47 protein-coding genes and 2 tRNA genes (2 of these 49 cut by a window edge) are annotated in these 57,671 nt (G+C 62.2%); 29 read left to right on the top strand and 20 right to left on the bottom strand.

The features are described 5' to 3' along the window. On the bottom strand, window positions 1-1,166 hold the 5' portion of the coding sequence (locus tag BC443_RS17935; RefSeq protein WP_083387505.1) for a UDP-glucose/GDP-mannose dehydrogenase family protein. 247 nt of this gene lie to the left of the window's left edge; only the first 1,166 of its 1,413 coding nucleotides appear in the window; the start codon lies at window positions 1,164-1,166; the stop codon falls past the left edge of the window. Between the two features lie 712 nt (window positions 1,167-1,878). Here BC443_RS17935 and BC443_RS17930 point away from each other — a divergent pair. The 7 genes from BC443_RS17930 (at window position 1,879) to BC443_RS17900 (ending at window position 8,754) form a co-directional block, all read left to right on the top strand. Continuing rightward, complete coding sequence (locus BC443_RS17930) at window positions 1,879-2,358, top strand: SUF system Fe-S cluster assembly regulator (protein WP_071233244.1); 480 nt, start codon at window positions 1,879-1,881, stop codon at window positions 2,356-2,358. Window positions 2,359-2,467: 109 nt separating this feature from the next. After that, complete coding sequence (sufB, locus tag BC443_RS17925; protein WP_071233243.1) at window positions 2,468-3,910, top strand: Fe-S cluster assembly protein SufB; 1,443 nt, start codon at window positions 2,468-2,470, stop codon at window positions 3,908-3,910. A gap of 75 nt (window positions 3,911-3,985) precedes the next feature. After that, window positions 3,986-4,738 carry a Fe-S cluster assembly ATPase SufC gene (gene sufC / locus BC443_RS17920; RefSeq protein WP_071233242.1) on the top strand — a complete coding sequence of 251 codons (753 nt, stop codon included), beginning with the start codon at window positions 3,986-3,988 and terminating at the stop codon, window positions 4,736-4,738. Continuing rightward, entirely contained in the window at window positions 4,735-6,072 is a 1,338-nt protein-coding gene (sufD, locus tag BC443_RS17915) for a Fe-S cluster assembly protein SufD (RefSeq protein WP_071233241.1), read from the top strand. Before sufC ends, sufD begins: the two co-directional genes overlap by 4 nt. 1 nt (window position 6,073) lies before the next feature. Further along, a complete protein-coding gene (locus tag BC443_RS17910; protein ID WP_071233240.1) occupies window positions 6,074-7,315 on the top strand; it encodes a cysteine desulfurase in 1,242 nt (413 codons plus the stop codon). A gap of 52 nt (window positions 7,316-7,367) precedes the next feature. Beyond that, window positions 7,368-7,931: a putative Fe-S cluster assembly protein SufT gene (sufT, locus tag BC443_RS17905; RefSeq protein ID WP_071233239.1), complete on the top strand. Its 564-nt coding sequence runs from the start codon at window positions 7,368-7,370 to the stop codon at window positions 7,929-7,931. Window positions 7,932-8,103: 172 nt separating this feature from the next. Continuing rightward, window positions 8,104-8,754, top strand: a complete 651-nt coding sequence (locus BC443_RS17900) for an ElyC/SanA/YdcF family protein (RefSeq protein ID WP_071233238.1) — start codon at window positions 8,104-8,106, stop codon at window positions 8,752-8,754. 66 nt (window positions 8,755-8,820) lie between these two features. On the opposite strand, the gene BC443_RS17895 is transcribed toward BC443_RS17900, so the two are convergent. The 4 genes from BC443_RS17895 to BC443_RS17880 form a co-directional block, all read right to left on the bottom strand. Further along, entirely contained in the window at window positions 8,821-9,261 is a 441-nt protein-coding gene (locus BC443_RS17895) for a hypothetical protein (RefSeq protein WP_071233237.1), read from the bottom strand. 111 nt (window positions 9,262-9,372) lie between these two features. Further along, complete coding sequence (rimK, locus tag BC443_RS17890) at window positions 9,373-10,281, bottom strand: 30S ribosomal protein S6--L-glutamate ligase (RefSeq protein ID WP_071233236.1); 909 nt, start codon at window positions 10,279-10,281, stop codon at window positions 9,373-9,375. A gap of 53 nt (window positions 10,282-10,334) precedes the next feature. After that, window positions 10,335-10,772, bottom strand: a complete 438-nt coding sequence (locus BC443_RS17885; protein WP_071233235.1) for a RimK/LysX family protein — start codon at window positions 10,770-10,772, stop codon at window positions 10,335-10,337. A gap of 4 nt (window positions 10,773-10,776) precedes the next feature. Next, on the bottom strand, window positions 10,777-11,805 hold the full coding sequence (locus BC443_RS17880; RefSeq protein WP_071233234.1) for a DUF3549 family protein: 1,029 nt from the start codon (window positions 11,803-11,805) through the stop codon (window positions 10,777-10,779). 216 nt (window positions 11,806-12,021) lie between these two features. Here BC443_RS17880 and BC443_RS17875 point away from each other — a divergent pair, with 216 nt between their 5' ends. Continuing rightward, window positions 12,022-12,348 carry a YqcC family protein gene (locus BC443_RS17875; protein ID WP_071233233.1) on the top strand — a complete coding sequence of 109 codons (327 nt, stop codon included), beginning with the start codon at window positions 12,022-12,024 and terminating at the stop codon, window positions 12,346-12,348. 91 nt (window positions 12,349-12,439) lie between these two features. Here the strand turns inward: BC443_RS17875 and BC443_RS17870 are convergent, their stop codons facing one another. Continuing rightward, window positions 12,440-12,994, bottom strand: a complete 555-nt coding sequence (locus tag BC443_RS17870) for an OmpW family outer membrane protein (RefSeq protein ID WP_071233232.1) — start codon at window positions 12,992-12,994, stop codon at window positions 12,440-12,442. 251 nt (window positions 12,995-13,245) lie between these two features. On the opposite strand from BC443_RS17870, the gene BC443_RS17865 reads away from it, so the two are divergent. Both BC443_RS17865 and BC443_RS17860 read left to right on the top strand, forming a co-directional pair. After that, the gene (locus BC443_RS17865; protein ID WP_247643326.1) at window positions 13,246-14,250 is read left to right on the top strand and encodes a glycosyltransferase family 2 protein; all 1,005 of its coding nucleotides are present in this window, start codon (window positions 13,246-13,248) and stop codon (window positions 14,248-14,250) included. After that, on the top strand, window positions 14,247-14,639 hold the full coding sequence (locus BC443_RS17860) for a GtrA family protein (protein WP_071233230.1): 393 nt from the start codon (window positions 14,247-14,249) through the stop codon (window positions 14,637-14,639). Before BC443_RS17865 ends, BC443_RS17860 begins: the two co-directional genes overlap by 4 nt. A 141-nt stretch (window positions 14,640-14,780) precedes the next feature. Here BC443_RS17860 and putP read toward each other — a convergent pair whose 3' ends face one another. The 5 genes from putP to BC443_RS17835 all read right to left on the bottom strand — a co-directional run bounded on the left by putP (window position 14,781) and on the right by BC443_RS17835 (window position 21,978). Next, complete coding sequence (gene putP / locus BC443_RS17855) at window positions 14,781-16,271, bottom strand: sodium/proline symporter PutP (RefSeq protein WP_071233229.1); 1,491 nt, start codon at window positions 16,269-16,271, stop codon at window positions 14,781-14,783. Between the two features lie 43 nt (window positions 16,272-16,314). After that, complete coding sequence (gene putA / locus BC443_RS17850; protein WP_071233228.1) at window positions 16,315-19,506, bottom strand: bifunctional proline dehydrogenase/L-glutamate gamma-semialdehyde dehydrogenase PutA; 3,192 nt, start codon at window positions 19,504-19,506, stop codon at window positions 16,315-16,317. Window positions 19,507-19,695: 189 nt separating this feature from the next. Further along, window positions 19,696-20,472, bottom strand: a complete 777-nt coding sequence (locus BC443_RS17845) for a helix-turn-helix domain-containing protein (RefSeq protein WP_071233227.1) — start codon at window positions 20,470-20,472, stop codon at window positions 19,696-19,698. Window positions 20,473-20,496: 24 nt separating this feature from the next. Continuing rightward, on the bottom strand, window positions 20,497-20,868 hold the full coding sequence (locus tag BC443_RS17840) for a hypothetical protein (RefSeq protein ID WP_071233226.1): 372 nt from the start codon (window positions 20,866-20,868) through the stop codon (window positions 20,497-20,499). A gap of 81 nt (window positions 20,869-20,949) precedes the next feature. Beyond that, window positions 20,950-21,978 (bottom strand): tripartite tricarboxylate transporter substrate-binding protein, encoded by a 1,029-nt coding sequence (locus BC443_RS17835; protein WP_083387504.1) that lies wholly within the window; start codon window positions 21,976-21,978, stop codon window positions 20,950-20,952. A gap of 615 nt (window positions 21,979-22,593) precedes the next feature. Between BC443_RS17835 and BC443_RS17830 the strand changes: the two genes are divergently transcribed. Beyond that, complete coding sequence (locus tag BC443_RS17830; protein ID WP_071233225.1) at window positions 22,594-23,787, top strand: MFS transporter; 1,194 nt, start codon at window positions 22,594-22,596, stop codon at window positions 23,785-23,787. A 176-nt stretch (window positions 23,788-23,963) separates the two neighbouring features. Here the strand turns inward: BC443_RS17830 and BC443_RS17825 are convergent, their stop codons facing one another. Continuing rightward, a complete protein-coding gene (locus tag BC443_RS17825; RefSeq protein ID WP_083387503.1) occupies window positions 23,964-24,572 on the bottom strand; it encodes a helix-turn-helix transcriptional regulator in 609 nt (202 codons plus the stop codon). 306 nt (window positions 24,573-24,878) lie between these two features. Between BC443_RS17825 and gltX the strand changes: the two genes are divergently transcribed. From gltX to BC443_RS17810, 3 genes are all read left to right on the top strand, one after another. After that, window positions 24,879-26,357 (top strand): glutamate--tRNA ligase, encoded by a 1,479-nt coding sequence (gene gltX / locus BC443_RS17820; protein ID WP_071233223.1) that lies wholly within the window; start codon window positions 24,879-24,881, stop codon window positions 26,355-26,357. Window positions 26,358-26,458: 101 nt separating this feature from the next. Then, window positions 26,459-26,534 (top strand) — tRNA-Ala (locus tag BC443_RS17815). Window positions 26,535-26,562: 28 nt separating this feature from the next. Further along, window positions 26,563-26,638, top strand: a tRNA-Glu gene (locus tag BC443_RS17810). Window positions 26,639-27,024: 386 nt separating this feature from the next. On the opposite strand, the gene gltA is transcribed toward BC443_RS17810, so the two are convergent. Then, window positions 27,025-28,311 (bottom strand): citrate synthase, encoded by a 1,287-nt coding sequence (gene gltA, locus BC443_RS17805; protein ID WP_071233222.1) that lies wholly within the window; start codon window positions 28,309-28,311, stop codon window positions 27,025-27,027. 494 nt (window positions 28,312-28,805) lie between these two features. On the opposite strand from gltA, the gene sdhC reads away from it, so the two are divergent. From sdhC to sucD, 9 genes are all read left to right on the top strand, one after another. Beyond that, window positions 28,806-29,183 (top strand): succinate dehydrogenase, cytochrome b556 subunit, encoded by a 378-nt coding sequence (gene sdhC / locus BC443_RS17800; protein WP_071233221.1) that lies wholly within the window; start codon window positions 28,806-28,808, stop codon window positions 29,181-29,183. Next, entirely contained in the window at window positions 29,177-29,524 is a 348-nt protein-coding gene (sdhD, locus tag BC443_RS17795) for a succinate dehydrogenase, hydrophobic membrane anchor protein (RefSeq protein ID WP_071233220.1), read from the top strand. The genes sdhC and sdhD overlap by 7 nt, the downstream gene beginning before the upstream one ends. Before the next feature lie 3 nt (window positions 29,525-29,527). Beyond that, window positions 29,528-31,300 (top strand): succinate dehydrogenase flavoprotein subunit, encoded by a 1,773-nt coding sequence (sdhA, locus tag BC443_RS17790; protein WP_071233219.1) that lies wholly within the window; start codon window positions 29,528-29,530, stop codon window positions 31,298-31,300. 14 nt (window positions 31,301-31,314) lie between these two features. Then, window positions 31,315-32,025 carry a succinate dehydrogenase iron-sulfur subunit gene (locus tag BC443_RS17785; RefSeq protein WP_071233218.1) on the top strand — a complete coding sequence of 237 codons (711 nt, stop codon included), beginning with the start codon at window positions 31,315-31,317 and terminating at the stop codon, window positions 32,023-32,025. A 259-nt stretch (window positions 32,026-32,284) separates the two neighbouring features. Next, window positions 32,285-35,116 carry a 2-oxoglutarate dehydrogenase E1 component gene (locus BC443_RS17780; protein ID WP_071233217.1) on the top strand — a complete coding sequence of 944 codons (2,832 nt, stop codon included), beginning with the start codon at window positions 32,285-32,287 and terminating at the stop codon, window positions 35,114-35,116. A 51-nt stretch (window positions 35,117-35,167) separates the two neighbouring features. Continuing rightward, a complete protein-coding gene (gene odhB / locus BC443_RS17775; protein WP_071233216.1) occupies window positions 35,168-36,754 on the top strand; it encodes a 2-oxoglutarate dehydrogenase complex dihydrolipoyllysine-residue succinyltransferase in 1,587 nt (528 codons plus the stop codon). Between the two features lie 83 nt (window positions 36,755-36,837). After that, window positions 36,838-38,289 carry a dihydrolipoyl dehydrogenase gene (lpdA, locus tag BC443_RS17770; protein WP_071233215.1) on the top strand — a complete coding sequence of 484 codons (1,452 nt, stop codon included), beginning with the start codon at window positions 36,838-36,840 and terminating at the stop codon, window positions 38,287-38,289. Between the two features lie 120 nt (window positions 38,290-38,409). Beyond that, entirely contained in the window at window positions 38,410-39,576 is a 1,167-nt protein-coding gene (gene sucC / locus BC443_RS17765; protein ID WP_071233214.1) for an ADP-forming succinate--CoA ligase subunit beta, read from the top strand. Next, the gene (gene sucD / locus BC443_RS17760) at window positions 39,576-40,448 is read left to right on the top strand and encodes a succinate--CoA ligase subunit alpha (RefSeq protein WP_071233213.1); all 873 of its coding nucleotides are present in this window, start codon (window positions 39,576-39,578) and stop codon (window positions 40,446-40,448) included. The genes sucC and sucD overlap by 1 nt, the downstream gene beginning before the upstream one ends. A gap of 114 nt (window positions 40,449-40,562) precedes the next feature. Here the strand turns inward: sucD and BC443_RS17755 are convergent, their stop codons facing one another. The 4 genes from BC443_RS17755 to BC443_RS17740 form a co-directional block, all read right to left on the bottom strand. Beyond that, window positions 40,563-41,570, bottom strand: coding sequence for a lysylphosphatidylglycerol synthase transmembrane domain-containing protein (locus BC443_RS17755; protein WP_071233212.1), 1,008 nt, complete (start codon window positions 41,568-41,570; stop codon window positions 40,563-40,565). After that, entirely contained in the window at window positions 41,567-42,382 is an 816-nt protein-coding gene (locus BC443_RS17750; RefSeq protein WP_071233211.1) for a polysaccharide deacetylase family protein, read from the bottom strand. The genes BC443_RS17755 and BC443_RS17750 overlap by 4 nt, the downstream gene beginning before the upstream one ends. Continuing rightward, window positions 42,375-43,508: a glycosyltransferase family 1 protein gene (locus BC443_RS17745; RefSeq protein WP_071233210.1), complete on the bottom strand. Its 1,134-nt coding sequence runs from the start codon at window positions 43,506-43,508 to the stop codon at window positions 42,375-42,377. The genes BC443_RS17750 and BC443_RS17745 overlap by 8 nt, the downstream gene beginning before the upstream one ends. 174 nt (window positions 43,509-43,682) lie before the next feature. Further along, a complete protein-coding gene (locus BC443_RS17740) occupies window positions 43,683-45,623 on the bottom strand; it encodes an exoribonuclease II (RefSeq protein WP_071233209.1) in 1,941 nt (646 codons plus the stop codon). A gap of 270 nt (window positions 45,624-45,893) precedes the next feature. On the opposite strand from BC443_RS17740, the gene BC443_RS17735 reads away from it, so the two are divergent. From BC443_RS17735 to BC443_RS17710, 6 genes are all read left to right on the top strand, one after another. Then, window positions 45,894-46,628 carry a GntR family transcriptional regulator gene (locus BC443_RS17735; RefSeq protein WP_071233208.1) on the top strand — a complete coding sequence of 245 codons (735 nt, stop codon included), beginning with the start codon at window positions 45,894-45,896 and terminating at the stop codon, window positions 46,626-46,628. Between the two features lie 62 nt (window positions 46,629-46,690). Beyond that, the gene (gene nagA / locus BC443_RS17730; protein ID WP_083387502.1) at window positions 46,691-47,851 is read left to right on the top strand and encodes an N-acetylglucosamine-6-phosphate deacetylase; all 1,161 of its coding nucleotides are present in this window, start codon (window positions 46,691-46,693) and stop codon (window positions 47,849-47,851) included. Next, window positions 47,851-48,870 carry an SIS domain-containing protein gene (locus tag BC443_RS17725; RefSeq protein ID WP_139284370.1) on the top strand — a complete coding sequence of 340 codons (1,020 nt, stop codon included), beginning with the start codon at window positions 47,851-47,853 and terminating at the stop codon, window positions 48,868-48,870. The genes nagA and BC443_RS17725 overlap by 1 nt, the downstream gene beginning before the upstream one ends. A 101-nt stretch (window positions 48,871-48,971) precedes the next feature. Further along, a complete protein-coding gene (locus BC443_RS17720; RefSeq protein WP_071233207.1) occupies window positions 48,972-51,719 on the top strand; it encodes a glucose PTS transporter subunit IIA in 2,748 nt (915 codons plus the stop codon). Window positions 51,720-51,729: 10 nt separating this feature from the next. Next, complete coding sequence (gene nagE, locus BC443_RS17715; RefSeq protein ID WP_071233206.1) at window positions 51,730-53,412, top strand: N-acetylglucosamine-specific PTS transporter subunit IIBC; 1,683 nt, start codon at window positions 51,730-51,732, stop codon at window positions 53,410-53,412. 195 nt (window positions 53,413-53,607) lie between these two features. Further along, on the top strand, window positions 53,608-54,408 hold the full coding sequence (locus tag BC443_RS17710; RefSeq protein WP_071233205.1) for a Cof-type HAD-IIB family hydrolase: 801 nt from the start codon (window positions 53,608-53,610) through the stop codon (window positions 54,406-54,408). Between the two features lie 60 nt (window positions 54,409-54,468). On the opposite strand, the gene BC443_RS17705 is transcribed toward BC443_RS17710, so the two are convergent. The 3 genes from BC443_RS17705 to BC443_RS17695 form a co-directional block, all read right to left on the bottom strand. Continuing rightward, window positions 54,469-55,503, bottom strand: a complete 1,035-nt coding sequence (locus BC443_RS17705) for a TIGR01620 family protein (protein ID WP_071233204.1) — start codon at window positions 55,501-55,503, stop codon at window positions 54,469-54,471. Continuing rightward, window positions 55,500-56,891 (bottom strand): YcjX family protein, encoded by a 1,392-nt coding sequence (locus BC443_RS17700; protein ID WP_071233203.1) that lies wholly within the window; start codon window positions 56,889-56,891, stop codon window positions 55,500-55,502. Before BC443_RS17700 ends, BC443_RS17705 begins: the two co-directional genes overlap by 4 nt. A gap of 158 nt (window positions 56,892-57,049) precedes the next feature. Then, window positions 57,050-57,671, bottom strand: the end of a protein-coding gene (locus BC443_RS17695) for a solute:sodium symporter family transporter (RefSeq protein ID WP_071233202.1). Its footprint extends 974 nt past the window's final position; the window shows 622 of its 1,596 coding nt (coding positions 975-1,596); its start codon lies beyond the right edge, outside the window; its stop codon occupies window positions 57,050-57,052.

The following is a 57,671-nucleotide window of genomic DNA, read 5'->3' as shown; positions in this document are numbered from 1 at the left end:
AGCGCATCGGCGCCTTCGAGGGTGTCGTCACGACGTTTCGTCAGCACCAGGTCGTCCCGCTCGCCGTAAATTCGCTGACACTCCTTCATGGCTTCCGGATCGTAGGCACGAACCTTGCCGCCGGCTGCCCATACCGCTTCCATCAGCTCGCGACTCGGGGCCTCGCGCATGTCGTCGGTGTTGGGTTTGAACGCCAGCCCCCAGACGGCGATGGTCTTGCCTTGCAGGTCACCATCGAGTGCTTGAGACAGCTTGGTGAAAAGACTCGCCTTCTGACGGTAGTTGACCGCCTCGACCGCGTTGAGCAGTTCCGCCTCGTAGCCGACGCCGCTGGCGGTGCGAGCGAGCGCCTGGACGTCCTTCGGAAAGCAGGAGCCGCCATAGCCGCAGCCGGGATAGATGAAGCTGTAGCCGATGCGCGGGTCGCTTCCGATACCCCGGCGCACGTTTTCGACATCGGCGCCGAGCCGCTCGGCCAGATTCGACACTTCGTTCATGAAGCTGATCTTGGTCGCCAGCATGGCGTTGGCGGCGTACTTGGTCAGTTCGGCGCTGCGGATGTCCATGAACATCAGCTTTTCCTGGCGCCGGTTGTAGGGGGCATAGCACTCGCGCATCAGCGGTTCGACGCGAGGAGAGTCGCAGCCGATGATGATGCGTGCGCCCTGCGAGAAATCTTCGACGGCAGAACCTTCCTTGAGGAACTCGGGGTTCGAACAGACGTCGAAGGGGATGTCCACGTCGCGCTGCTGCAGCCGGCGGGAAATGGCGTCAGTGACACGGTCTGCCGTCCCTACGGGCACGGTGGACTTGTCGATGACCAGCTTGTACTCCTGCATGTGGGTAGCGATGGTATCTGCCACGCTGAGGACGTATTTCAGGTCGGCGCTGCCATCTTCGTCCGGCGGCGTGCCCACGGCGATGAACTGCAGGGTGCCGAAATTGGCCGCCACCGCAGGGTCGGTGGTGAACAGCAGGCGTTCTTCGGCCACGTTCTGTTTGATCAGTGCTTCCAGACCGGGCTCATAGATAGGGACGATGCCGTTCTCGAGACCGGCGATCTTGTCGCTGTCGACATCCATGCACATGACTTCATGGCCGGCATCGGCGAGACAGGTTCCGGTAACGAGACCTACATAACCCGTTCCAAAAATGGTAATCCGCATGATGGCTCTCCTTGCTGATTCGTATCGTTATGTGTCCGACATTCACGAGCTGTCCCGTGGCGTCGGCCACTCGATCTGCCAATCACTGGCATTCATTCATTGGTGTTGAACACGGCAAACTGTCATTTGCTGTAAAGACTTACGTTCTGCAAAGCATCGCGTAATGGCGGCGACAGGAATTACAAAAGCCGGCCATATCGCGAGGCTAGTTTTTATTAGGATGTCAAGTGATTGATTCTACAGGCCTTTAGGACCTCGCCTCTTTACAGCTAATGACAAACAGTGTTTCCGAAATACAGGGACAACGTTAGTGTCAAAGTGCCTTTCGTTCCAATTAAGAAAAATCTCATGTAAACGAGAATGCGGCTTTAGTGTCGTTCTATTGCACAGCGTGTGACTTTATGACGACATCCCTTGTCTCGAGTTGGAGACGCCAAAAAGGCGTCCTGAAGCGATTTTGGTAACTTCTAGTTACTAAAGGTGTGATTGAGAATCTTAGTTTTCCGAGTTTTTCTTTTTGTGTTCTTTTGATGTTGCGTAATTCAACGACATCGCTTGCCTGTGAACGGGTTCCCCGTTCCGATCGGCGCCGGGGCGCTTGCCAGGCAGGTGGGGCCGCGATTCGCTGGCGAGACCAAGGGTTCACAGCGTGGTTAAAGAGGACTAAAATGGTCCTATATAGCGGCTGTCAGGATCGAGAGGGCATCAAGGCATGCTGAAACTATCGAAATTGACGGATTATGCGGCAGTGATCATGGCGCAGATCGCACGGGATCCCGAGCAGGCGCATACGGCAGCCGAATTGGCGGTACGCGTGAGCCTGCCTCATCCCACGGTAGGAAAGACGCTAAAAATGCTTTCCAAGAGCGGGTTGCTCGAGTCGCGTCGCGGTTCGCATGGGGGTTATGTGCTTTCCCGGTCGCCGGCGGAGATCACCGCCAGCGACATCATTGCCGCCATCGAGGGGCCGATCGGCATGACCGAGTGCAGCCATGCCGACGGAGACTGCGAGCTGATGGATACCTGCGGCGTCGCCGACAATTGGCAGCGGGTGTCACAGGCGATACGGACACTGCTCGACTGTGTCACGTTGGCGCATCTCGCTCAGTCCGGCCCGCTCAAGTTGCCGGTACAGTTACCGATCCAAAGCGTGACGTTGCCCTCGACGACCGGGGCAGTGCGCGAACATTAAGAAGACGTGGCAATGGCAGGTGCAGTCGCGGTGAGGGTCTTGCCGCTTCTCGTGTCTGTTCGGGACTGCGTCTTCGTCATAAGACTCTCGGTGGAGAGGAGAGAAGACCATGGCTAGCGAAGAGATGGAGCAGTTGGTCCGTCGCGAATACAAGCAGGGATTCGTGACCGACATCGAAAGCGATACCGTGCCGCCGGGCTTGGATGAAAGCACGATCGCCTTCATTTCCCAGAAGAAAGAAGAGCCGCAATGGATGCTCGAGTGGCGTCTCGAAGCCTATCACCAGTGGCTCAAGATGACGCCGCCGTCCTGGGCGCATCTCGAATATCCCCCCATCGACTATCAGGCAATCTCCTATTTCAGTGCGCCGAAGAAGCCGGAAGACCGCCCGCAGAGCCTGGACGAGGTCGACCCCAAGCTGCTGGAAACTTACGAAAAGCTGGGTATTCCGCTGCACGAGCGGGCGGCGCTGGCGGGGGTGGCCGTCGATGCCGTGTTCGATTCGGTATCGGTGACCACGACGTTCAAGGAGAAGCTCCACGAGGCCGGGGTCATCTTCTGCTCCATCTCCGAGGCGATTCGCGAGTACCCGGAACTGGTGCGCCAGTATCTGGGGACGGTAGTGCCGCAGGCCGACAACTATTTCGCCGCGCTCAACTCCGCGGTCTTCACCGATGGCTCGTTCGTCTACGTACCGGAAGGCGTTAAGTGCCCGATGGAGCTGTCGACCTACTTCCGGATCAACGCCGCCAATACCGGCCAGTTCGAGCGTACGCTGATCATCTGCGACAAGCAGGCGCAGGTTTCCTACCTCGAAGGCTGTACCGCGCCGATGCGTGACGAGAACCAGCTCCACGCGGCGGTGGTCGAGCTGGTCGCGCTGGAAGATGCCTACATCAAGTACTCCACGGTGCAGAACTGGTATCCGGGCGACGAGGAAGGCAAGGGCGGCATCTACAACTTCGTCACCAAGCGTGGTGACTGTCGTGGCGATCGCTCCCGCATCAGCTGGACGCAGGTCGAGACCGGCTCCGCCATCACCTGGAAGTACCCCTCCTGCATGCTGCGTGGCAAGGAGAGCATCGGCGAGTTCTATTCGGTCGCGGTGACCAACGGTCGCCAGCAGGCCGACACTGGCACCAAGATGATCCATATCGGCGAGAATACCCGCTCGACGATCGTCGCCAAGGGGATCGCCGCCGGTCGCAGCGACCAGGCCTACCGCGGTCTGGTCAAGATCGGGCCACGGGCCAAGGGCGCACGCAACTATACCCAGTGTGATTCGCTGCTGATCGGCGACCAGTGCGGCGCCCACACGTTCCCTTATCAGGAGATCGGCAACAGCACCGCCACCGTCGAACACGAGGCCACCACGTCCAAGATCGCCGACGATCAGCTGTTCTACTGCCGCGCGCGCGGGATCGACGAAGAGGACGCGGTAAGCATGATCGTCAACGGCTTCTGCAAGGATGTCTTCCAGGAGCTGCCGATGGAGTTCGCGGTCGAGGCCGAGGCGCTGCTCAACGTCACGCTGGAAGGTTCGGTGGGCTGATTCGCCGCCACTGTCGAATTCATATGCCAATTCGGGAGGCTGCGTCGGCGGTCTCTCTCGTTTCAAGGGTTTCACATGCTCGAAGTCAAAGATCTTCACGTTACGGTCGAGGACAAAGCGATCCTCAAGGGCCTCAATCTGACCATCAACGCCGGTGAGGTCCATGCCATCATGGGGCCGAATGGCGCGGGCAAGTCGACGCTGTCGGCGGTGATCGCCGGCAAGGACGGTTACGAGGTGACGCAGGGCACGATCCTGTTCGAAGGTCAGGACGTGCTCGAAATGGAAATCGAGGAACGGGCTCGCGCCGGTCTGTTGCTGGGATTCCAGTACCCGGTCGAAATCCCCGGGGTCAAGAATATCTACCTGCTCAAGGCGGCGCTCAATGCCCAGCGCGCCGCGCGCGGTGAAGGGGAGATCCCGGCGCCGGAGTTCATGAAGCTGGTGCGCGAAAAGAGCGCCGAGATGAAGATGGACCCGAGCTTCCTGCAGCGAGCGGTCAACGAAGGATTCTCCGGCGGCGAGAAGAAGCGCAACGAGATCCTGCAGATGCTGGTGCTGCAGCCGAAGCTGGCGATGCTCGACGAGATCGACTCCGGTCTCGATATCGACGCCATGAAGGTCGTCGCCGACGGCGTCAACTCGCTGCGTGACGCCAATCGCGCCATTCTGCTGGTGACGCACTATCAGCGCCTGCTCAATCACATCGAGCCGGATCATGTTCACGTGCTGGTCGATGGTCGTATCGTCAAGAGCGGCGACAAGGACCTGGCGCTGGAACTCGAAGCCCGCGGTTACGATTGGGTGCTGGAGGGATCTGCCGCATGAGTGCACCGGAACGCTTTCTCGAGCGTCTGACCGCACGCCGCGCCGAAGACCCCAGCTGGGTCGCGGCACGGCGCCAGGCCGGCGCGGCGCGCTTCGAGGCCTTGGGTTTTCCCACGCGACGTGACGAAGAGTGGAAATATACCGACGTGCGCCGTATTGCCGAGGGCGATTTCGCTCTGGCGACGGACGCCGCGTTCGACACTACCCGCTTCGACGAGCAGCGCCTGGATATCGACGCCTATCGGCTGGTGCTGGTCGACGGCGTGTTCAGTGCCGAGCTGTCCCGGCTCGACGGCCTGCCAGCCGGCGTTTCCCTCGAACCGCTGTCCAGGGCGATGGCTGCCAACCACGAAGCAGTAGGCGGTTCGCTCGGCCGTCTGGCGGGTGTCGATTTCTCGCCGTTCACGGCGCTCAATACCGCCTTCGCCGAAGAGGGCGTCATCGTGCGTCTGGCACCCGGTACGGTGGTCGACAAGCCGATCTACGTGCTGCTGCTGTCGCGGGCCAACGAACGGCCGGTGATGAGCCATCCGCGGGTACTGATCGAAGCGGGCGCGCGCGCCGAGGCGACGATCGTCGAGCATTATTCGGGCGAGCCCGACGCCGCCAATTTCACCAACGTGGTGACCGAAGTGCTGCTCGATCGCGGTGCCATCGTCGATCACTACAAGTTGCAGGAAGCGGCGCTGACGGATCTGCACGTGGCCAGCATCCACGTCGATCAGGGGCGCGACAGCCGCTTCAACTCGTACAACCTGAACCTTGGCGGGGCGCTGGTACGTACCGATCTGGTGACGGATCTCAATGCCGAAGGCGCCGAAGCGGCCTATAACGGGTTGTTCTTCGTCCAGGGGCGTCAGCACGTCGACAACCACACGCTGGTCAATCACAACGCGCCGCGCACGTTCTCCAACGAGAACTACAAGGGTGTGCTAGATGACCGTTCTCGCGGCGTGTTCAACGGCAAGGTCTTCGTCAAGAAGGACGCGCAGCAGATCGAGGCGTACCAGAACAACGCCAACCTGCTGCTGTCCGACCGTGCCGAGATCGACACCAAGCCGGAGCTGGTGATCTACGCCGACGACGTCAAATGTTCCCACGGCGCTACCACAGGCCAGCTGGACGAGGAAGCCGTCTATGCGCTGCGTAGCCGCGGCATCGATGAGCCGATGGCTCGGGCGCTGCTGACATTGGCCTTCGTCGGCGAAGTCATGGACAAGGTGCGTCTCAACGTCATCGCCGAGCGCGTCGAAAGAGCCGTCGCGGGTCGTCTGCCGGAGCGCTTCAACCTGGCCGACCTGGTGGAAACCGCCGAGGCGATTCAGGAGGCTTGAGATGACCGCGATTACCGATCTGACGCTGGACCTGGCGGCCGTACGTCGGGATTTTCCGATTCTCGATCGTGAGGTTCACGGTCGACCGCTGATCTACCTCGACAACGCCGCCACCAGTCAGACGCCGGTGGCGGTCATCGACAGCCTCAGCGACTACTACCGTCGTTACAACGCCAATATCCATCGCGGGCTGCATACGCTGGCCGACGAGGCGACGGCGGCCTTCGAAGGCGTGCGCACTACGGTTCAGCGCCACCTCAATGCGTTCGAGCCGCGCGAGATCGTGTTCACGCGGGGGGCCACCGAGGCGATCAATCTGGTCGCCAACAGCTGGGGCCGGGCCAACCTGAAGGCGGGCGACGAGGTGGTGATCTCGTTGATGGAGCATCACTCCAACATCGTGCCCTGGCAGTTGCTCGAGCGTGAACTGGGGATCGTGATCAAGGTCATCCCCGTCGATGCGCGAGGCGTACTCGATCAGGAGACCTATCGCGAGATGCTGGGCGAGCGGACCAGGCTGGTCTGCGTCAACCATGTCTCCAATGCGCTGGGCACGATCAATCCCATTGCCGAGATGGCGCGCGATGCCCATGCCTGCGGTGCGCTCATTCTGGTCGATGGCGCCCAGGCTGTGCCGCATCAGGCAGTGGACGTGCAGGCGCTGGATGCCGACTTCTATGTGTTCTCGGGTCACAAGGTCTATGGGCCGATGGGGGCCGGGGCGCTGTATGCCAAGGCTTCCCTCCTCGATTCCATGCCGCCGTGGCAGGGCGGCGGGGAGATGATCTCGCGAGTCTCCTTCGATCGTGGTACCGAATTCGCGGCCGTTCCGCACCGGTTCGAGGCGGGAACGCCTTCGGTGGCCGATGTCATCGCCATGGGAGCGGGACTGGACTGGGTCAACGCGCTTGGCATCGAGCGGCTGTCGGCCTGGGAGCAGTGGCTGCTGGATCATGCAACCCAGAAGCTCGAACAGATCGACGGGCTGAGAATCATCGGCACGGCACCGCAGAAGGCGGGCGTGATTTCGTTTCTCGTCGACGGTGCGCATGCCCAGGATATCGGTCTGTTGATCGATCAGTTGGGTGTGGCGATTCGCACCGGGCATCACTGCGCCCAGCCGGTATTGAGTCATTTCGGTGTCGAGGCGACCTGTCGTGCCTCGCTGGCGGTCTACAACACGCCGGAAGAGGTCGATGCGTTCGTCGAGGCCTTGCAGCGCGTGCTGGGCATGCTGCGCTGAGCCGGTTCCGGCGTCCGGCGTGTCCGGGCCGGCAATTCTGTCAGGAGCAATGATGGATCCGTTAAACGAGGTCTACAAGGGTCAGGAAATGCCGCTGCAGCGGGATGTCGATGTCATTTCGATTCCGTTCGGCAAGACCATCACGCTGGCCGAGGACAGCACCGTAGTGGTGATGCAGGCCAAAGGCAACTCGATCAGCGTCAGCTACGAAGGTCGTCTCTATCTGATCGAAGGTCATGATCTCGACGCGCTGGGGCTGAAGGCACTCGAGCGGCCGACGCTGAATCCCGATGCGACGGAAGCCGAAATGGAAGCTTTCGTCTGGGAGCAACTGCGGACATGCTTCGACCCGGAGATACCGGTCAACATCGTCGATCTCGGGCTGGTTTACGGCTGTCGTATCGAGCGCCTGCTCACCGGCGAACGCATGGTGACCATTCGCATGACGCTGACGGCGCCCGGTTGCGGCATGGGCGATGTGATCGCCGAGGACGCGCGGCGCAAGATTCTCGGGGCGCCGCAGTTCTCCAAGGTTCATGTGGAAATCGTTTTCGATCCGCCCTGGAGCCGTGAGATGATGAGCGAAGAGGCGCGCCTGGAGCTGGGAATGTTCTAGGGTCGACGGATCCTGGGCACGCTGCATGAAGCCACGCTCCTCGGGCTGCGCGAGCCGGTTTCTGGCAGGACAATGAACGCGACATGTTGATCGACATTTCTCATCGCCATTCGACTCCCGGCCGGGGTGCCCGACGATCGTTTTTCCCTCACCGTTTCTGTGTCGTTCACTTATGCTCGAGCTGCTGAAGGGATTGCTCAAGGCGCTGCTTGCCGGCCTGTTGATGCTGGTGATCGGTGTCGTGGTGATTAATCTCTGGATACTCCAGAAGACCCACGCCCGAGTCGAACACGAGGTGCCTCTATGCGCCATGCAGCCGGTCGGGCTGGTCTTCGGTACCGCACAGTGGCTGCGGGAAGGGGGCGCGAATCCCTACTATCAGGCCAGAATGGAGACCTCGGCAGAACTGCTGAGGCTTCATCGTGTCCAGCATCTGCTGCTTTCCGGCGACAACCGTACGCGATACTACAACGAGCCGATCAGCATGTGGCGCTCCTTGCGGCATCGCAATATCAGCGATAGGCACATGACGCTCGATTATGCCGGCTTCAGTACGTTCGATAGCGTGGTTCGCGCCAAGGAGGTGTTTGGCGCGGATCGACTGATGCTGATTTCACAGGGCTGGCACTTGCCGCGGGCCCTGTTCATTGCCGATGCGCTGGGGATCGAGGCTACCGGCTGTGCGGTGCCCGATGATGGCGTCGAGGGAGAATGGCGGCTGCGTCTACGCGAATGGCTTGCCCGTGCCGCCACCTTTGGCGATCTTTACATCTGGGGGCGAAAGCCTTACTTCCTGGGGCCTTTGGAGCCGATTCAGCTGTAGTCGCCATGACACGCTTCCAAGCCTGAGGCGTTGCCAGCAAGGTAGCGTGCCCCCAGGAACCGCTTCTCAGCGTTGGCGTTGCTGCAGCTTGTTGATCTCCCGGATCAATGCACGGCAGTTCTTCCAGCAGCGTTCCAGCGCGGGCTCCAGGGCTTCCGGCAGAGGATGCGTGAACGCCGTGCCCAGCGCCTGCATCAAGACGCGCTCCTGCTCGAGCAGCTCTCCGAGCAGCACGGCACTGTCGTTGCCGACGAAGCTCTTGATACGGCTCCAGAGCCAGAGGTAATCGTCGCGTTCGACATCGGCATCGCGGGGCAGGATATCGAGATGTTCGCGAACCAGCTGCTGCAGTTCGCGCATGGCGGCCCCACGTTCCTCGTAATGGGGTTTCAGGGCATTACGCAGCGCCGGTCGCAGGCGATCGAGATTGTCCTGAAAATAGTCGAGACTGTCGGCCAGCGCTTCGAGTACGCTGTCCATCGCCACTTGGCGATTGTCGAGAAACATGTGCGGCCACCTCCTGAGGTGACACAAATTGTGCGGCCGGAAACACTGTTTTGCCACCCCCGGGCGCAGAAAAATTTAGGATTTTCGGCTATTTGTTCGATCGCTCTCCCATCAGCCCTTGGGTTTCGGCGGCGCTTTCCGCGGCGTACTGGCATTTTTCTCCAGATGCTCGACGATCAGACCCGCGATGTCCTTGCCGGTCGCGGTTTCGATGCCTTGCAGGCCGGGGGAGGAGTTGACCTCCATGATCACCGGGCCGTGGTTGGAGCGCAGCAGGTCGACGCCCGCCACGCCGAGCCCCATGGCCTTGGCTGCGCGAATCGCGGTGGAGCGCTCTTCCGGCGTGATGCGGATGACGCTGGCGGTGCCGCCGCGGTGGAGGTTGGAACGGAATTCACCCTCGGCAGCCTGGCGCTTCATCGATGCCACGACCTTGTCGCCGATCACGAGGCAGCGAATATCGGCGCCCTTGGCTTCCTTGATGTACTCCTGAACCATGATGTTTGCCTTCATGCCCATGAAAGCCTGGATGACCGACTCGGCGGCCTGGTTGGTTTCCGCCAGGACCACGCCGATGCCTTGGGTGCCTTCCAGCAGCTTGATCACCAGCGGGGCGCCCTTGGCCATGGTGATCAGGTCGGGGATGTCGTCGGGCGAATGGGCAAAGCCGGTGACCGGTAGTCCCAATCCCTTGCGAGAAAGCAGTTGCAGCGAGCGCAGTTTATCGCGCGAGCGGGTGATCGCGACCGAGTCGTTGAGCACGTAGGTGTTCATCATCTCGAACTGCCTCAGCACGGCGCAGCCATAGAACGTGACCGACGCGCCGATGCGCGGGACGATCGCATCGAAGGGCTCGAGCTCTGCGCCCTTGTAATGGATCGAAGGGCGATGCGAGGCGATGCTCATGTAACAGCGCAGCGTGTCGACGACTCTGACGGTATGGCCACGCTGCTCGGCGGCCTCGACCAGGCGCCGCGTCGAGTAGAGATTACGATTGCGTGACAGAATGCCGATATGCATGCGCTTGGGACTCCGATGCGTGAATGGAAGGACAGATGAGGTGAAGCGGGCCGTCAGGGTTCGCCGTGCAGGAACGCGGCACCAGGGGCAACCAGAAGCCGCCGCATGGCGCGCCTTCCCAGTAGCATGGGGTGGCGCATGTTGCTGCGATCGGTCAGGGTCAGCTCGATGGGAAAATCCAGGCCGCCAAGCAGAAGACGCGTACGAATGACGTAGCGCCATTCCTGCTGGCCGTTGGAACTCCTCACCCGGCGGCGATCGTGCAGTGGCAGCTGACATTCATGGTGCGTGCTCTGCTGACCACTCGAGCGAGTGATGAATCGAACCCACGGATGGCCGTTCTCCTCGTAGGGTTCGATCCGCTCCGCATGCAGGGCCGATGTTCTCGCGCCGGTGTCCGCCTTGCAGCAGAGTGTCATGTGCAGATCCGGTAGCGTGACCATTTCACGCCGGCCGATGACCGCCTTGGCCTGGTAGGGTAGTGCTTTCATGGGTTCAAGCATTCCATTCTCTGACGAGCCGGCCCACGGGAGAGTGCGCCGGCGCCTGACGCAGCATCATCAATATGGGCAGCCGCAGGCGGGGGATCAATGCCAAATCACGGACGACGCGGCGAAAGTTGGCATTCCTGCAGCTTGCCAGACGTTCCAGAAACCGCATGAGCCGGGTTTCATGTTCGAGATGCTGCCAGCCGCGGGCGGCAATGGCGGCAAGACAATCGGCGGCCATGAGGTCGTCGTCGAGAATACGATCGAGCCATTCTCCGACCCGGGGGGCGTCGCTGCCCAGCAGCGCTCTCAGCAGGGCGCAGAACGTTTCTATATCCTGCGCTTCGCGGGTGGTGGCGAGTGCGTGCCAGAGAGTGGGAAGCAGCTCGGCCGGCGTATCGCCATGCTCCATCAGGTAGCACAGCGGCAAGATCACCTCGCGGGGCAGCGCGTTCAGGCGCAGCGTCAATGCCTCGATGACGGCAGGATCACTGTCGACCACCTGATCGGCCAGGCCCTGGAGGCCGAGCATTTGCCAATTGAGAGCGTCGTCACCGATGAGGTAGCGACGCGCCATGTCCGAATGCGATGACGACGGTTGCCCGAAATGGCGAGACAGGCGAGCATGCAGCAGCGCGCGCTGGTGCAGCTCCGGCTCGAATGCCAGGGGGTTGTCCTGCATCAGATTGGTCGGCTCCAGCTTGCCTTGTGCGAGGCCGTTCTGTGACGGATCGGCAGGCTGGGTGCCCAGAGTCTGAAGCAGGCGATCGAGAAATTCGTCGCGCGCGGCAGGAACCAGCATGCCCTGTTCATCCAGCGGCAACGACAGAAACCAGATCGCCGGATCCTGATAGGTCGCCGGCCAGCGCAGAGCGCAGGCGACCTGCGCATGACCGTTCCAGGGTAGCGGCCATGGTTCGCGCTCCTGTTCGAAGGCAGCGAAAGTGTCCTGACGCATTGGCGCCACACGTCGACCCAGGGTCGACAGCGCAAGCTCCGCGCCGCTATGGGCGAAAAAATCGCTCAGCGTTTGCATGGTAGACGGTCGTCATGTTCATCGAGGCGCGCACTGTAACTTGCGGTGACGGCGCTGGATAGGGGGTGGCCAAAAATTGAACAGCTTCCGCCAGCGCATGGCTTGCGGCGCTCCGATCAAGGTGTCCCAAGTTTATCCACAGGCTCTTTCAGGGTTTCTGTGAGCAACCCTGAAGGCGCCATATCCAGACAGCTCCAGACAGCAACAGGAGAGAGAATGAGTCCACACGATGAATTGGCCAGTGCCTTGCGTGAATTGGAAACGGCCCTGATGGAAGCCGGCTTCTGGGAGGAATCCCGGCCGGACGCTTCGGCGTTCGAAAGCCGGCAGCCATTCTGTGTCGATACCATGTCGCTGCCGCAGTGGCTGCGGTACGTCTTTATCGCCCGCCTGCAGGCACTGATCGACGCCCGTGCGACATTGCCGGAGAGCTGTGCGGTCGCGCCGGCAATGGAGGTGTGGCTCAAGGACGAACCGGCCTCGAGGAGAGAGCCGGTGATCCGTGAACTCGCCGTCGTCGACCGCATCGTCACCCAGGCGTGAGCGGTCACAGCGAGTGTGGTCGTTCGCTTTCTGAATCGCGGACACAAAAAACCGGGCCTGAGGCCCGGTTTTGCTATCGATCGCCGATCGCTTAGAAGCGAGCGGTGACACCGGCACCGACGGTGACCGGATCGAGATCGATATCGCGGCCGCCACTGATGTCGGCGCTGACATCGGTGTACTGAGCGAAAGCGTTGAAGCCGAAGTTTTCGGTGACGTTCAGGTCGACGCCCAACTGGCCGGCTGCGCCCCAGGAATCGTCGACGCTACCGACACCGCTTTCGTCGGAGAACGTGGTGTAGTTGACGCCGACACCAGCATAGGGCTGGACAGCAGAGTCCATGCCGCCGAGCGGGTAGTACTGAGCCATCAGGTTGATCGGAACCTGCTTGAAGTTGCCGCCTTCAGCGTGAACCTTGGTTTCGGTCATGGAGCTCAGCTCGACACCGATCTTGTCGTGAACCATGTAACCCAGGCCCAGGTAGGCGCCCTTGTCGTTGTCATCGGTATAACCGGTGTCAACGTCGGTCTTGGCAACGCCCAGACGGCCATAGAAGTCGCCGGCGCCATAGGCGAAAGCGGCTTGGGTTCCGAATGCGCAAGCGCCGGCAACCACCATTGCAGAAAACAGTTTGGTCTTGGTCATGATAAGTACTCCCTTCCTTTCATCATGAAGCCGTGTTACCGGCCTTCACATTCTATGAGACAACGTCGCTATGATAGGAAACAGTGTTTTTTATGTCCAGTAAAATTTTGAAACAGCGTTTTTTTACGGCTCAGTAGGCGTTACGCCTGTTTGTGCGCCATCCGCTGCTACCGGCTAGGATTACCGTAGTAGCGAATGACTCAAGCTGCCAATACGAGATGAGGTGGCAGCACATCGCGCAAGGAGTGCTCGTGGAGCGTCGTCAGAGAGACTGGATGTTGTCGATCGTGGTGCCGGTAATGAACGAGGAAGCGGCCATCGCGCGTTTCCTGGAAGCCGTGGATCGCACGCTGGGCGATGCGGTGCCGCGACTGGAAATTCTGTTCGTCGACGACGGCTCCACCGATGCGACGCTTGTCACGTTGCGAGAGCGGGCAGCGCTGGATCCTCGCACTCGGGTGATATCGCTGACGCGCAATTTCGGCAAGGAAGCTGCCATGACCGCCGGTCTCGACCATGCGCGCGGTGATGCCGTGGTGCCGATGGATGTCGATCTGCAGGACCCGCCGGAGGTGATTCTGGAATTCATTCGTCTGTGGCGGGAGCATGGCTACGACATGGTCTACGGCATTCGGGGATCGCGGGATGAAGATACCCAGGCGAAACGGACCTCCGCCGGGCTTTTCTATCGCTTCTTCAACCGGCTGGCGGAGACGCCCATCCCCAGTAACGCGGGGGATTTCCGGCTGATGGATCGCCGTGTCGTCGAGGCGATCAAGCGATTGCCGGAGCGTAACCGGTTCATGAAAGGGCTGTTCAACTGGCCCGGATACCGCTGCACCGGCGTCTATTACAACCGGCCGGCGAGAGAGAGCGGAGAGAGCAAGTTCAACTTCTGGAAACTCTGGAACTTCGCCATCGACGGTTTCGTCAGCTTCTCGACCTGGCCGCTGCGCATCTGGATGTATTTCGGTGCGGTCATCGCGGGGCTCGCGTTTCTCTACATTCTGCTTCTCGTGGGGCGTGTGATCGTGGTGGGTAGCGATGTCCCCGGCTATGCGTCCTTGATGACGGCGATCCTGTTCTTCGGTGGCATGCAACTGCTGTCCGTCGGGATTCTGGGCGAATACGTGGGACGCCTGTTCATCGAAGCCAAGCAGCGGCCGCTCTACCTGATCGCCGAAGATAGCCTGGAGGCCAAAGATAGCCTGGAGGCCAAAGCGGGTCTGGTCGATGAGGCCTCCCGTACCTCATGAAACGTCGACTCAAGCGCGAAGCCAAGACCGCCGCACGTTTCGGCCTGGTAGGCACGGTGGCGACGGCGGCCCATCTGTCGGTTGCGGCTGTCCTGAGCGCGCTATGGCCGACGCTGTCGGAATTTATCGTCAACCTGTGCGGGTTTCTGGTTGCCTTCCAGATCTCCCTCGTCGGCCATCGGCGGCTGACGTTCCGGCGCCGCGGACGGGCAAAGCGATTTTTTACCCTGGCGGTGCTGGGGTTCGTACTCAATAACGGGGTTCTGGCGACGCTGCTGGCGTCCACCAGAATCGCGGGATTCTGGGCCATCGTCATTGCTACGTTGACTGTGCCGTTGATCACCTACGTCGGTTCGCGGCTGTGGGCGTTCCGCGAACACCATGTCTAGGGCTCGGATGGAAAGTCGCAGAGTATGCGGGACGTAGGCGAGCATGCTGGTCGTGCATCGGCGGAGCATGAAAAAGGGCTCCCGTGGGAGCCCTCTTCCGTAGGAGCCCTTGGAGGCCCCGAGTGCGTCACGTGCGCTTTTCTAACGCGAGATCTGTTTGTACTCCCCGGCATCGCTGGTCACGCTGCTCACCACCAGGATGGCAATGAAGGAGGCGATGAAGCCGGGAATGATCTCGTAGACGCCGGGACCGCCCATGAACTCGCCGTTCCAGCCCAGCGAAATCCAGATCATGACGGTGGCGGCACCCACCACCATGCCCGCGATGGCGCCGGCGCCGTTGGTGCGAGACCACATCAGCGAGAGGAGGATCAGCGGGCCGAATGCCGCACCGAAGCCGGCCCAGGCGTTGCTCACCAGCCCCAGCACCTGAGAGTCCGGGTCGGAGGCAATGACGGCGGCCACCAGACCAACCAGCACGACACTAATTCGGCCGACGGCCACGGTTTCCTTCTCCGTGGCTTCCTTGCGCAGGAACAGGCGGTAGAAGTCTTCGGTCAGTGACGAAGAGGCCACCAGCAGCTGGCTGGAGATCGTGCTCATGATCGCCGCAAGCAGTGCCGCGTAGAGGAAACCGGTGATCAGCGGATGGAACAGCAGATTCGCCAGGATGATGAAGATCGTTTCCGGATCCTGGATCTCCAGACCGTTGCGGATCGCATAGGCACGGCCGAATATACCCAGAGAGATCGCTCCGACGAGAGAGATGAGCATCCAGCTCATGCCGATATTGCGGGCGACGGGTACATCCTTCAGCGATCGGATGGCCATGAAACGCACGATGATGTGCGGCTGCCCGAAATAACCCAGCCCCCAGGTCACCGCAGACAGCCAACCAATGAAGGTCAGGCCATCCGTCCACGATAGCAGCGTGGGATCGACTTCATTCAAGGTCTGCGAGGCCTGGGAAAAACCGCCGCCACCGTCACCGAAGATGACCACCGCCGGCATGATCACCAGCGCCAGCATCATGATGCAGCCCTGCACGAAGTCGGTCATGCTCACGGCCAGGAAGCCGCCGACGACCGTATACGCCAGTACCACGCCCAGCGTGATGATCACACCCGCCGCATAGTCGCTCAGGCTACCGATGTTGATGACGTCGGCAAAGGCGCTTTCGAACAGCTTGCCACCTGCCACCAGGCCGGACGCCGTGTAGACCGCGAAGAAGACGACGATGACGATAGCGGATACTGTTCGCAGCGACATCGCCCGGGTGGGAAACCGGTTTGCCAGGAAGGCCGGGATGGTGATTGCGTTGCCATAGTGAACCGTCTGTTCACGAAGGCGCGGTGCGACCAGGAGCCAGTTGAAGAATGCCCCCACGAACAGGCCGATACCGATCCAGGCCGAGCCCAGGCCGGAGACGAACATCGCCCCGGGCAACCCCAGCAGCAGCCAGCCGCTCATGTCCGAGGCGCCGGCCGACAGCGCCGCCACCTGCGGGCTGAGCGTCCGGCCGCCCAGCATGTAGTCTTCCGACGTGGAAGTGGATGTGCGCATGGCGTAGAGGCCGATGGCGATCATGAGCGCAAAGTAGGCAAAAAGGCTTATCCAGACACCAATAGCCATAAAAACGTCTCCTGTTTCTTAATTGTTAGGCCGGACGTGGCGATCACTCGTCTCCCATGGCAAGCAGTGAAGCGTTCCCACCCAGCGCGGCCGTATTGATGGTGCGCGTCTTTTCGGTGACGAAGCGTAACAGATAATGGGGGCCGCCCGCCTTGGGTCCGGTACCGGAGAATCCTTGCCCGCCGAACGGCTGGACGCCGACGACCGCGCCGATGATATCGCGGTTGACATAGACGTTGCCGACGCGGATGCGGCTGGCGACATGGTTGGTGAAGTTCTCGTTGCGACTATGAACGCCGAACGTCAGCCCATAGCCCTTGGCATTGATGGAGTCGATGACCGCTTCCAGTTGATCGGCGCGGTAGCGGGCGATGTGCAGCAGGGGGCCGAACTGTTCGGTTTCCATCGACTCGATGCCGTCGATATTGAATGCCATCGGCGCAACGAAGGTGCCGTTGCCGGTCTGGGCCGGATCGAGCTTCGCTTCGGCGATCAAGCGGCCTTCGGCCTTCATGATCTCGACATGCTTGAGCAGACCCTGGCGGGCGTCTTCATCGATGACCGGGCCGACATCGGTGCCCAGGTCACGCGGGTCACCGATGCGCAATTCATCCATGGCCCCGCGCAGGATCTCGATCACACGATCGGCAATATCTTCCTGGAGATAGAGAACGCGTAGCGCGGAACAGCGCTGCCCGGCACTCTGGAATGCGGAGTGGACGACATCGGCCACGACCTGCTCGGGCAGGGCGGTCGAATCGACGATCATCGCGTTCATGCCACCGGTCTCGGCGATCAGCGTGGGAAGCGCGGCATTTTCCCTGGCGGCCAGGGCCCGGTTGATGATCTGCGCGGTATCGGTCGACCCGGTGAAGACCACGCCGGTGATGCGCGGATCGCTACTTAGGACGCTACCCACGGTGGGGCCGTCGCCGGGCAGCAACTGCACCACGTCACGGGGCATGCCGGCCTCGTACAGCAATTCGATCACGCGGTTGGCGACCAGCGAGGTCTGCTCGGCGGGCTTGGCAAGCACGGTGTTGCCGGCCACCGCGGCGGCGACCAGTTGGCCGGTGAAGATGGCGACGGGGAAGTTCCAGGGGCTGATCGCGGCGAAGACCCCTTTGCCCTGCATCATCAGCTCGTTGGATTCGCCGGTCGGCCCTGGCAATACGGTCGGCTCGGCGAACAGTTCGCGTGCGCGCGCCGCGTAGTAGCGACAGAAATCTACCGCTTCGCGAATCTCGTCGACACCATCGGTGAGCAGTTTGCCGCCCTCGCGGGAGCAGAGCGTCATCAGTTCCGCGAGATGCGTCTCCATCAGGTCGGCATGACGTTCGAGGATGGCCGCACGCTCCTCGACTGGCGTTTCGCTCCAGCGGGGGAAGGCCTGCCAGGCGATATCGACGGCCTTTTCGGCCTGCTCGCGCGTCGCCCACTGCACACTGCCTACGGACTGACGGCGGTCGTAGGGGCTGGTGACCCGCTGACGTTGGGTTTCGTCGTCGGCGACATCGATTCCGAGCAGCGGCTTGACGTGATGCTCACGCTCCATGAACTCCGCCATGCGATCGATGAGCGGCTGATATTCGCTATTGATGTTCAAGTTGACGCCCCTGGAATTTTTGCGTGCAGGACCATAGATCTGGCGCGGCAACGGAATCTTGGTATTGGCGAAGGTCGGGTACTGCTTGAGCGTGGCGATCGGGTGAACGCAGAGCGATTCCACTGGAACGCGGGGGTCGACCAGCTGGTGGACGAACGACGAGTTGGCGCCATTTTCCAGCAGGCGCCGGACCAGGTAGGGCAGTAGATCCTTGTGCGCTCCCACCGGGGCGTAGATGCGGCAGTAGGTGCCTTCGGGCGCCCGGGTCAGCGCGGCATCGTAGAGGGCTTCACCCATGCCGTGCAGGCGCTGGAATTCGAATGCGCGATCGGCATGGTTGGCCCGTTCGAGAATGTTGGTGATGGTGTGCGCGTTATGGGTCGCGAACTGGGGGAAAATGCGGCCGCGAGTGTTCTCGGATAGCAGGAACTGGGCGCAGGCGAGATAGGCGACATCGGTACACGCCTTGCGGGTATAGACGGGATAACCATCGACGCCGAGCTTCTGCGATTCCTTGATCTCAGTGTCCCAGTATGCGCCCTTGACCAGACGCAGCGGGATCTCGTCGCCCTGTCGATCGGCCAGGCGATTGATGTAGTGAAGGACCGGCAATGCACGCTTGGAGTAGGCCTGAACCACCAAACCGAAATGACCCCAGCCACGGCAGACATCGCTTTCGAAGACAGCGCGGAAGACCTCGAGCGACAGTTCGAGGCGATCCACTTCCTCGGCATCGATGGTCAGCGCGACGTGACGCTCGCGAGCCAGTTCGACGAGCTGCTTGACCGTACCGACGAGCTCTTCGAGTACCTGGGTGCGGCGGCCGAACTCATAGCGCGGATGCAGCGCCGACAGCTTGATCGAGACGGACGGCGCCGGTGTCCTGGCGTCCAGCTTGAGGCTGGTCTTGCCCACCTCGAGAATCGCCGCGGCGTAATCGTCGAAATAGCGCTTGGCATCCTGACGGGTACGGGCGGCTTCGCCCAGCATGTCGTAGGAGTAGGTGTAGCCCTTGTTGAAGAGCGGCCGGGAGCGCTTGAGCGCTTCGTCGATCGTGCGGCCCAGCACGAACTGCTGCCCCATGATCTTCATCGCCTGATACATCGCACTGCGAATGACCGGCTCGCCCATGCGATTGACCATCTTGTTGATGAAGTTGGCCGGCTTGCCTTCTCGCGGCTTGTCCATCTGGATCACGTTGCCGGTCATCAGCAGGCCCCAGGTCGAGGCATTGACGAACCAGGATTCACTCTGGCCCAGATAACGCTTCCAGTCGGCGACCCCCAGCTTGTCCTCGATCAGCGCGTCGGCGGTGGCCTTGTCGGGAATGCGCAGCAGCGCTTCGGCCAGGCACATCAGCAATACGCCTTCCTGCGTGTCGAGGCTGTACTGCTGAAGCAGCTCATCGATGGAGTCGACGGCGGTATCCATGGCCCGGACATCACGTACCAGTTGTGCCGTCTTGTCGCCGATACGTGCGAAATCGGCTTCACCCGCCCCCAGCAGCGTACACAGCTCGGTCAGATAGGCGTCTTCGTCGACGATGTAATGGTCGCTGATTCTGGCAAACAGCTCGTCGAGCGAAGTCTGCCAGGTGGCAGTGTCCAGCATTTGATCGGCTTTTAGCATTGTTGAAGCCCCCTATAGCAGTATGGACCACGGCAGTATGGACCACAGGAATCGGCGTTAGCCTCGGCGATCGCTCGCGGCAAGCAGGCGGTGGCCGGTAATAATGGAAAGGCGTGGTGGCTGACTCTAGCGTGAAACGGGGGAAGGGTTCTTGCCAATTATCCGGGGAGATTTGCGAAAAAGCCCGGGTTATCCATTGGCAGAGGGGCGACGCAGTTGCATGGGGGCGTGGCCGTAGCGACGGCGAAAGGCATGGCTCAGAGCGCTCTGGCTGGCGAATCCGGTGCGTTCCGCGATGTCGGCCAGTGGCATATCGGTCAATGTCGTCAGCTCGCGAACCCGGGTCAGCCGCAACCGCATCACGAACTGATACGGTGTAATGCCTGTCTGTTCGCGAAAGCGTTCGGAGAAGTGCGCCTCGCTGAGGCAGGCGAGATTGGCCAGATCGGATACGCTCAGGCGCTGGTCCAGCCGTTCCAGCACGAACTGCTCGAGTCGTTGAATGTCCAGCGACCGGCTGGCTCGCCTGGTCAGCGGCGGAGAGCAGAGCGCCGCGCCGAGACGGGCATGCAGCGAACTCAGTAGCGTCGTGACCAGCAGATCCGCCGGCGCATGGCTGGCATGGGTCATCTCCTGAATCAGGAACTGGAGATAATGCTGCAGCGACTCGTCCAGCGAGAAGTAGCCTGGACGGTCGAACAGGCTTCTCAACTGGCGGTGCATGCCGGTCAGGGAAGTGGCGTCGTCCGGCAGATCGATGATCAATTGACGATTGTCGCCGATCCCTTCGTAGTAGTGTTCGACATTGGCCGGCACCAGGCAACCGGAAAGCGGCGCCACGACACCGCCCTGGCCGGCAATCTCGAATTCCGCGTAGCCGGACAGCCCGATCACGATCTGGTGATAGTCGTGATGATGATGCTGAATGGCGTTGTCGAGCGGTGCCAGGCGAATCGTATCGGTCATGATGTCTGCCGCAAGAGAGCCGGATCAGGCACGATACTCGCCTCCCTGAAGCGCCTGGTGGGCGGCCAGATGATCGCGCAGCGCCACCAGCTCTTCACGTCCGCTGCGGGAAAACAGCGACCCGCCCTGGGCAGCTTGCCAGGGGCGCCCGTGGGTTTCCATCAGATGCTGGCTTCGCCGGCGCAGGTTTTCCAGATAGGCATCGTGGCGGATCGGATAGCCGATCAGGGTATGCCAGCGTGCTTCGCTGGCACGGTTATCCAGCACCGCATCGAAGAGATCGAGCATATCCTGCGCCTGGGTGCGGTAGCGGGGCGTGCGAGACAGCATCAGCGCCGTCACGGTGGCCACACTGACCAGCAGACAGACGGCGAAAACCACGAGAAAGAGTGACATGGAGACGCTCCCAGTGCGCGACAACCGGCGCAGTTTACCACGCTGGTTGCCGCAGCCTCCAAACGAACGCAGACACGACCGTTAGCGGATCATGCCCAGCTCGCCGCCGATCTCCCGGATGTCGGTAATCTGTTGATCGACGAAGCGGTTCAGCTCGTCGCCCGACTTGTGGAACGGCAGCAGGCCATTCTGGGTCATGATCTGCTTCCATTGGGGAGAGGCGTAAAGATCGTTCAGTGTCTGCTTCCACCACGTGTAGCTCGCTTCGGATGCACCTGCGGGGGTATAGAATCCGCGCCAGTTGGGGGCGACCACATCGATGCCTTGCTCTCTTGCCGTAGGCATATCGCCCAGCTCGCCGGGCAAGCGGTCCTCGGCGAAGACCGCCAGAATGCGAAGATCGCCGCTGTCGACGAAACTCTTGGCTTCACTGAGGTCGCCGGTGAAGGCGTCGATGTGTCCGCCGAGCAACTGGCTGATTGCCACCGAGCCGGAATCGAAGGCCAGATACTTGATGTCGCGAATGGACTTGATACCGGCCTTGCGGGCTGCCATCAGTACCTTGATGTGATCGAAACCACCGGCAACGTCACCGCCGGAGAACGTCACGCTGCCGGCATCTGCCTTGAGATCGTCGAGAAGCTCGGGAAGCGAGTGGTAGGGCGAGTCGGCCGCCACGGCGATCACGCCGTAGTCGGCGCCAAGCGTCGCCACCCAGCGAACCTGATCGGCGTTGCCGTTAGGGTAATTGCCCAGCGCCAGTTGCGTGGTCGTAGCGGTCGACGCCGCCACGATCAGATCGTCATCGCTGGAACGTTTCGCCTGTACATGGCTAAAAGCCACGCCGCCGCTCGCGCCGGGAACGTTGAGCGTCTGCATGGCCGCCGGGATTAGCGAGAGCTCTTGGAGCGCTCTGGCTACCGAGCGACAGGTGAAGTCCCATCCTCCGCCCGGCTGGGCAGGCGCGATACAGTCGACCTTGCCTTGCGGAGCGGCGTGAACGGGAGCAGCGAGCATCACCGCCAGCAGGGGCAGCGTTCGGCACGCAAGCTTGAAGAAATTGGTTGGAGAAGCCGTGATTCTGGAAGCAGAGGGGGTGGGGGAGCGCATGAGTATGAGTCCGTACGGTGTCTTCAGCGAAATATCAATATCGTTATTCAGGTCGCGCTTGTTGTGGGGTTGTGGAGCGACCGCGAGACAGTAACGGATTGGGCAGGCATTCGCTATTGCCCTTTGGCGGGAGCTGGCTGGCGGCGAACGGCGAGACGGTAAAAGACGGGAGAAAAAAGCGAGCGGGGTGCTATCGTACCGACAAAAAATCGCCGCGCATGGCGCGGCGATAACGATCGTTACAGTAAGCTCGAGAAACCGCATAGCAACTGCTGTCGAATCTCTTGCCTAGTGAGAGCACCCACTGACGGAAAAGTTCCTCGGTGGCAGAAATTCAGGTTGAAAACAGAAGCGAGTTCATGATGGCGGCTTTCCAGGGCACGCTTTTGGCTTTTGCAACGAACCCTGCATGTCCGGCTCCCGTTCGACCGAGCGACTCCCGCGCCCGGTAGCTATCTTGTAGATTCACCCGCTCTGAAGAGGGTTTCATGATGTCGCGCCTTGTCGTTCAGTCAGCAGGAAACATCGAAAGATAACGCGTCAGCGGTTTCCAAATCCGTGGCGAGGCGTGAATAATCGAGACCTTTTCGTCTTAGACCAAAGTAGGGGTGGTTTGTGGCTGACACATTCGAGACCGGCGCTGCGAAGCCGTCGCGGCGGTTTGCTCTGTTGATAGAGCTAGCGCTGGCCGTAGGTGGCTTTGCCATCGGGGTCGGCGAATTTACCATCATGGGGCTGATGCCCAACGTGGCCGAGGCGTTGCACATTTCGGAGCCGCAGGTCGGCAACGTCATCAGCGCCTATGCGCTGGGGGTGGTCGTTGGCGCGCCCTTGATCGCCGTCATGGGCTCGCATTTCTATCGACGCCATCTCCTGCTGATGCTGATGGCGTTTTTTGCGCTGGGCAACATCGCCAGTGCTCTGGCGCCCAATTATCACACCCTGATGATCTTCCGCTTCATCTCGGGATTGCCGCACGGCGCCTATTTCGGCGTGGCGTCTCTGGTCGCGGCCTCGCTGGTTCCGACGCACAAGCGTGCGCAGGCGGTCAGCCGGGTCATGTCGGGCCTGACGATCGCCATGCTGGTAGGCAATCCCTTCGCCACCTGGTTGAGCCAGATGATGAGTTGGCGCCTTGCCTTCGCGATGGTCGGTGGCATCGCCATTCTCACGGTGGTGCTGGTGTTCATCTATCTGCCGTTGAATCGCCAGGAGAAGCGCAACAGCCCTGCTCAGGAACTGACGGCGCTCAAGCGCTCCCAAGTCTGGCTGACGCTGGGTGTCGGGGCGATCGGCTTCGCCGGCATGTTCTGCGTATTCAGCTATCTGGCACCGGTGCTGATCAACGTGACTCAGGTGTCGCCCTACTGGATACCGGTCGCTCAGGCGGCATTCGGTGCGGGCGCCATCATCGGCAATATCGTCGGCGGGAAGCTCTATGACCGGATGCAGCTCAAGGGCGTCGGCTGGCTGCTGGTCTGGTGCATTGCCATCCTGCTTCTGTTTCCGCTGGCGGCGCAGTCGCTCTGGTCGATACTGCTGATTTGCATAGCCATCGGCACCATGGTCTCACTGTCGCCGGCACTGCAGACACGCCTGATGGATGTGGCGGCAGATGCGCAAACGCTGGCGGCTGCGTCCAACCATGCGGCCTTCAATGTCGCGAATGCCCTGGGGCCATGGCTGGGCGGGGTGGCCATTGGTGCTGGTTTCGGATGGACCGTGACCGGTTATGTCGGCGCGGCTACTGCGGCGGGCGGGCTGGTCGTGTTCTTCTTTGCCTATCGCCAGCAACAGCGCCACGGCTGAACGAAGGCAATTGAACAGGATTGCCTGATAAGGGCCGGGCCACGCGGTGATTCAGCGATCGCCGCGTGGCCGGATCGGCACTGTCTACATTGCGAATTCCAGACTACAGATTTCAAACTCCGAATTTCAGGCAAGGAATTTCAGGCCTGAATTCCAGGGTACGGCTATCCAGGCTGCTACTGACGACACCAGCGGGCTCTGATATAGCCTACGATGCGAAAGGGGGGGTGGCGGACGCTTTCCACGGTCGCGCCTTGAAGCTGTTCACCGCTGACCCGCATTCTGCCGGAAGCGAGATGTTCCAGATACTGGATCTGCAACAGACCCTCGCGCTCCAGCAGATACAGTCCGTCCTGCTGGAACTTGTCGCAAGGCGCGATGGCGGCGAGGTCTCCTTCGAACAGAAAATCGAAAGACTCGTTCTCTGCTGGCGTTACCAGGTGACAGTCCTGGGTCAGCATCTGCAGCGTGGACATCTCTCCCGGTTCGTCCTCCCGCTGCTCCCAGGGTGCAGCAAGGTTCGCCTGCAGGCTGAGCACGGTCCCGCCTGACGTACGAGAGGCGGCCGCCATTGCGTTTAACGAGTCATCATCGAGCAGCTGTTTGATCGAGCAGCACAGCGCCGAGGTCAGCGCGACCAGGCGCTCATGGCCGATCTGCTTGATCGTGCCTGATTCCCAGTAGGAGATCGTGACGTCGGAGACGCCTACCCGTCTTGCGAGCGCGGCCTTGCTCATGCCGGCCTGAAGGCGTAGCTGTTTGATTCGTGGTCCTAACCCGTCCATCCATGAATCTCGCCTGCGTTATTGATGCAGTGAGGATATCCACTCACCGCCGAAGTATGTTTCGGGTTACGAACTTGTCGCCCGAAACCTTCTGGAAATTCTTATCGTGATTCATGTTTGCGGTCGTCTGCGCGTGCCGGGAGGACGGAAAGCCGGCACCTTGGAATTGCAGTCGATCAGTCCGATAGTAGTCCCTCGTCGGCATTGCCACCATCGAAAAGCGCCGAAGACGACGAGTCGAGCGCTGCAGCCCATCGCCTTGGGGGCGTATAATGTGGCGGCTCGTTCATCAACGGAATGGATTTCATGACGGTACGCACGCGTATTGCGCCTTCGCCCACCGGCGATCCGCACGTCGGCACGGCTTACATCGCTCTCTTCAATCTCTGCTTCGCTCGCCAGCATGGTGGGCAGTTCGTTCTGCGCATCGAGGATACCGACCGCCAGCGTTCTACGCCTGAGTCGGAACAGATGATTCTCGATTCTCTGCGCTGGCTGGGGCTGGACTGGGACGAAGGGCCGGATGTCGGTGGCCCTCACGGCCCCTATCGGCAAAGCGAGCGCGGTGATATCTACGCCGAGCATGCCCAACAGCTGCTGGAGCGCGGACACGCCTTCAAATGCTATCGCACCAGCGAAGAACTCGATGCCTTGCGCGATGAACGCAAGGCAGCGGGGCTCCATCTGGCGCTGAAGCCGCAGGATCTCGCGCTGGATCCGGAGGAACAGCGGCGGCGGGAGGCCGAGGGCTATCCCTATGTCATACGCATGAACGTGCCTTCCGAAGGCGTGTGCGAAGTCGACGACATGCTGCGCGGGCGGATCGAGGTCGACTGGGCTCAGGTAGATGCCCAGATTCTGATGAAATCGGACGGTATGCCGACCTATCATCTCGCCAATGTGGTCGACGATCACCTGATGGGAATCACTCACGTCCTCAGAGGCGAGGAGTGGATCAATTCGGCGCCCAAGCACAAGCTGCTTTACGAATATTTCGGCTGGTCCATGCCGCAGCTGTGTCATATGCCGCTGCTTCGCAATCCCGACAAGTCGAAGCTGTCCAAGCGCAAGAACCCTACCTCGATCAACTACTATCGGCGCATGGGATTCCTGCCGCAGGCCGTGACCAACTATCTGGGCCGGATGGGGTGGTCGATGCCGGACGAGCGCGAGAAATTCAGCCTCGACGACATGATGGCCCATTTCGACATACAGCGGGTCTCGCTGGGGGGGCCGGTATTCGATCTCGACAAGCTGACTTGGCTCAATGGTGTCTACATTCGAGAAGACCTCGATGACGCGGCGCTGTTGAAAGCGTTGCGCGACTGGGCGTTCAACGAGGCGTATATCGGCCAGATCCTGCCGCAGATCCGTCCGCGTATCTCGACGCTGTCGGATGCCATGCCGCTGGCCGGACATTTCTTCGCGGGGCTGCCCGACGTTCGCGAGGCCAGCTTTGCCGATCTCGACCTCGAGCGCGATACCTTGGTGGCGCTGTTGCAGTTCCTGGTCTGGCGACTGGAAACCGTGACGCGCTGGGAAAAGGAGGAGCTGCTGGCCCAGGTCAAGCTTCTGGCCGAGCACTTCGAGTTGAAGATGAAAGCCTTTCTGGCCCCCGTGTTCATCGCGGTAACGGGCAGTGCCCATTCGACATCGGTACTCGATGCGATGGCGATTCTCGGCTCGGACATGACACGGGCCCGTCTCCGGCATGCTATCGAGGTGCTGGGTGGCGTTTCCAAGAAGCAGGCCAAGCGTCTGGAAAAGCAGTATCGGGAGCTATAGCGGGCCAGGACGCCGGCACGGATCGAACCGTTGAGTTTTTCTGGCAATAAAGCGTTGACTTATCAGTGGGATGACCGTATATTTCGCCCCGTTCTTGAGACGGGGCCTTAGCTCAGCTGGGAGAGCGCAACACTGGCAGTGTTGAGGTCAGCGGTTCGATCCCGCTAGGCTCCACCAAGGAACCGGCCGACAGGCTGTTTTCCGCGTCCCATTCGTCTAGTGGTCCAGGACACCGCCCTTTCACGGCGGTAACAGGGGTTCGAACCCCCTATGGGACGCCACTCTATTTCCTTCCTTCCATTTCTTCTTCGATACCGGATTCTCCAGGTATCTGCAGCTGTTGATAACCTCTCCAATTTTGCTGTCGAAGTGCTTGACATCGGCAAGCTTTTCCACTGTTCGTTCCTCGCTTGCTGGCGCCAATGCTAACTTGCTGAAAATACGTGGATGTAGATTTTTCTCATTAAAATCAGTAAGTTATATTTGATTAAAATTTAGTCAATCTGCTGCCAGGGCGCTTCTGAAGGCGGTTTCGTGACATTATCGAAGGGTTTTGAACAGGGTTATCCACAGGAAGTGTGGAAATCTTTTGTGCCGCTGGGCAGGCACAAAAAAGCCGCCGACAGAAGTCGGCGGCTTGCGTTCCGGCACTGGATCAGGTTAGGCGTTATTTCTTGGGGTAATCGCGCTTGTCATAGCCGGTATAGAGCTGGCGAGGCCGGCTGATACGATAGCCGTTGGTGATCATCTCGTTCCAGTGAGAGATCCAGCCGACAGTTCGTGCCATCGCGAAGATAACGGTGAACATGTTGGTCGGAATGCCGATGGCCTTGAGAATGATGCCGGAATAGAAGTCTACGTTGGGGTAGAGCTTGCGCTCGATGAAGTATTCGTCTTCCAGGGCGATCTGCTCCAGGCGCTTGGCGATCTGCAGTTGCGGGTCGTCGCCGATCCCCAGCTCGCCCAGCACCTCGTCGCAGGTCTCCTTCATCACTTTGGCGCGAGGGTCGAAGTTGCGGTAGACCCGATGACCGAAGCCCATCAGCTTGAACGGATCCTCCTTGTCCTTGGCCTTGTCGATGAAGCGCTGGATGTTTTCTTCGGAGTCGTCGCCGATCTCGTCCAGCATGGCCAGGACCGCCTCGTTGGCGCCGCCGTGCGCCGGCCCCCAGAGTGCAGCGATGCCGGCACTGATGCAGGCGAAAGGATTGGCGCCGGTGGAGCCTGCCAGGCGTACGGTGGAGGTCGAAGCGTTCTGCTCGTGATCGGCGTGCAGCATGAAGATACGATCCATCGCCTTGGCGATGACCGGATTGACCTCGTAGTTCTCGCACGGATTGCCGAACATCATGTACAGGAAGTTTTCCGAGTAATTGAGGTCATTACGCGGGTACATGAATGGCTGGCCGATATTGTACTTGTGGCACATCGCCGCCAGGGTCGGCATCTTGGCTATCAGGCGAATGGCACTGACGTGGCGCTGATCGGCCTGCGTGATGTCGAGATTATCGTGATAGAAAGCTGCCAACCCGCCGACGACGCCACAGAGGACGGCCATCGGATGCGCATCACGCCGGAAGCCCTTGTAGAAGTTGACGATCTGCTCGTGAACCATGGTATGGCGGGCAATCGTGCTTCTGAACGTCTCGTACTCTTCGGGAGAGGGCAGCTCGCCGAACATCAGCAGATAGCAGAGCTCTACATAGTTGGAGCTTTCGGCCAGCTGTTCGATGGGGTAGCCACGATGGAGCAGCGTGCCGGCGGCACCATCGATGTAAGTGATGCCGGATTCGCACGAGGCAGTAGCAACGAAGCCAGGGTCGTAGGTAAACAGGCCTTTTGCGGTCAGGCCGCGGACATCGATGACGTCGGGGCCAATGGTACCGGGGTATACCGGTAGCTCAATGGCATTGTCGACACCATCGACCGATAATTTCGCTTTTCTGTCAGCCATCATGGCCTCCTTTATCGTGACATAAGCCTTTGTCTTTACTGCCGTGCGGGCGAAAAATAGTTCGCCCACTATAGATTTCCGCGGGGGATTGTCAATTCGCCTGGGCCTCCCTGGTGCCGTGGCTTCGGCGCTGTTGCCGAGTTGCAAGGTGGCGGAGGGGGCGGGCTTGTGCGAAGGGAGCTCGTTGTTCTGCCAATCTAGCCACTATCATACCAATTGAGTGGGGTAGGCTGACAGTAACGAAAGAATTTGAGCCAAATGTCGACAACCCGAAGGCCGTGCTGGCGCGGTTCTGGCGCATTTCTTCCGTCTTTGGACGCCGGGGCGATTTGTCATACGGTTGCCCAAACCCTATAATCTGCTACCGCACGATATGGCATCGTCAGCCGGTTTGGGCCGCATCGGAACTGCTTCCGCGACCGTGATCCTGCTTCTAAAAACCACCGCCCCTGAACGGGCACAACCCGTCAGGGTTAAGAGAGTGTTTAAGAGCCGTGAATAGCAAACGTCCAGTAAACCTCGACCTATCCACCATCCATTTTCCACTTCCCGCACTCACCTCCATCGCACATCGCATTACCGGCGTCGTCTTGTTCGTCGGGCTGATCTTCGGCTTCTGGGCACTGGATGCTTCGCTGTCCTCTCCCGAGGGGTTCGAATCAGTACGCGACGCGCTGGCGAATAACGTGTTGGCGAAACTGATCGCCTGGGGCCTGCTGTCGGCACTCGGCTTTCACTTCGTGGCGGGAATCAAGCACCTGCTCATGGACACCGGTTACGGTGTCGATCTTGAAGGTGGCAATCGCAAGGCGCAAATCACGGTCGTGATCAGTGCTGTCCTGGTGGTTCTGGCGGGAGTCTGGGTATGGTAACCAATATTACGAATCTCGGTCGCAGCGGGCTGTCGGACTGGCTCATTCAGCGCGTGTCCGCCGTCGTTCTGGCGCTTTACACGCTGTTCGTCGTGGCCTACCTGCTGTTCCATCCCAATCTGGACTACGCCACCTGGAGTGGCCTGTTCGCCCAGACCTGGATGCGTATCTTTTCCTTGCTGGCCTTCATTTCCATGGCCGCTCACGCTTGGGTCGGTCTGTGGACGGTTTCCACCGACTATCTCAAACACACCGGTGTTCGCTTCGGCTTCCAGGCCATCGTGATTCTCGCCATCTTCGTTTTTCTGGTGTGGGGCGTTCAAGTCCTCTGGGGAGCCTGATTCATGTCTACCATGCGTAACCTGACATTCGACGCCATCATCATCGGTGGTGGCGGTTCCGGCCTGCGAGCGGCGCTCGAGCTGGCCAAATCCGGCAAGAAGACTGCCGTGCTGTCCAAGGTCTTTCCGACCCGTTCGCACACGGTGTCCGCACAGGGCGGTATTACCTGTGCCATTGCCTCGGCCGATCCCAACGACGATTGGCGCTGGCACATGTACGACACCGTCAAGGGTGGCGACTACATCGCAGACCAGGACGCCGCGGAGTACCTGTGTTCCGAGGGCCCCAAGGCGGTCTTCGAACTCGAGCACATGGGGCTGCCGTTTTCACGCTTCGACAATGGCCGTATCTACCAGCGTCCTTTCGGTGGTCAGTCCAAGGACTTCGGCAAGGGTGGCCAGGCAGCGCGTACCTGCGCGGCTGCAGACCGTACCGGCCATGCGCTGCTGCACACGTTGTATCAGAACAATCTGAAAAACAACACCGTCTTCCTGGACGAGTGGTATGCCATCGATCTGGTGAAGAACGCCAACGGCGACGTGGTCGGTTGTATTGCGCTGTGCATCGAAACCGGCGAAGTCGTGCACGTCAAATCCAAGGCGACGGTTCTGGCGACCGGCGGGGCGGGGCGTATCTTCGCCTCCACCACGAACGCGCTGATCAACACCGGCGATGGCATCGGCATGGCACTGCGCGCTGGCTTCCCGATGCAGGACATGGAAATGTGGCAGTTCCACCCCACCGGTATCTACGGTGCGGGGACGTTGGTCACGGAAGGTTGCCGCGGTGAAGGTGGTTACCTGATCAACAAGGACGGCGAGCGCTTCATGGAGCGTTACGCGCCCAATGCCAAGGATCTCGCCGGACGTGACGTCGTGGCGCGCTCCATGGTCATGGAGGTGCTGGAAGGCCGTGGTTGCGGCGAGAATGGCGATCACGTCATGCTGAAGCTCGACCACCTGGGCGAAGAGGTGTTGATGAAGCGCCTGCCAGGGATCGTCGAGCTCTCCAAGACCTTCGCGCACGTGGATCCGGTCAAGGAGCCGATTCCGGTCACGCCGACCTGCCACTACATGATGGGAGGTATTCCCACCAACGTGCATGGGCAGGCCATCATGCAGGATGGCAATGGCAACGATCAGATCATCAATGGTCTGTTTGCCTGCGGTGAAGCTGCTTGCGTCTCGGTTCACGGCGCCAATCGCCTGGGCGGTAACTCGCTGCTCGATCTGGTGGTGTTCGGTCGTGCCGCCGGCATCTACATCGACAAGGCGCTCAGCGAAGGCATCGAGTATCTCGAGGCTTCCGCATCGGATGTCGAGCGTGCCACGAGCCGCCTGGCGCGCTGGAACGAGTCCAGTGGCGGCGAGTCGGTTTCCGAGCTCAAGGCCGAGCTGCAGAACACGATGCAGAACGCATTCGGTGTCTTCCGCCAGGAAGACAACATGCAGGAAGGCGTCAAGAAACTGGCGGAGCTGCGCGAGCGTATCGGGCAGGCGCATCTGGGCGACAAGTCCGACGTCTTCAACACGGCGCGTGTCGAGGCGCTCGAGCTAGACAATCTACTGGAAGTGGCCGAAGCCACCGCCATCGCTGCGCTGGAGCGCAAGGAGAGCCGTGGGGCTCACTCTCGCTACGATTATCCGGATCGCGATGACGTCAACTGGCTCAAGCACTCGCTCTTCAATCCGGGCGAGAAGACCGTGACCAAGCGTGAAGTCAACTTCACGCCCAAGACGGTCGACACCTTCGAGCCGAAAGTCCGTACCTATTAAGAGGGTTGTCACCGATGTCCAGTCTTCAGGTTTCCGTTTATCGCTACAACCCTGAGACCGACTCCGCACCGTACATGCAGGAGTTCCAGATCGATACCCAGGGGCGCGATCTGATGGTTCTCAACATCCTGACCATGATCAAGGATCAAGATAGCTCGATGGCGTTTCGTCGCAGCTGCCGCGAGGGCGTTTGCGGCTCTGACGGGATGAACATGAACGGCACCAACGGCCTGGCATGCATCACGCCGCTGTCGTCCGTGGTCAAGGACAACAAGCTGGTGCTGCGGCCGCTGCCTGGCCTGCCTGTCATGCGTGACCTGGTGGTCGACATGGGGCTGTTCTACAAGCAGTACGAGCGTATGCAGCCGTATCTGCAGAACGATACGGCAGCGCCGGCGATCGAGCGTCTGCAGTCCCCGGAAGAGCGTGACAAGCTGGACGGTCTGTACGAGTGCATTCTGTGTGCCTGCTGCTCGACCTCCTGCCCGTCGTTCTGGTGGAACCCGGACAAGTTCGTCGGCCCGGCCGGTCTCTTGCAGGCCTACCGTTTCCTGGCGGACTCTCGCGACAACGCGACGCAGGCCCGCCTGGCCGAACTGGAAGATCCGTTCAGCCTGTTCCGGTGTCGCGGCATCATGAACTGTGTCGCGGTTTGTCCCAAGGGGCTGAATCCGACTCGGGCGATCGGAAAAATCCGTGAAATGCTGCTGTCCAACGCGACTTGATGGTCAGGGGCGGCATCTACGACTTAAATCGTAGCGCTTGGCTTGTTATCATGTCGCCACGCTATTGGCTGCGACGCGTTGTCGCAGCCGATTTAGCTCAAGATATTGGCCGGTGCCTCGCGCACCGGCTTTTAACGATCATGACGACGCCTTGAATTGGCATGGTCGTTGGCCGTCTCGCGACGGTTCCGGAGTGACGCCGAGGCGCGCAGCTGCGGCCGGCGCCGACAACACCCCATCAGTGTAGGGTGAACGAGAGATGCAAGAAGGCATAATGGAGTTGATGTGGCGCACTTCCCATATGAGCGGCGGCAACGCCCACTATGTGGAAGCGCTCTACGAGCAGTATCTGAATGACCCCGCGACTGTCCCCGATGAATGGCGCCAAGCGTTTGATCAGTTGCCGCGCCTGGAAGGCACTCCCTCCCAAGACGTTCCTCTCAGCCCCATTCGGGAACAGTTCTACCAGCTGGCGCGCGAGCGTCGTCCCACCGTATCGGCTGCCACCGGCAGCAGCGAAAACCGTAAGCAGGTCAAGGTTCTTCAACTGATCAATGCCTATCGGTTCCGTGGCCATCAGCGTGCCAATATCGATCCGCTCGGTTTGCGCAAGCCCGATACGGTCCCCGACCTCGATTTCTCTTTCCATGACCTGACCCAGGCCGACATGAACACCGAGTTCCAGACCGGTTCGTTCTTCCTGGGCAAGGAAGAGGCGCCGCTCAAGGAGATCGTCGAGGCGCTGGAGCAGACCTACTGCCGCTCGATCGGCTGTGAGTTCATGCACATCGTCAACACCGAAGAGAAGCGTTGGCTGCAGCAGCGCTTCGAGTCGGTGCGTTCCAAGCCGAAGTACAGCCAGAGCGAACGGGAGCATCTGCTCGAGCGCCTGACCGCCGCCGAAGGGCTGGAAAGCTATCTTGCTTCCAAGTATCCCGGCACCAAGCGTTTCGGCCTGGAGGGTGGCGAATCCTTCATTCCGATGATGGACGAGGTAATCCAGCGCAGCGGCAACTACGGCGTCAAGGAAGTGGTGATCGGCATGGCCCACCGCGGCCGTCTCAACCTGCTGGTCAATATCCTTGGCAAGAGCCCGTCGGAACTGATCGACGAGTTCGACGGCAAGAAGCAGATCGAGCAAGGGTCGGGCGACGTCAAATATCACCAGGGCTTCAGCTCCAACGTGATGACGCCCGGAGGCGAGGTCCACCTGGCGCTGGCGTTCAACCCGTCGCATCTGGAAATCGTTTCGCCGGTGGTGGAAGGGTCCGTTCGCGCTCGTCAGGATCGCCGCCAGGACGTCGAAGGCAAGCAGGTCTTGCCGGTCGTGGTGCATGGCGATGCCGCCTTCGCCGGTCAGGGCGTGGTGATGGAAACCTTCCAGATGTCGCAGACCCGCGGTTATAAGACCGGCGGCACGCTGCACATCGTGATCAACAATCAGGTCGGTTTCACGACGTCTCGCGCCGATGACGCGCGTTCCACCGAGTATTGCACCGATATCGCCAAGATGGTTCAGGCGCCGATCTTCCACGTCAATGGTGACGATCCGGAAGCGGTGTTGCATGCGACCCGGGTCGCCGTCGACTATCGCAAGGAGTTCCAGCGCGATGTCGTCATCGATCTGGTCTGCTACCGTCGCCGGGGACACAACGAGGCCGACGAACCTTCCGGTACGCAGCCGCTGATGTACGCCAAGATCAAGTCGCACAAGTCGACGCGTACCCTGTACGTGGAGCAGCTGATCAAGGAAGGCGTGCTGACCGAGGATCAGGCCAAGCAGATGGGCGAGCAGTATCGCGACGACCTGATGGCCGGCAATCACGTTGCCAATGCCCTGGTCAAGCAGCCCAATACGGGCTTGTTCGTCGACTGGACGCCGTATCTCGGCCACGAGTGGAGCGGCGACACCGATACCAGCTGTGATCTCGAACATCTGACGCAACTGGCGCAGAAGATGAGCGAGATTCCCAACGGGATCGACGTGCAGCGGCAGGTGGCGCGAGTCTATGAAGAGCGGCGCAAGATGCTGGCCGGCAACCAGCCGCTCAACTGGGGCTTTGCCGAAACGCTGGCTTACGCCACCCTGGTCGATGCCGGTCATCCGGTCCGCCTGACCGGGCAGGATACCGGCCGCGGGACGTTCTCCCACCGTCATGCCGTGGTGCATAACCAGGCCGACGCCTCGACTTATGTTCCGCTTCAGCACATCAAGGACGATCAGCCCTCGTTTGCCATCTATGACTCCTTCCTTTCGGAAGAGGCCGTGCTGGCTTTCGAATACGGCTATGCGACGACTGCGCCCAACTCGTTGATCATCTGGGAAGCCCAGTTCGGTGACTTCTTCAACGGTGCGCAGGTCGTGGTCGACCAGTTCATCTCCTCGGGCGAGTCGAAATGGGCGCGTCTGTGCGGACTGACGCTGCTGTTGCCGCATGGATACGAAGGCCAGGGCCCTGAGCATTCCTCGGCGCGTCTGGAGCGTTTCCTGCAGCTGTGCGCCGAGCACAACATGCAGGTCTGCGTACCGACCACGCCGGCCCAGATCTTCCACTTGCTGCGCCGCCAGGTAATCCGTCCGCTGCGCAAGCCGCTGGTGGTGTTGTCGCCGAAGAGCCTGCTGCGCCACAAGGACGCGACTTCGACCATGGAAGAGCTGGCCGAAGGCCGTTTCCAGATGGTCATCCCCGACGTTGGCGAACGGGATCCCCAGCAGGTCAAGCGAGCCGTCCTCTGCTCGGGCAAGGTCTACTACGATCTGGCGACCTATCGTTCTGAAAACGAGCGTGACGACACGGCAATCATCCGTGTCGAGCAGCTCTACCCGTTCCCCAAGGACGAGCTGCTGGAAGCGCTCAGGACCTATCCGAATTTGGAGCAGGTCGTCTGGTGTCAGGAAGAGCCGCTCAACCAGGGCGCCTGGTATCAGAGCCAGCATCATCTGCGCCTGGTGGCGAGCATGGTGCGCGAAGGGTTGGATCACAGCCTCAAGTTTGCTGGTCGTCCGGCATCCGCCGCGCCAGCCGCAGGCTATATGTCTGTCCACGTGGCACAACAGAGCCAACTGGTCGACGACGCTTTCAACGCGTAAGGCGCCTTGCCGCTGAGACAGGCGCGAGAGAAAAGAGACTAAGGATACGACATGGCTACTGATATCAAAGCGCCGAGTTTTCCCGAATCCGTTGCCGAGGGAACGGTCGCCACTTGGCACAAGAAAGTGGGCGATAGCGTCGAGCGCGATGAGTTGATCGTCGAGATCGAAACCGACAAGGTCGTCCTCGAAGTGGTGGCGCCCGAGGCCGGCACGCTCTCCGAGATCAAGATCGAGGAAGGCGATACCTGCGAGTCCGAGCAGGTGCTGGGCGTTCTCGGTGCCGCCTCCGAAGGTGGCAAGAGCGAGGCCAAGAGCGAAGAAAAATCAGGCGGTGAGCAGAAGTCGGGCGGTGAAGAGAAGGCGGCTGCCAAGCCCGCTGCCGCCGGCAAGAGCTTTGACGTCAAGGCGCCGAGCTTCCCGGAATCCGTGCAGGAAGGTACCGTCGCCAGCTGGAACAAGAAAGTCGGCGAAGCGGTCAAGCGTGACGAGGTGCTGGCCGAAATCGAGACCGACAAGGTCGTGCTGGAAGTGGTCGCCCCCGCCGACGGCGCGCTTTCCGAGATCAAGGTTCAGGAAGGCGAAGTCGTCGAGTCCGAAGCCCTGCTGGCAACCTTCTCCGAAGGCGCAGATGGTGAAGGCGCCGGTAGTGGAAAAGAGAGCGGTGCTTCCGCCGAATCCGCCGGTGACCAGGACGAGGCGACTGCCGCCGACGGTGAAGAGGATGCCAAGGTCGACGGCAAGATTCTGGCACCGGCGGCACGCAAACTCGCCGCGGAAAACGATCTCGACGTGAGCAAGATCGAAGGCACCGGCAAAGGCGGTCGCGTTCTGAAGGAAGACGTTCAGAAGGCGATCAAGGACGGTTCGGCGAAGAAGTCCGCCAAGCCGGCCGCCGCGGCACCCAAGGCTGCTGCCGCCCCGGCGGTCGAGGGCGAGCGTCCCGAGCAGCGCGTGCCGATGAGCCGCCTGCGTCAGACCATCGCCAAGCGCCTGGTGCAGGCTCAGCAGACCGCCGCCATGCTGACCACCTACAACGAGGTGGACATGAGTGCGGTCATGGCGCTGCGCAGCCAGTACAAGGACACCTTCCTCAAGGCGCACGACGTCAAGCTCGGTTTCATGGGCTTCTTCGTCAAGGCAGCGACCGAAGCGCTCAAGCGCTTCCCGGACGTCAACGCCTCCATCGATGGTACCGACATCGTCTACCACGGTTATCAGGATATCGGCGTCGCCGTTTCCACCCCGCGTGGCCTGGTCGTGCCGGTGCTGCGTGATACCGACAGCATGAAGCTGGCCGACGTCGAGAAGGCGATCGGCGACTTCGGCAAGCGGGGTCGTGAGGGCAAGCTCGGCATCGAGGACATGCAGGGCGGTACCTTCACTATCACCAACGGCGGTATCTTCGGCTCGCTGATGTCCACCCCGATCCTGAATCCGCCGCAGACCGCGATCCTGGGTATGCACAAGATCCAGGAGCGTCCGATGGCGGTGAATGGCAAGGTCGAGATTCGCCCGATGATGTACCTCGCCGTTTCCTACGACCACCGCATGATCGATGGCAAGGATGCGGTCCAGTTCCTGGTGGCGATCAAGTCGCTGCTGGAAGATCCGGCGCGCCTGCTGCTGGACATCTGAGCGTATTCGATCTCTAAACTCCGGACTTTCGATTCGCCGGGTTCGCCCGGCGAATGGCAAACGAAGCGAACAGGAAATATCTCATGGCCGATAAATTCGATGTGATCGTCATTGGCGCGGGCCCTGGAGGCTACGTCGCCGCGATCCACGCCGCTCAGCTGGGTCTCAAGACGGCCTGCGTCGAGAAGTGGGTCAACAAGGAAGGCAAGACGGTCCACGGTGGTACCTGTTTGAACGTGGGTTGTATCCCCTCCAAGGCGTTGCTGGAGACCTCGCACAAGTTCGTCGAGACTCGCGACCATTACGCCGAGATCGGCATCAACGTCGGTGACATTTCTACCGACGTGAAGAAGATGCTGGAGTTCAAGAACAGCGTCATCGCCAAGAATACCGGCGGTATCAGCATGCTGTTCAAATCGAACGGCGTCACCGCGCTGGAAGGCACCGGCAAGCTGCTCGACGGCAAGAAGGTCGAGGTGACCGGTCACGACGGCAAGACCGAAACCTACGAGGCCGATAATGTCATCATCGCCTCCGGTTCGGTGCCGGTTAACATTCCGCCGGCACCGATGACCGACGATGTCATCGTCGACTCAGCCGGTGCGCTGGAGTTCACCGAAGCACCCAAGCGTCTGGGTGTCATCGGCGCCGGTGTCATCGGCCTCGAACTGGGCAGCGTGTGGAATCGCCTGGGTAGTGAAGTCACCGTGCTCGAAGCGCTGGATACGTTCCTGCCGATGGTCGACCAGGCGATCGCCAAGGATGCCCAGAAGCTGTTCAAGAAGCAGGGTCTGGACATCAAGATGGGCGCGCGGGTGACCGGCTCCGAGATCAAGGGCAAGGGCAAGTCCCGCGAAGTCGTGGTCAAGTACACCGACAGCGAAGGCGAGCAGGAGCAGACCTTCGACAAGCTGATCGTCTGTGTCGGGCGCAAGCCTTACACCGAAAATCTGCTCGATGACGCTGCCGGTATCAAGCTCGACGAGCGTGGCTTCATCTTCGTCGATGACCAGTGCCGTACCAACGTCTCCGGCGTCTACGCCATTGGCGACGTGGTCCGTGGTCCGATGCTGGCCCACAAGGCATCCGAAGAGGGCGTCATGGTGGCGGACATCATCGCCGGGCAGAAGCCGGAGATGAATTACGATGCCATCCCCAGCGTCATCTACACTGCCCCGGAAGTGGCATGGGTGGGTATCAACGAGCAGCAGGCCAAGGAGCAGGGCATCGAGGTCAAGACCGGTGCCTTCCCGTTCTCGGCCAGTGGTCGCGCGCTCGCCAACAACGCGCCGGAAGGCATGGTCAAGGTAATCGCCGATGCCGAAACCGACCGCGTTCTCGGTGTCCACATCCTGGGGCAGCACGCTGGCGAGTTGATCGCCCAGGGCGTGATCGCCATGGAATTCGGCTCCAGCGCCGAAGATCTGGCGCTGACCTGCTTCGCGCACCCGACCCTGTCGGAAGCCGTGCACGAAGCGGCGCTGGCCGTCGATGGACACGCCATTCACATGGCCAACCGCAAGAAGCGCAAGTAAGTCTTTCCTTTCGCGTTTCCTGCACTAGGTGCCATTCCCTGTCGGAATGGCACGGGGGCAGCGAGCCGATGTCTCGGCTCGTTGCCATTCGAGTCACATGCAACCTAATGGCATGAATCGATGAACCTTCACGAGTATCAGGGCAAACAGCTGTTTGCCGATTACGGTCTTCCAGTGTCCAAGGGTTTCGCCGTCGACACGCCGGATGAAGCCGCACAGGCCTGCAAGAAAATCGGTGGCGACAAGTGGGTCGTCAAGGCACAGGTTCACGCGGGCGGCCGCGGCAAGGCTGGTGGCGTCAAGCTGGTCGATAGCCCGGAAGCCGCCAAGGCATTCGCCGAGCAGTGGCTGGGCAAGAATCTGGTGACTTATCAGACCGACGAGAAAGGTCAGCCGGTTGCCAAGATCCTGGTCGAGAACTGCACCGATATCGCCAGCGAGCTGTATCTGGGCGCTGTCGTCGATCGCGCCACGCGCCGTGTCGTCTTCATGGCCTCCACCGAAGGCGGTGTCGAGATCGAGAAAGTCGCCGAGGAGACCCCCGAGAAGATCCTCAAGGCCGAAATCGATCCGCTGGTCGGCGCACAGCCGTATCAGGCGCGTGAACTGGCTTTCCAACTGGGCCTGAACAAGGACCAGATCAAGCAGTTCACCAAGATTTTCCTGGGTCTCTCCAAGCTGTTCCACGACAAGGATCTGGCGCTGCTGGAGATCAACCCGCTGGTGATCACCGACGAAGGCAACCTCCACTGCCTCGACGCCAAGATCAACCTCGATGCCAATGCCCTGTATCGTCACCCCGATCTGCAGGCGATGCGTGATCCGTCGCAGGAAGACGAGCGCGAAGCGCATGCCCAGGAGTGGGAACTCAACTACGTTGCGCTCGACGGTAACATCGGCTGCATGGTCAACGGCGCAGGCCTGGCCATGGGCACCATGGATATTGTCAACCTCAACGGCGGCAGCCCGGCCAACTTCCTCGACGTTGGCGGCGGCGCGACCAAGGAGCGTGTGGCGGAAGCGTTCAAGATCATCCTCTCCGATACCAACGTCAAGGCCGTTCTGGTCAACATCTTCGGCGGTATCGTGCGTTGCGACATGATCGCGGAAGGTATCATCGGTGCCGTCGAGCAGGTTGGCGTCAACGTGCCGGTGGTGGTGCGCCTGGAAGGTAACAACGCCGAGCTGGGTGCCGAGAAACTGGCTTCCAGCGGACTCAACATCATCGCTGCTACCAGCCTGACTGACGCGGCTCAGCAGGTCGTCAAAGCGGCGGAGGGCAAGTAATGAGTATCTTGATCGACAAGAATACCAAGGTCATCTGCCAGGGCTTCACTGGCGGCCAGGGGACCTTCCACTCCGAGCAGGCGATTGCCTACGGCACCAACATGGTGGGTGGCGTCACGCCGGGCAAGGGCGGCCAGGAGCATCTGGGCCTGCCGGTGTTCAACACCGTCAAGGAAGCGGTCGAGAAGACCGGTGCGGAAGCCTCCGTCATCTACGTGCCGGCCCCGTTCTGCAAGGATTCGATCCTCGAAGCCGCGAATGCCGGCATCAAGCTGATCGTCTGCATCACCGAAGGCATCCCGACGCTCGACATGCTGGACGTCAAGGTCAAGTGCGACGAATTGGGCGTTCGCCTGATCGGCCCGAACTGCCCGGGCGTGATCACGCCGGGCGAGACCAAGATCGGCATCATGCCGGGTCACATCCACAAGCCGGGCCGCGTCGGTATCGTGTCGCGCTCCGGTACCCTGACCTATGAAGCGGTCAAGCAGACCACTGACCACGGCTTCGGTCAGTCCACCTGCGTGGGCATCGGCGGCGACCCGATTCCGGGTTCCAACTTCATCGACATCCTCGAGATGTTCGAGAACGACCCGCAGACCGAAGCGATCGTCATGATCGGCGAGATCGGCGGCACCGCCGAAGAAGAAGCCGCGGCCTACATCAAGGCCAACGTTTCCAAGCCGGTGGTTTCCTATATCGCGGGCGTTACCGCGCCTCCGGGCAAGCGCATGGGTCACGCCGGTGCGATCATCTCCGGTGGTAAAGGCACTGCGGACGAAAAGTTCGCCGCGTTGGAAGACGCTGGCGTCAAGACCGTACGTTCGCTCGCCGAGATCGGTGATGCGCTGAAGGCGGCTACTGGCTGGTAAGCCGTTGAGCTGACCGCTCGAGACCATGCGTCTCTGTCATCGCCCCGCCAGGTTCGCCTGGCGGGGCGATTGCATTTGCGCGCTCCGTGAATCGCGCTATTCGTCGCTTCGGTATCAGTGCTTGGCGGCGGCTTTCCGTTTGTTCATCATCTGCAGGAACGCCTTGCCGGCGGTGGCGATGAATATCGGGAACCCGGCCAGCAGATAGAAATAGTAGGTGACGAAACGCCAGATCAGCACGGCGGCGGCGGCACTCTGCGCGCCGATCAGCGGCGTCAGCAGCGCGGATGACGTCAGCTCGGCACCGCCTGCGCCACCCGGCAGGAAGCTCAGTTGACCTGCGGCCATCGATACCATCTGAACAAGGAAAGTCCACGCCCAGTCGATATGCTGCCCCAGACCCTGAACGACCAGATAGAGAATGCTGTAACGGATCAGCCAGTGCGCGCAGCAGAGCAGGAAGACGCCCAGCAGCAGCCAACGCGGCAAACGCAACGTTTCCATCAGGGAGTTGCGAAAATGCAGCAGCCGGCGGGCGAAGCCGAAGCGTGAGCGCCGTTTGACGTTGAGCTTGGCCAGCCAGCGACCGGTGACGTGCATGACGCGGGCGTAGTTGCTGAGCGTCAGCCACAGCATCGCCAGTGCCGTGATCAGCAGCAAGGTCGGCAACCCCACCAGCCAGCCGAGTTTGAGATCGACCGCCTCGATCAGTACATAAGCGGCGACGCCCACCAGACCGGAGAGGAAGAACAGCAGATCGGTCAGCTGGTCGACGGCGAAGATGGCGGATGCCTGGGCCGGCCGAATGCCTCGTCGGGCCAGCAGGCCGAGCAGAGTCAATGGCCCGCCGGTGCCACCGGGTGTCGCGCAGATCGCAAATTCGGTGGCCATGACGATCGAAAAGGCGCGGGTCTGGGACAGCTTCCCGGCGCGTCCCGCCAGCAACAATCTCAGACGCAGGGCGTTGAGATTCCAGCAGACGAAGATCATGCCCAGCATCATCAGCAGTTGCGAGGTAGGAAAGCCTCGCAGTTCGGTAACGATGCCGCGTCCACCGATCAGGATCGGTATCGCCAGCGCCGCCACCAGACCCAACGCCAGTAGCCACAGGATGCGCTTCATGCCGCGGGGCGATCCTTGTTCGCCCGGTTGGCAAGATTGCCCGAGGCGAGGTCAGGAGCTTCATGGGCCAGCCAGTCCCGCTTGGTCACCGGCTGTCGTCCATTGTGGAGCAGCTGTTCGACGAGATGCAGCCAGTAGTCGTACGAAGGGCGATGGCGCATGTCCACCGGATGCAGCGCCAGACGTAACAGTTGGGCGTGCTGGAAACGGCGGTACTGGATGGCACTGACCACTCTCGACATGCCGCGTCGCCACGCACTGCGCGCGCTCCAGACGATGCTCGGCGCTTCCAGCGTGGAAGAGGCCGGCAGACGATAGAGCCGTTGCGGGTCGCTGGTATAGGTGAATGGCCGCTCCTGCAGCGCCTCGCGGGTGCCCTGGCTCATCAGCCAGGCCGGGGCCACGAAGCCGCCGTGAGGCCAGCCGCAGGCGTCGAACTGCGCCATGCCTTCATCGAGCAGGGCACCAGCGCGAGCACGATCCAGGGTGTAGAACTCGCCTTCCCAGGTATAGATCCGGCGCATGTAGAAATCGCGCAGCGAGCGCGGCGCCGGGGCATCGTCCCGATGGAAGTAGCCATGCAACGTCAGCTCGTCGCCCAGTTCCAGACGGGTGTCGAGCACGCGGCGCAGGGTGTCGCTGTCGCGACATTCGCCACGGCCGTGGAAGTTGGGCACGACCAGCCAGGTGATGGGAATGCGCCGGCCCAGGCGTTCGCCCAGACGATCGATCGCCTCGACGAATCCGCGATAGTCCGGCCAGGTCTCGGGGGCGATATCGTGGAGTACCAGCGAAAAATGGCGATCATCCATGCTGGGAACCCTGCTGGGCCTCTCCTGCGCCTTCGGTGGCACTGGTCAGTCGGCGATAGTGGGAAAGCAGACCGTCGATGACGATGTCCCAGTCGTGATTGTTTTCCACGTACCGTCGGGCGCGACGGCCGGCTTGGGCGGCATCGTGATTGGAAAACAGCTCTTTCACGGCGCGGGCCATGTCGGCCGGTGAATGCGGCTCGCTCAATAATCCACAGCCCAGCGGCACGTTCTCGGCCAGCGCCCCCGCACGCGCGGCGACGACGGGAATGCCGCTTGCCATCGCTTCCAGCGCGACCAGGCCGAACGTTTCCTGGGTGCCGGCATGGACCAGTGCATCGCTCGATGCCAGCCAGCTCGCGACCTCCTCGGTCGGGGTGTAACGGTCGATCACGCTGACGTTGTCGGGGACACGGCTAGGCATGCTCGGCCCGACCAGCAGCAAGTGATAGCCCTTGCCGAGCAGGCGTGCGGTTTCCAGCAGGTCGTGAAGGTTCTTCTCGCGAGAGCCGCGACCGACAAAGATCAGCAGTTTCGTACCGTCGTCGAGATCGAGCTGCTGGCGCAGCGCCGGGTTCCGGCGACTGGGATGGAATGTCTCCAGGTCGACGCCCAGCGGCTGGATGGCGACCTGTTCGATGCCGAGACGGGTCAGTCGCTCCGCCATCACGCGGCTTGGCGCGAGCACCTGGTCGAACCGCCGGTAGAGCTGGTAGACATAACGCTCCACCAGCTTGTCGATACCGCTGCCCATGCGATTGCTGATCAACCGCGGCAGGTCGGAATGATAGAACCCGACGACGGGGATATCGAGCTTGCGTCCGGCCCGCACGGCAGCCCAGCCGGTCACGTAGGGATCGCCGGCTTCGATGATGTCCGGTGACAGACGAACGAGCTCGCGCTCCCAGCCGCGACGGCGAAGCGGAAATCGATAACCCTGGCTGAACGGCAACGGCGGTGACGGAACTTCATGAATGCCGTTGTGAGTAAAGAGCTGGGATCCGGGTATCAATAGACTGCAGGTAATGCCCGGTCGCTTGGCAAGGCGCCGATGCTTGGCATCGAGGTAAGTACGAACCCCGCCGCTGGCGGGGGCATAGAACATCGTGACGTCGGCAATGTGCAACGAGCCGCTCCTCTAAAAGGCTTCCCTGTCGAGAACGTTCCTGTCGATAAAGCACATTCCGGAGAATGGCGATGACTACATTGCAGTATATCGGGTTACTGCCACAGGGCGTTCACACCATAGTGGTAGCTTGGCAGCGCCATAATATCCAGCGCTGCCAAGCCATTACCACGCTCACTCGGCGGGAGTGGCCACTAGCGAGCGTGTCGCTTCACGGGCTTCGACCAGCTTGACGCGCAGGGTGCCGCCGAGCGCGTAGCGAGGCTCGCCAGCGACCTGGATGCGGCCTTCCTTGTCGTCGATCACGACCTGGTTGCGGTCGCTGTGAATCAACGGTGCCGGCACGAAGGCGGTGGCACCGTTGGCGGTCAGGCGAACCCGCATGCCGCCTCGGCGGATGTCGATGATATCGGCATCGAATACATCGCCTTGCTCGATGGCGGTAGCCAGATAGCGCACGTAAAGCCAGTCTTTGACGTCACGTTCGGCCATTCGGTTCAGTCGGCGGCGCTCGGTCAATTGTTCGGTCAACTGCTGGCTGGCTTCCGCCGGGGCTGCCTCGGCCTTCAGTACCCGCTTGATCAGGCGATGATTGACCATGTCGCCGTACTTGCGGATCGGTGATGTCCAGGTGGCGTAGGCGGGGAGCCCCAAGCCAAAATGCGGCCCCGGCCGTGCCGACATGTTGGTATAGCCCTGGAAGCGCCGCAGGCGCGCGTCCAGCCAGGCGTCTTCCCGAAGATCCAGCGCCCGGCGCAACTCGCGATAGCGGGGGAGCTCGGCGAGCTGCTCGCGCTCTACCGGGATCTCCTGGGTGGTCAAGAACTCCAGCGCCTGATCGATCTTTTCCGGTTCGAAGGCGTGGTGCACGTTGAAGATGCCGTGTCCCACTTCCTTGGCCAGCAGATCGGCGCAGCAGGCATTGGCGACGATCATCGCCTCTTCGATCATGCGCTGGGCAATGCGGCGCTCCTCGACGCGGATGCCCAGCACGTTGCCGGCATCGTCGAGGTCGAACACGTAGTCGGGACGATCCTTGAACACCAGCGTGTTGGCTTCGCGCCAGGCGGCACGAGCGCGCGAGAGCTCGGCCAGTGCCTTGAGCTGCTCGGCGATCGGGGCTGCCGGCGCCTCGGCGCCTGCCTTTTCTTCCAGCCAGTCGGAAACGTTGTCGTAGACCAGGCGAGCCTGGGAACGAATCGTCGCGGCGAAGAAGCGGTACTCGCCCAGGGTGCCATCGCGACCGACCTGCAGTCGGCAGGCCAGCACCGGCCGCTCGACGTCCGGCTTCAGCGAGCACAGGTCGTCGGCCAGCGCTTCCGGCAGCATGGTGATGTTCTGGCCCGGCAGGTAGACCGTGAAGGCGCGCGTGCGCGCTTCCTTGTCCGCGGCGTGAGATTCGTCCACGTAGGCCGTCGGATCGGCAATCGCGACCGTCAGCGCCCAGCCGTCGTCGGTGCTTTCGATGCGCAGCGCATCGTCCATGTCGCGCGTCTTCTCGCCGTCGATGGTGAAGAACGGCTCGGCGGTGAGGTCTTCGCGCGTCAGTCCTTCGTCTTTCAGCGGCCAGGCGTCGGCAGCCGGCGGGCACTCCTGCTCCAGGGCATGACGTGCCAGAGTGACGCGCCACGGCACGGCCGGGTCTTCGCTCTTGACCACCAGCTCGTCGATCTGGGTGAAGAAGGCGCGATCGTCCGGGCGCAGCGGATGACGGATCAGGCGCGCCACGACCCAGTCGCCATCGGCGATGTCGGACTCTTCCAGCGAACGCTTGAGACGGGCCTTGAGCGACAGATTGATCGAGGGGTGGTCCGGCACCACGGCCAGGCGGCCGTCGCGCTTCTGCACCCGTGCGACGAAGCGATCCAGCGATGCCTCGAGCAGCGTCTCGGGGTCGGCCTGCTTCTTGTCGCCGTTCTCCTTGATGATCGCTTCGATGCGATCGCCGTGGAGAACCTGCTTCATGGCGGGTGGCGGGATGAAATAGGAGGTGCCGTCTTCGGCTTCGAGGAAACCGAAGCCTTTGTCTGTCGCCTTGATGGTGCCCTGAACGCGCGGCGTGTTGGCGCGAATATCTTGCTTCAGCTGGGCCAGAAGAGAGTTGTTCTGCAGCATCGGATCGGATCGGTCGGTGGACGAGAGCGACACTATACGGATTCCGCGTGGGGCACGCCAATCATGCGGTGGTCGACGGCTGCTCGTGGCGGGCCGTATGGCAGGGTGTGGCAGGCGATGGCATTCGACCAATGTCGGCAGTAGCCGAACTGGCAGATTGGTATTCGACTGGTTATGTTGGTGGTATTGAAGTGGTATTAACTACGAGTTCCACCACTACGAGCTCCACCACTACGAGCTCCACCACAGCGACGCCGGAACCAAACTGCCATGGCACCCACGCTTTCTCGGCTGAAACTGGACGCCGCCCAGTCGACTCCGCTCTATCGCCAGCTAGCCCAGCAGCTGGTCGAGGCGATCGAAGCGGGCGACTGGGAGACCGGCGAGGCACTGCCCTCGGAGCGAGTGCTGGCGGAATCGCTCAACATCTCCCGCATCACGGCCAGAAAGGCGCTGGATCGCCTGGTGGCGCTGGGGCTGATTCAGCGGACCCACGGCTCCGGCACTTTCATCGCCCCGCGTCTGAATCAGTCGCTGACACGATTGACCAGCTTTACCGAACTGCTGGTTCAGCGCGGTCACCGCCCCAGCTCGCGCTGGTTGAGCCGGCGCCTGGGCACGCCAACGGTGGAGGAGAGCCTGCGCCTCGGGCTGAGCGCGGACCACCAGGTCACGCGGCTCAAGCGGCTGCGACTGGCGGATGACGTGGTCGTCGCGGTCGAGGAGAGCTGTCTGCCGGGCCATGTCCTGTCGGATCCCGAGAGCGTCACGCATTCGCTCTATCGCCGTCTCGAAGATCTGGGCACGCCGATCGTCCGGGCCTTGCAGCACGTGTCGGCGGTCAACGCCGATGCCGAACTGGCGCAACTGGCCCAGGTGCCGCCATCCCAGGCGCTGCTGATGATGACCCGGCTCGGCTATCTCGCCGACGGCCGGCCCGGCGAACTGACGATGACTTATTGTCGCACCGACTATTACGACTTCATGGTGGAACTCACCCAATGACGGCAGCCCAGGAAAATGAATGAAGGAAATGACCCAGTGAGAGCGTTCGATCAGGAGCCGACATGCTTTACGGCAACATTCTGACTCCGGAGGGGTGGCGGCTCGGCACGCTCGACTGGCTTGACGGGCGAATCGTCAACCTCGAGGGGAAGGCGGTCGATCCGGACGCCAACGACCATCCGCGCCTGCTGCCGGGGTTCGTCGATCTGCACGTTCACGGCGGCGGCGGGGCGGATGCCATGGAAGGTGGCGATGCCGCCGCCACCATGGCACGAACCCATGTGCGCTTCGGGACGACAAGCCTGCTGGTCACCACCATGACCGCGCCGGTATCCGATATCCGCCAAGCGTTGCGGGATATCGCGCGGCGGATCGATGAGCCGCCGGTTCAGGCAGCGCGACTGCTGGGCGTGCATCTCGAAGGGCCTTATCTCAACCCCGGCAAGCTGGGAGCCCAGCCGCCGTATGCCCACCCCGGCGTGATCGAGGAGGTCGAGGCGCTGATGGCCCTCGCCCCGATCCGGCTGCTGACGCTGGCACCGGAGCTGTCCGGCCATGCCGAGCTCATCCGCCAGCTGCGCGGGCGCGGGGTGCGGGTGCAAATGGGCCATACCCTGGGCAGCTATGAAGAGGGCGTGGCCGGGCTGGCTCACGGCGCCCAGGGTTTCACTCATCTCTTCAATGCCATGACCGGGCTGCATCATCGCAAACCGGGGATGGTCGGCGCGGCGCTGGCGCATGCCGACTACGCCGAGATCATTCCCGATCTGCTGCACGTCCATCCCGGGGCGATTCTGACGGCCTTGCGCTGCATTCCTTACCTCTATGGCGTAACCGACTCCACCGCTGCGGCCGGCATGCCCGACGGGGAATATCGGCTCGGCGAGCAGCATGTCACCAAGTGCCTGGGGGGCGTGCGCCTGGCCGACGGCACGCTGGCCGGCAGCACGCTGACCATGGATCAGGCGCTGCGCAATCTGGTCCAGATCGGTCTCGATCTCGGTGATGCCAGCCGGCGGCTGTCGCAGTACCCCGCCGATTTCCTCGGCGAGACCGAGATCGGCCGGCTCAAGATCGGTTGCCGTGCCGATGTCGTGGTCATGAATGCCCGACTCGAGATCGATGCCGTCTATGTCGGGGGCGAGCTCGCCCACCAGGCATCGGCAACGTCACGAGAACAGACGACAACACGGGCGGCCGGCGCGCCGCGGGAGAGCCACTGATGTCACTGATGCTGGAAGAGGCGCAGAGCGCCCCGGAATGCCTGCGAGCCCAATGGCAGGCCAACGCTGGCACGCTGGCCGAGTTCGGCCAGATTCTGCGCGAGGCGGATCTGCATGGCGCGCTGACGGTGGCGCGTGGCAGTTCCGACCATGCCGCTGCCTATTTCGGCTATCTCGGGATGAAGCATCTCGGGCTGCCGGTGGCGTCGGTGCCGCCCTCTCTGACGACCGTTGCCAATGCGCCATGGCGTGTTCAGGGGCAATTGGCCGTGGCCATTTCGCAGTCCGGCGCCAGCCCCGACCTGGTCGCGACACAGAAGGCGCTGGCCGTCGGCGGGGCGCGCAGCCTGGCACTGGTCAACACGCCCGATTCGCCGCTAGGGCAGGCCTCCGAGCGTGAAATCGCCCTGCATGCTGGAGTCGAGAAGAGCGTGGCGGCAACCAAGAGCTATCTCGCCACGCTTGCCGCCGGCGCGCATCTGGTGGGCGCCTGGGCCGATGACGAGGCGCTGCTGTCGGCACTGGAGGCGCTGCCGTCGAGACTCGAATCGGCAGCACGACAGGACTGGCAGCCGGCGATAGATGCACTGGTCGGCGTCGACAAACTGCTGGTGATCGGTCGCGGCGTAGGGCTCGCCATCGCTCAGGAAGCGGCGCTCAAGTTCAAGGAGACCTGCGCCATCCAGGCCGAGCCGTTCAGTGCCGCCGAGGTTCGCCACGGGCCGATGGCGCTGATCGGGCCGGGCTATCCGGTGCTGGTCTTCGCCCCGCCGGGGCCGGACCAGCCCGGTCTGCTGGAGTTGGCGAAATGGCTGGAGAGCATCGGCGCCAGGGTGCTGCTGGTGGCCGATGACAGTGTCGCCGAGCGTCATCTGCCGTTGATCGACGCCGGTCATGACGATCTGCAGCCGCTATCGGTGATCCAGAGCTTCTACGTGATGGCCGCGAAGCTGGCGGTGGCACGCGGTGGTGACCCGGATCAGCCGCGCCACCTGCAGAAGGTGACGCGCACGCTCTGAATCGCCAGCGGTTCGCTGGTCTCGGGTAGCAACTCAATACCGGGCGTTCGGCGAGTGCCGGATTGAAACAGGATCGAAACAACAACAAGTCGGGAGTCTTCATGTCATCCACGTTACGGTTTCTCGGTGCCCCGATGCGCGGGGTCGTGGTCCCGCTGTCGGAAGTACCCGACCCGGTCTTTGGCGAAGGCGTCATGGGGCCGGGTATCGCGATCGACCCGCTGGGGGAAACGTTGCATGCCCCCTGCAACGGCGAGGTCATCCAGTGCGCCCGGACCGCCCATGCGATCACGCTGCGAGACGATGGCAACCACGAATGGCTACTGCACATCGGGCTCGATACCGTCGATCTGGGTGGCGAGGGGTTCGAACTGCTGGTCTCGGCCGGCGAGCGCGTCTCGGCCGGTGATCCGCTGTGCCGGTTCGACGCCGACCGGCTGGCGCAGCGCGCCACGGCGCTGGTCAGCCCCATCGTTCTGACCAATGGCGCCGAGATCCAGCTGGAAGCGCTGGTCACGCCGGGAACGGTCGTCGAGATGGGCGAAGCGCTTCTTCGCTGGCAGGTAGCCGTCGAGGCAGCAAGCGCAGGTCACGACGAGCCCGGGCGCGAGCAAACCGCGCATGACGAGGCAACGATCACTTCGGCCAGCGGCTTGCATGCCCGTCCGGCGGCACGGCTGCGAGCCATCGCCCAGACGCACGCGGTCGAGCTGACGCTGACACGGGCTGGGGGTAGCCGCGTCGGCGAACCCTCTGTGGGGGAAGCCAGCGCTGCCAGCCTGAGCGCCCTGCTCAACCTGGGGCTGGCTCGGGGGGATCGGGTCCGGATCATGGCGCGAGGGGCGAGCGCGCAGGCCGCTGTCGAGGCGGCGGTGGCGCTGCTAGAAACACCCGAAGCCGCCGGTGATGGTGGCCAGAATGAGCCGCTTCAGGCACGGCCTGGCGGGCAGCAACGGGCACCACAGGCAGCCGCCATCGAGTCTGCGCCTGGCGTTCTGACCGGTCTGGCGGCGAGCGCCGGCCTGGTGGTGGGGCCGCTGGTTCGCTACACGGTCGCGCTACCGCATGTGCCTGACAAAGGGGAGAACCCCGAGCGGGAGCGCCAGGTGCTGTCGCAGGCCGTGGCCGATGCCGACGCCTCGCTGGCTCGAGCGATGGAAGTCGCCCGGGCGCGGGGCCGGGAAGACGAGACGGAAATCTTCGAAGCCCACCGCGCCTGGCTGGACGATCCCGATCTGCGCGCAGCGGCCGAGGCGGAAATCGCCAGCGGGCACAGCGCCGGGCGGGCCTGGTTCTTGGCGCTGGAGCGCGAGATCCAACGTCTGCAGACCGGCGATAATCCCTTGCTGGCGGCGCGGGCCGACGATCTGCGCGACCTGCAGCGCCGGGTCATGCAGCCTCTCGCGACCGAGGCGGCGACAACCGTTTCGGGAATCGACGGCGCGATCCTGACGGCACGGGAGCTCACGCCCTCGCAGTTCGTCGAGGTGGCGGATCGGATTGCCGGACTGTGTCTGGCAGCCGGCGGTTTGACCTCCCACGTCTCGATTCTGGCGCGAGCGCGGGGTCTGCCATGCCTGGTGGCATTGGGCGAGGCGCTGCTGGAAGCGGACAGTGACAAGGCCTGCCTGGATGTCCGTCGCGACAGACATCATGGCGTGCTCGAGCTCGCGCCCGACGAAAGCCGCCTGGCGGCGGTCGACGCCGAACTGGCCGGTCAGCGGCGGCAGGCGTCAGCGGAGCGCGCGGCTGCCTTCGACCCGGTATCGACCCGAGACGGGAGGTGCCTTCATGTCGCGGCGAATATTGCCTCCTCCATGGAAGCGCGGGAGGCTGCCGGGGCGGGCGCCGATGGCGTCGGGCTGATGCGCAGCGAATTCCTGTTTCTGAAGCGGCAGGCCGCGCCCACGCTGGCCGAGCAGCAGGCCGAGTATCGCGCCGCCGTCGAGGCGATGGGTGGCAAACCGGTCGTCGTGCGTCTGCTGGATATCGGCGCCGACAAGCAGCTTCCCTATCTCCCGCTATCGGCGACGCCCAACCCGGCGCTGGGTGAGCGGGGCGTCAGACTCTGGCAGACACATCCCGATCTCTTCGAGACGCAGCTCGACGCGCTGCTCGAAGCGGGTCGCGGCCTGCCGCTTTGCGAAGATGGACTGCCGACGCTGCGGCTGATGGTGCCGATGGTGGCCGATGTCGGCGAATTGCGCTGGGTGCGGGAACGACTCGTATCACGAGCGACGGAGCTGGGCATCGAGCGGCTGCCGGCGCTGGGGGCGATGATCGAGGTGCCGACCGCGGCACTGTGTGCGGCCAGTCTGGCTCGGGAAGCCGATTTTCTCTCCATCGGTACCAACGACCTGACTCAGTACGCCTTGGCCATGGATCGCGAGGTCGCGTCGCTGGCGCTGCGCAACGATGTGCTCCATCCCGGGGTGTTGCGACTCATCGCGCTGTGTCTCGAAGGAGCGGCGGGTCAATGCCCGGTCGCTGTCTGTGGCGCGGCGGCGGGGGACCCGCTGGCGGGAGCCTTGCTCGCGGCGATGGGCGTCGACGAGCTTTCCGTCGAACCCGGGCGTATCGCCGCGGTCAAGGCCGCGCTGCGTCGGCTGCACGCCGGCGCCCTGGCCAGCCGGCTCCCCTCGCTGTTGGCGCTGGAAGATGGCGCCGCCGTGAGACAGGCGCTGGGCGACCTGCCGAAAGCGATGCTCGACGCGGACGACGACGTACCAGACGACGGCACCCAGGGTATCGACGGCGTGTCCTCGAGCGTCGGCGAGGTCAAGTCCGGCATCGGCAGCGCGACAGCAAGAGATAACGCGACAAGAGATAACACGACAACAAGAGATTGAGGAGCGCGTCATGACCACGACCTTCGGTTCCCGGCTCATGGCCGGTCTGCAGAAACTCGGGCGCTCGCTGATGCTGCCCATCGCGGTATTGCCGGTGGCGGGTTTGCTGCTGCGCCTGGGCCAGCCGGATCTGCTCGATATCGCCTTCATCGCCAATGCCGGTAATGCGATCTTTTCCAACCTGGCGCTGATCTTCGCTATCGGCGTGGCGGTCGGCTTTGCCGACGACGACAACGGTGCCGCCGGGCTGGCGGGGGTGATCGGCTATCTGGTGCTCAACGCGGTACTGGAAACGCTGAATCCCGATATCAACATGGGGGTGCTCTCGGGCATCATCATCGGCAGCGTGGCCGGGTTGCTCTACAACCGTTACAAGGCGATCAAGCTACCGGACTACCTGGCGTTCTTCGGCGGGCGGCGCTTCATTCCCATCGTCACCGGGCTTTCGGCGGTGGTGCTCGGCGGCATCTTCGGCCTGGTCTGGCCACCGGTCCAGCAGGGCATCGATCAACTGGGGCAGTGGCTGATCGACGCCGGCGATCTGGGGTTGTTCGTCTATGGCGTGCTCAACCGCATCTTGATCGTGACCGGGCTGCATCACGTGCTCAACAGCTTCGTGTGGTTCGTGTTCGGCAGCTTCGACGGCGCCACCGGCGATCTCAACCGCTTCTTCGCCGGTGACCCGACCGCGGGGAGCTTCATGGCGGGCTTCTTCCCGGTGATGATGTTCGGCCTGCCCGCGGCGGCGCTGGCGATGTATCACGCTGCACCGCGATCGCGTCGCGCCCAGGTCGGCGGCTTGTTGCTGTCGCTGGCGCTGACCGCTTTCCTGACTGGCGTCACCGAGCCGATCGAATTCTCGTTCATGTTCCTGGCGCCTGCGCTGTATGCGATGCATGCGGTTCTCACCGGCATCTCGATGGCGCTGATGAACATGCTCGGCGTCAAGCTGGGCTTCACCTTCTCCGCCGGGGCCTTCGACTACGCGCTCTCCTACGGCTTGTCGACCAACGGCTGGATGATGATTCCGGTGGGGCTCTGCTACTTCGTGCTCTACTACGGCATCTTCCGTTGGGCCATCGTGCGCTTCGATCTGCCTACGCCGGGCCGCGAGCCGGAAACCGCTAGGGCTGCCGGTGCCCCGGTCGAGGCCGGCGAACGGGGCCCGGCGTTCGTGCGCGCCTTGGGCGGCGCGGCCAATCTGACCAGCGTGGGGGCCTGTACGACGCGCCTGCGGCTGGTGCTGGTCGACGACAAGGCCATCGACGAGCCGGCCCTCAAGCAGCTCGGCGCGCGTGGCGTATTGCATCTGCGCGGTGGCGGGCTTCAGGTGATCCTGGGGCCGATCGCCGATGGTGTCGCCGACGAGATCCGTGCGGCGATGCGGGATCACGGCAAGACGCCGGATGTACCGACGGCGTTGGAGAGCGACACGGCACTGGACGATGCCGAGCTGGATGCGGATTCGCGACAAGCGTGGCTGGCGGCGTTGGGCGGCGCGGAGAATATTCGCACCGTCGCGGCCGTGGCAACGACCCGGCTGCGGGTGGAACTGGGGGATTGCGAACGCATCGATGAATCTGCGCTCCTGGCGCTGGGAACTGCCGGCATGCAGAAAATCGGTCACGGCGTTCTGCATCTGGTGATGGGCCGGCAGGCCCGCGCGGTGGCCAATAGTCTCGAGGCCAGATGACAGACCGGAGTCGAGGGCTGCGATTCTGGGAGAGTGTAGAGAGCGGGAGAGTGGGAGAGCAGCGGGAGAGCGTACGGCGGCCAGCGGGCAATTGACGCCCGCCGGCCGGCCGTCGACACTGAATGCCCCGAGTTCGAAAACCGTGGCTGACATTTGGCCGCTGAAGTTCGACGCCGTCCATTCAAGGAAGACTCCATGGCCCAGCATCTGATCGCCAGCGATCTCGATAATACCCTGTTGAATGCCGAGCATCGCGTCGACGCCTTGACGCGAGACACCCTGCGGGCGTTGTCGGCGCAGGGGCATGTGATCGCGTTGGCCTCAGGGCGGCACTATCACGATATCGCGGCGATTCGACGACAGCTGGAGATCCCGGCCTGGATCATCAGCAGCAACGGCGCCCACGTTCACGATGCCGACGATCGGCTCGTCAACGAAACGCTGGTGCCGACCGAGCTGGTTCAGGCACTGGTGGCGCTGCCGCGCCCGGAGACGGTGCGGCTCAATCTCTACACCCATGACCGCTGGCTGATCGACGCCGAAGCGCCGGAACTGTTGCCGCTTCATGCGATGACAGGGTTCACCTACCAGGTCGACGACATGCGCGACCTGAAAGATGAACACGTCGGCAAGGTACTTTACATCGGCGAGCCGGCACTGCTCGAACCGCTGGAGCGCACCCTGCGGGAGGCGTACGGGGAAGCGCTGCATATCACCTACTCGGCGGCCAATTCGCTGGAGGTCATGCATCGGGGCGTGAACAAGGCGACCGCGCTGAGTCGCGCGCTCAAGGCGCTCGATCTTCCCATCGAGCGGGCGCTGGCGTTCGGCGACAACTTCAACGACGTCGAAATGCTGACGCTGGTGGGCAATGCCTATGTCGTCTCCAACGCCCATCCCGAGGTCATCGATCAACTGCCACGGGCCAAGAGGATTGGTGCGCATCACGAGTCTGCGGTGGCCCACACGCTGCGAGCGTTCTTTTCGCTCGATTGATGTCACGGTGTCGCTTCACGTGCTCTCGATCGACGCGGCGGCAGATTTCCGTTCGCCGAGTCAACCCTTCTCCGCGGTGTCATCCAACCGGCGCAGTTGCTGCCACACTTCACGCCGCAGGTCGGCGAGGCGCGGCTGTTCGCCAGACTCGAAGGCGATCGGCCGGGTAGTTCGCATGGCGCGCAGGCCCAGACGTGCCGTCAGCAGCCCGGCGCCCAGGCCCTGACCGGCGCGACTCGATAGCTTGGCTGCCAGGTTCATCGACAGCAGATCCATGCCGGCGTCGGTGATCATCTCGCTGGCACCGGCGAAGGCCATGTTGCGCAGCACTTCCCTGAACAGCCTGAGGCGGCTGGCGTAGCCGAGCTGCAGCCCATAGAGCGCGGCGATGCGATCGAGCATGGCAATGTTGCGCCAGGCCATCAGCGACATGTCCACCAGGGTCAACGGGCTGACGGCGACCATGACGGCGGTTTCTCCCGACATTCGCGTCACCAGCCGCCGTGCCGCCTGGTCGCGCGGCGCGAGGATGTGGTATGCGATCAGTTCGCGGGTCTCGTGCGCCGTATGATGCGCCTGGTGGGCGCGCAGGAAGGACTGCCAGTGCGGATGATCCCGGGAGAGCCCCATCTGGCGACGGAGCTCGTCGGCCAGCGTGGCGGGATCCGTACGGGCATTGTCGGTGTCGTCGATCCACTCGTCATCCAGCTGCTGCCGCAGGCGCGCATGCCGACGCAACTTGCGCAGCCGCCACACCTCGCCAGCGAGCGCCTTGGCGGCCAGCCCGACGGCAAGCAGGCCGAGCATGCTCCAGGCGCCCGATAGCCAGTCGCCGCCGAGGGCCGAAGTATAGAGCGACTGCGCGGCCTCGATCGTGCCGAGCGCGAGCGTGCCGCCGAAGATGGCCAACAGCCCCCAGCGGCGCTTGCGCGGCGGTTCGATGGCGGCATCGAGCGCGGGCGAGTCGTCGTCCGCGGAGTAGGGATCGCTGGCCTGTGTGGGGGCGTAGACTTGCGCGCCGTTCAACGAGGCGTCGTCGGCAGGCTTCGGCGGTTCATCGAACGTGAAGCGCTGCCCGGGGCGGGGGTCGCTCATCGCAGTTTATCTCCCATCAGCCATTCCAGAGTCGCGTCCATGCGAATATGGGGTAGTGCGGCTGGCGTGAACGGTGGCGGCCGGAAGGCCGTGAAGGCAAATCCCTGGCGCTGCCAGAATTCTGGCTCCGGGAGCCGGGTCGGGACGTCGCCGGGATAGACCAGCAGCGGCTCGCCGTCGAGGCCATGTCCCCGCAGCGCCGGTTGACGTCTGCCGTCGCTTTCGACTTCGCGGGTCTCGGTGGCCCGAATCGAGGCCAGCGAGAAAGCCCGAACCGGGACATCGGCGTAGCGTAGATCCTTGATCGGTTCGGCCAGCAGTGATTCGAGCAGCGTGACCAGATTGGCATGCTGGTCCGGCGTGACGTGGTCCGCCTTGGTAGCGGCGATGGCGAGCCGGTCGATACGCGGCGAGAACAGCCGGTTCAGCAGGCTGCGTTTGCCGTAGTCGAAACTTCGCATCAAGGTCGTGAGCGCACGCGACAGATCCTCGAAGCGTTCGGGGCCGGCGTTGAGCGCGCCGAGTACGTCGACCAGCACGATCTGGCGGTCGAAGCGGCGGAAGTGCTCACGATAGAAAGGCTTGACCACATGCTGCTGATAGAAGCGAAATCGCTTTTTCAGCGTTTGGTAAAGGCTGGAGGCGGGCAGGGCTTCCAGCGTCTGACGATCCTTCTCGGTGACGCCCGGCAGCGGGAAGAACTGCAGCACCGGTGCGCCTTGCAAATCCCCGGGCAGCAGGAAGCGGCCCGGCTGCAGGTGAGAAAAGCCGGCTTCCCGGGCCTGGCGCAACGAGGCGGCGTAATGCTCGGCGAGCTCGGCCAGACGCGACTCGTCCACCGTCTCTTCGGCTGCATGGGTCGCAGCGGCGTCTTGCCAGGTCCTGGCGTAGCGTCGACGCTCCGGGCCCATGCTTTCGAGCTGGGCCTGGCTCCAGCTGAGGAAGTCATGCTCGAGCAACGGCAGGTCCAGCAGCCATTCGCCGGGGTAGTCGATCAGATCCAGCGTCAGCGTCGCCGTGTCACCCAGCAGGCCACGAGCGCGTCGCGTCTTGTAGCGTAGTTGCAGACGCAGCTCGCTGATACCACGAGTCGGCTCGGGCCAGTGGGGCGGTGTCGACTTGAGGGAGGCCATCGCTTCGTCGTAGGGGAAGCGCGGGACCCCGAGATCGGGCTGGGAGACGCGCTGCGCACCGAGCAGGCGCTCTTCACGGGCGGACTTGAGCAGGTCGAGACGGGCATCGATACCCGCATGGCGCAGCTGGTTGACCAGCGAGGTCAAAAACGCCGTCTTGCCGGCGCGCGAAAGCCCGGTCACCGCCAGGCGCAGCTGGCGATCCCGGCTGCGATCGATCAGGTTCTGAAATTCATGAGTCAGTTGTCGGCGCATCGCCTCGTTTCCGAAGAAAACCTGCCTGCATGGTAAACGATCTGAGCGGATATGCGGGCGTGGCGGCGAGGACATTGCCCCGAAAAGAGGCTGAAACGACGACGCCTCGCACGGTGGCGAGGCGTCGTCGGTGTTGTGCCGGGTATCTGTCGTCGCGATCAGCCGGCAAAGGCGAAGTAGATCGCGAAGACCAGGACCAGCAGTACGATGCCCACCGGCACGGCACCTTTCCAGGGCGTCAGGTCGACGGCCTTGACGTCTTCATGGACCCAGGCTTCGCGGCGCGGCGCGATCTTGCCGATCAACAGCATCACGACGATGAGCAGCACGAAGACGCCGGCGACGAAGTGGTACTGATTGGTGATCTCGAGGATGCCGTTGAACGGCGGCACGAAGTAGCCCGCAGCGATCAGTATGATGCCCCCGACCAGGCCAAAGATGGCGGCCGACTCCGGCACTCGCTTGGTCAGCAGGCCAACGATCACCACCGCAAGGATCGGAATGAAATAGATGGCGTTCATGGTCTGCAGGTAGTCGAACAGGCTGTCCTGGCCGGCCAGCAGCGGGGCGATGGCCATCGACGCGACGGCCATGATCCAGCCAAAGACCTTGCCGGAGTTGACGACTTGCTGCTCGCTGGCGTCCTTCTTGAGCACGCCCTTGTAGATACCCAGGCTGAAGAGCGTCGTGGTGCTGTTCAGCGCCGAATTGAACGACGACAGGATGGCGCCGACCATGACGGCCGCGAAGAAGCCTGTCAGCCACGGTGGCAGCAGGTGG

Origin of the sequence: Salinicola sp. MIT1003 (assembly GCF_001858555.1) — a bacterium.
Lineage (GTDB): Bacteria > Pseudomonadota > Gammaproteobacteria > Pseudomonadales > Halomonadaceae > Salinicola > Salinicola salarius.
The sequence above is the reverse complement of the archived record's forward strand: the minus strand, read 5'-3'. Positions and strand labels throughout refer to the sequence as shown.

Bases quoted from the DNA above. Each gene is read 5' to 3' on its own strand.
- sucD (WP_071233213.1), top strand. From the start codon at position 39,576: ATGAGTATCTTGATCGACAAGAATACCAAGGTCATCTGCCAGGGCTTC.
- BC443_RS17860 (WP_071233230.1), top strand. From the start codon at position 14,247: ATGAAACGTCGACTCAAGCGCGAAGCCAAGACCGCCGCACGTTTCGGC.
- nagE (WP_071233206.1), top strand. From the start codon at position 51,730: ATGACCACGACCTTCGGTTCCCGGCTCATGGCCGGTCTGCAGAAACTC.
- BC443_RS17840 (WP_071233226.1), bottom strand. From the start codon at position 20,868: ATGTCACTCTTTCTCGTGGTTTTCGCCGTCTGTCTGCTGGTCAGTGTG.
- sufT (WP_071233239.1), top strand. From the start codon at position 7,368: ATGGATCCGTTAAACGAGGTCTACAAGGGTCAGGAAATGCCGCTGCAG.
- BC443_RS17875 (WP_071233233.1), top strand. From the start codon at position 12,022: ATGAGTCCACACGATGAATTGGCCAGTGCCTTGCGTGAATTGGAAACG.
- BC443_RS17700 (WP_071233203.1), bottom strand. From the start codon at position 56,891: ATGCGCCGACAACTGACTCATGAATTTCAGAACCTGATCGATCGCAGC.
- BC443_RS17755 (WP_071233212.1), bottom strand. From the start codon at position 41,570: ATGAAGCGCATCCTGTGGCTACTGGCGTTGGGTCTGGTGGCGGCGCTG.
- sufD (WP_071233241.1), top strand. From the start codon at position 4,735: ATGAGTGCACCGGAACGCTTTCTCGAGCGTCTGACCGCACGCCGCGCC.
- BC443_RS17885 (WP_071233235.1), bottom strand. From the start codon at position 10,772: ATGAAAGCACTACCCTACCAGGCCAAGGCGGTCATCGGCCGGCGTGAA.
- BC443_RS17785 (WP_071233218.1), top strand. From the start codon at position 31,315: ATGTCCAGTCTTCAGGTTTCCGTTTATCGCTACAACCCTGAGACCGAC.
- BC443_RS17825 (WP_083387503.1), bottom strand. From the start codon at position 24,572: ATGGACGGGTTAGGACCACGAATCAAACAGCTACGCCTTCAGGCCGGC.
- BC443_RS17735 (WP_071233208.1), top strand. From the start codon at position 45,894: ATGGCACCCACGCTTTCTCGGCTGAAACTGGACGCCGCCCAGTCGACT.
- sdhD (WP_071233220.1), top strand. From the start codon at position 29,177: ATGGTAACCAATATTACGAATCTCGGTCGCAGCGGGCTGTCGGACTGG.
- gltA (WP_071233222.1), bottom strand. From the start codon at position 28,311: ATGGCTGACAGAAAAGCGAAATTATCGGTCGATGGTGTCGACAATGCC.
- BC443_RS17720 (WP_071233207.1), top strand. From the start codon at position 48,972: ATGTCATCCACGTTACGGTTTCTCGGTGCCCCGATGCGCGGGGTCGTG.
- putP (WP_071233229.1), bottom strand. From the start codon at position 16,271: ATGGCTATTGGTGTCTGGATAAGCCTTTTTGCCTACTTTGCGCTCATG.
- BC443_RS17870 (WP_071233232.1), bottom strand. From the start codon at position 12,994: ATGACCAAGACCAAACTGTTTTCTGCAATGGTGGTTGCCGGCGCTTGC.
- rimK (WP_071233236.1), bottom strand. From the start codon at position 10,281: ATGCATATCGGCATTCTGTCACGCAATCGTAATCTCTACTCGACGCGG.
- sucC (WP_071233214.1), top strand. From the start codon at position 38,410: ATGAACCTTCACGAGTATCAGGGCAAACAGCTGTTTGCCGATTACGGT.
- BC443_RS17740 (WP_071233209.1), bottom strand. From the start codon at position 45,623: ATGCTGCAGAACAACTCTCTTCTGGCCCAGCTGAAGCAAGATATTCGC.
- BC443_RS17705 (WP_071233204.1), bottom strand. From the start codon at position 55,503: ATGAGCGACCCCCGCCCCGGGCAGCGCTTCACGTTCGATGAACCGCCG.
- BC443_RS17910 (WP_071233240.1), top strand. From the start codon at position 6,074: ATGACCGCGATTACCGATCTGACGCTGGACCTGGCGGCCGTACGTCGG.
- gltX (WP_071233223.1), top strand. From the start codon at position 24,879: ATGACGGTACGCACGCGTATTGCGCCTTCGCCCACCGGCGATCCGCAC.
- lpdA (WP_071233215.1), top strand. From the start codon at position 36,838: ATGGCCGATAAATTCGATGTGATCGTCATTGGCGCGGGCCCTGGAGGC.
- BC443_RS17710 (WP_071233205.1), top strand. From the start codon at position 53,608: ATGGCCCAGCATCTGATCGCCAGCGATCTCGATAATACCCTGTTGAAT.
- BC443_RS17930 (WP_071233244.1), top strand. From the start codon at position 1,879: ATGCTGAAACTATCGAAATTGACGGATTATGCGGCAGTGATCATGGCG.
- BC443_RS17835 (WP_083387504.1), bottom strand. From the start codon at position 21,978: ATGCGCTCCCCCACCCCCTCTGCTTCCAGAATCACGGCTTCTCCAACC.
- putA (WP_071233228.1), bottom strand. From the start codon at position 19,506: ATGCTAAAAGCCGATCAAATGCTGGACACTGCCACCTGGCAGACTTCG.
- BC443_RS17900 (WP_071233238.1), top strand. From the start codon at position 8,104: ATGCTCGAGCTGCTGAAGGGATTGCTCAAGGCGCTGCTTGCCGGCCTG.
- BC443_RS17880 (WP_071233234.1), bottom strand. From the start codon at position 11,805: ATGCAAACGCTGAGCGATTTTTTCGCCCATAGCGGCGCGGAGCTTGCG.
- BC443_RS17750 (WP_071233211.1), bottom strand. From the start codon at position 42,382: ATGGATGATCGCCATTTTTCGCTGGTACTCCACGATATCGCCCCCGAG.
- sufC (WP_071233242.1), top strand. From the start codon at position 3,986: ATGCTCGAAGTCAAAGATCTTCACGTTACGGTCGAGGACAAAGCGATC.
- BC443_RS17845 (WP_071233227.1), bottom strand. From the start codon at position 20,472: ATGACCGATACGATTCGCCTGGCACCGCTCGACAACGCCATTCAGCAT.
- odhB (WP_071233216.1), top strand. From the start codon at position 35,168: ATGGCTACTGATATCAAAGCGCCGAGTTTTCCCGAATCCGTTGCCGAG.
- BC443_RS17895 (WP_071233237.1), bottom strand. From the start codon at position 9,261: ATGTTTCTCGACAATCGCCAAGTGGCGATGGACAGCGTACTCGAAGCG.
- nagA (WP_083387502.1), top strand. From the start codon at position 46,691: ATGCTTTACGGCAACATTCTGACTCCGGAGGGGTGGCGGCTCGGCACG.
- sdhA (WP_071233219.1), top strand. From the start codon at position 29,528: ATGTCTACCATGCGTAACCTGACATTCGACGCCATCATCATCGGTGGT.
- sufB (WP_071233243.1), top strand. From the start codon at position 2,468: ATGGCTAGCGAAGAGATGGAGCAGTTGGTCCGTCGCGAATACAAGCAG.
- BC443_RS17780 (WP_071233217.1), top strand. From the start codon at position 32,285: ATGCAAGAAGGCATAATGGAGTTGATGTGGCGCACTTCCCATATGAGC.
- BC443_RS17725 (WP_139284370.1), top strand. From the start codon at position 47,851: ATGTCACTGATGCTGGAAGAGGCGCAGAGCGCCCCGGAATGCCTGCGA.